At 35.9% G+C, this 57,671-nt stretch carries 61 protein-coding genes and 2 pseudogenes (1 of these 63 cut by a window edge); 48 read left to right on the top strand and 15 right to left on the bottom strand.

Annotation, left to right across the window (positions count from 1 at the left end):
- The 3 genes from pdhB to lpdA form a co-directional block, all read left to right on the top strand.
- A protein-coding gene (gene pdhB / locus ACLBWW_RS01405; protein WP_000068162.1) for a pyruvate dehydrogenase complex E1 component subunit beta crosses the window boundary here: on the top strand, positions 1–372 show its end. It extends 606 nt beyond the left edge of the window; only the last 372 of its 978 coding nucleotides appear in the window; its start codon lies off the left edge, out of view; its stop codon occupies positions 370–372.
- A gap of 93 nt (positions 373–465) precedes the next feature.
- Positions 466–1,755 (top strand): pyruvate dehydrogenase complex dihydrolipoyllysine-residue acetyltransferase, encoded by a 1,290-nt coding sequence (pdhC, locus tag ACLBWW_RS01400; RefSeq protein ID WP_000863412.1) that lies wholly within the window; start codon positions 466–468, stop codon positions 1,753–1,755.
- A 5-nt stretch (positions 1,756–1,760) separates the two neighbouring features.
- Positions 1,761–3,173, top strand: coding sequence for a dihydrolipoyl dehydrogenase (gene lpdA / locus ACLBWW_RS01395; protein ID WP_000260106.1), 1,413 nt, complete (start codon positions 1,761–1,763; stop codon positions 3,171–3,173).
- A 39-nt stretch (positions 3,174–3,212) separates the two neighbouring features.
- On the opposite strand, the pseudogene ACLBWW_RS01390 reads toward lpdA, so the two are convergent.
- Positions 3,213–3,856: pseudogene (locus ACLBWW_RS01390) on the bottom strand (DHHW family protein); the annotation flags it as partial.
- A 29-nt stretch (positions 3,857–3,885) separates the two neighbouring features.
- A pseudogene (locus tag ACLBWW_RS01385) lies at positions 3,886–4,884 on the bottom strand (MBOAT family O-acyltransferase).
- A gap of 246 nt (positions 4,885–5,130) precedes the next feature.
- Between ACLBWW_RS01385 and ACLBWW_RS01380 the strand changes: the two are divergent.
- Complete coding sequence (locus ACLBWW_RS01380) at positions 5,131–5,358, top strand: hypothetical protein (protein WP_048546134.1); 228 nt, start codon at positions 5,131–5,133, stop codon at positions 5,356–5,358.
- Between the two features lies 1 nt (position 5,359).
- On the opposite strand, the gene ACLBWW_RS01375 is transcribed toward ACLBWW_RS01380, so the two are convergent.
- Complete coding sequence (locus ACLBWW_RS01375) at positions 5,360–5,752, bottom strand: DUF1885 family protein (protein ID WP_048546132.1); 393 nt, start codon at positions 5,750–5,752, stop codon at positions 5,360–5,362.
- Between the two features lie 127 nt (positions 5,753–5,879).
- Here ACLBWW_RS01375 and ACLBWW_RS01370 point away from each other — a divergent pair, with 127 nt between their 5' ends.
- The 4 genes from ACLBWW_RS01370 (at position 5,880) to ACLBWW_RS01355 (ending at position 6,861) form a co-directional block, all read left to right on the top strand.
- Complete coding sequence (locus ACLBWW_RS01370) at positions 5,880–6,176, top strand: DUF3055 domain-containing protein (RefSeq protein WP_447613935.1); 297 nt, start codon at positions 5,880–5,882, stop codon at positions 6,174–6,176.
- A gap of 194 nt (positions 6,177–6,370) precedes the next feature.
- Positions 6,371–6,499 carry a GapA-binding peptide SR1P gene (locus ACLBWW_RS01365; RefSeq protein WP_000536778.1) on the top strand — a complete coding sequence of 43 codons (129 nt, stop codon included), beginning with the start codon at positions 6,371–6,373 and terminating at the stop codon, positions 6,497–6,499.
- A 59-nt stretch (positions 6,500–6,558) separates the two neighbouring features.
- The gene (locus ACLBWW_RS01360; protein ID WP_000536801.1) at positions 6,559–6,687 is read left to right on the top strand and encodes a GapA-binding peptide SR1P; all 129 of its coding nucleotides are present in this window, start codon (positions 6,559–6,561) and stop codon (positions 6,685–6,687) included.
- 45 nt (positions 6,688–6,732) lie between these two features.
- Positions 6,733–6,861 carry a GapA-binding peptide SR1P gene (locus tag ACLBWW_RS01355; protein WP_048546130.1) on the top strand — a complete coding sequence of 43 codons (129 nt, stop codon included), beginning with the start codon at positions 6,733–6,735 and terminating at the stop codon, positions 6,859–6,861.
- A 35-nt stretch (positions 6,862–6,896) separates the two neighbouring features.
- On the opposite strand, the gene ACLBWW_RS01350 is transcribed toward ACLBWW_RS01355, so the two are convergent.
- Both ACLBWW_RS01350 and speA read right to left on the bottom strand, forming a co-directional pair.
- The gene (locus ACLBWW_RS01350) at positions 6,897–7,727 is read right to left on the bottom strand and encodes a protein-glutamine gamma-glutamyltransferase (RefSeq protein ID WP_048546127.1); all 831 of its coding nucleotides are present in this window, start codon (positions 7,725–7,727) and stop codon (positions 6,897–6,899) included.
- Between the two features lie 75 nt (positions 7,728–7,802).
- A complete protein-coding gene (gene speA / locus ACLBWW_RS01345; protein ID WP_000084901.1) occupies positions 7,803–9,275 on the bottom strand; it encodes an arginine decarboxylase in 1,473 nt (490 codons plus the stop codon).
- A gap of 367 nt (positions 9,276–9,642) precedes the next feature.
- Between speA and ACLBWW_RS01340 the strand changes: the two genes are divergently transcribed.
- A complete protein-coding gene (locus ACLBWW_RS01340; RefSeq protein WP_000456567.1) occupies positions 9,643–9,912 on the top strand; it encodes a UPF0223 family protein in 270 nt (89 codons plus the stop codon).
- An 80-nt stretch (positions 9,913–9,992) separates the two neighbouring features.
- Here the strand turns inward: ACLBWW_RS01340 and ACLBWW_RS01335 are convergent, their stop codons facing one another.
- Entirely contained in the window at positions 9,993–10,619 is a 627-nt protein-coding gene (locus tag ACLBWW_RS01335) for a YktB family protein (protein ID WP_048546126.1), read from the bottom strand.
- A 206-nt stretch (positions 10,620–10,825) separates the two neighbouring features.
- On the opposite strand from ACLBWW_RS01335, the gene ACLBWW_RS01330 reads away from it, so the two are divergent.
- Positions 10,826–11,014 (top strand): hypothetical protein, encoded by a 189-nt coding sequence (locus ACLBWW_RS01330; RefSeq protein WP_001250166.1) that lies wholly within the window; start codon positions 10,826–10,828, stop codon positions 11,012–11,014.
- An 88-nt stretch (positions 11,015–11,102) separates the two neighbouring features.
- Complete coding sequence (locus ACLBWW_RS01325; RefSeq protein WP_048546124.1) at positions 11,103–11,894, top strand: inositol monophosphatase family protein; 792 nt, start codon at positions 11,103–11,105, stop codon at positions 11,892–11,894.
- Between the two features lie 44 nt (positions 11,895–11,938).
- Here the strand turns inward: ACLBWW_RS01325 and ACLBWW_RS01320 are convergent, their stop codons facing one another.
- Positions 11,939–12,118, bottom strand: a complete 180-nt coding sequence (locus tag ACLBWW_RS01320; RefSeq protein WP_000400128.1) for a DUF5325 family protein — start codon at positions 12,116–12,118, stop codon at positions 11,939–11,941.
- Positions 12,119–12,258: 140 nt separating this feature from the next.
- Between ACLBWW_RS01320 and typA the strand changes: the two genes are divergently transcribed.
- From typA to ACLBWW_RS01305, 3 genes are all read left to right on the top strand, one after another.
- Positions 12,259–14,103, top strand: a complete 1,845-nt coding sequence (typA, locus tag ACLBWW_RS01315; RefSeq protein ID WP_000914755.1) for a translational GTPase TypA — start codon at positions 12,259–12,261, stop codon at positions 14,101–14,103.
- Positions 14,104–14,259: 156 nt separating this feature from the next.
- The gene (locus ACLBWW_RS01310) at positions 14,260–14,562 is read left to right on the top strand and encodes a YlaH-like family protein (protein WP_000893656.1); all 303 of its coding nucleotides are present in this window, start codon (positions 14,260–14,262) and stop codon (positions 14,560–14,562) included.
- Between the two features lie 14 nt (positions 14,563–14,576).
- Positions 14,577–14,852, top strand: a complete 276-nt coding sequence (locus tag ACLBWW_RS01305; protein WP_046956451.1) for a hypothetical protein — start codon at positions 14,577–14,579, stop codon at positions 14,850–14,852.
- Positions 14,853–14,887: 35 nt separating this feature from the next.
- On the opposite strand, the gene ACLBWW_RS01300 is transcribed toward ACLBWW_RS01305, so the two are convergent.
- Complete coding sequence (locus ACLBWW_RS01300) at positions 14,888–15,088, bottom strand: YlaI family protein (RefSeq protein ID WP_001995040.1); 201 nt, start codon at positions 15,086–15,088, stop codon at positions 14,888–14,890.
- A 145-nt stretch (positions 15,089–15,233) separates the two neighbouring features.
- Between ACLBWW_RS01300 and ACLBWW_RS01295 the strand changes: the two genes are divergently transcribed.
- Positions 15,234–15,689, top strand: coding sequence for a pyridoxamine 5'-phosphate oxidase family protein (locus tag ACLBWW_RS01295; protein ID WP_048546122.1), 456 nt, complete (start codon positions 15,234–15,236; stop codon positions 15,687–15,689).
- A gap of 246 nt (positions 15,690–15,935) precedes the next feature.
- Positions 15,936–17,264, top strand: coding sequence for a PhoH family protein (locus ACLBWW_RS01290; protein ID WP_000358079.1), 1,329 nt, complete (start codon positions 15,936–15,938; stop codon positions 17,262–17,264).
- Positions 17,265–17,309: 45 nt separating this feature from the next.
- Here the strand turns inward: ACLBWW_RS01290 and ACLBWW_RS01285 are convergent, their stop codons facing one another.
- Complete coding sequence (locus ACLBWW_RS01285; protein ID WP_048546118.1) at positions 17,310–17,807, bottom strand: hypothetical protein; 498 nt, start codon at positions 17,805–17,807, stop codon at positions 17,310–17,312.
- Positions 17,808–17,957: 150 nt separating this feature from the next.
- Here ACLBWW_RS01285 and ACLBWW_RS01280 point away from each other — a divergent pair, with 150 nt between their 5' ends.
- The 3 genes from ACLBWW_RS01280 (at position 17,958) to pyc (ending at position 23,333) form a co-directional block, all read left to right on the top strand.
- A complete protein-coding gene (locus ACLBWW_RS01280) occupies positions 17,958–18,245 on the top strand; it encodes a YlaN family protein (RefSeq protein ID WP_000135698.1) in 288 nt (95 codons plus the stop codon).
- Between the two features lie 125 nt (positions 18,246–18,370).
- Entirely contained in the window at positions 18,371–19,552 is a 1,182-nt protein-coding gene (gene ftsW / locus ACLBWW_RS01275) for a putative lipid II flippase FtsW (protein ID WP_048546116.1), read from the top strand.
- Between the two features lie 334 nt (positions 19,553–19,886).
- Entirely contained in the window at positions 19,887–23,333 is a 3,447-nt protein-coding gene (gene pyc / locus ACLBWW_RS01270) for a pyruvate carboxylase (protein WP_048546114.1), read from the top strand.
- Between the two features lie 236 nt (positions 23,334–23,569).
- On the opposite strand, the gene ctaA is transcribed toward pyc, so the two are convergent.
- Positions 23,570–24,502 (bottom strand): heme A synthase, encoded by a 933-nt coding sequence (gene ctaA / locus ACLBWW_RS01265; RefSeq protein ID WP_048546112.1) that lies wholly within the window; start codon positions 24,500–24,502, stop codon positions 23,570–23,572.
- Positions 24,503–24,998: 496 nt separating this feature from the next.
- On the opposite strand from ctaA, the gene ctaB reads away from it, so the two are divergent.
- The 7 genes from ctaB (at position 24,999) to ACLBWW_RS01230 (ending at position 32,138) form a co-directional block, all read left to right on the top strand.
- Positions 24,999–25,922 (top strand): protoheme IX farnesyltransferase, encoded by a 924-nt coding sequence (ctaB, locus tag ACLBWW_RS01260; protein WP_000017546.1) that lies wholly within the window; start codon positions 24,999–25,001, stop codon positions 25,920–25,922.
- Between the two features lie 93 nt (positions 25,923–26,015).
- Positions 26,016–27,065 carry a cytochrome c oxidase subunit II gene (gene coxB / locus ACLBWW_RS01255; RefSeq protein WP_000745278.1) on the top strand — a complete coding sequence of 350 codons (1,050 nt, stop codon included), beginning with the start codon at positions 26,016–26,018 and terminating at the stop codon, positions 27,063–27,065.
- Between the two features lie 60 nt (positions 27,066–27,125).
- Positions 27,126–28,961, top strand: coding sequence for a cytochrome c oxidase subunit I (gene ctaD, locus ACLBWW_RS01250; protein ID WP_170956742.1), 1,836 nt, complete (start codon positions 27,126–27,128; stop codon positions 28,959–28,961).
- Positions 28,961–29,584: a cytochrome c oxidase subunit III gene (gene ctaE, locus ACLBWW_RS01245; RefSeq protein WP_000557858.1), complete on the top strand. Its 624-nt coding sequence runs from the start codon at positions 28,961–28,963 to the stop codon at positions 29,582–29,584. The genes ctaD and ctaE overlap by 1 nt, the downstream gene beginning before the upstream one ends.
- A 3-nt stretch (positions 29,585–29,587) precedes the next feature.
- On the top strand, positions 29,588–29,920 hold the full coding sequence (ctaF, locus tag ACLBWW_RS01240) for a cytochrome c oxidase subunit IVB (protein WP_000985692.1): 333 nt from the start codon (positions 29,588–29,590) through the stop codon (positions 29,918–29,920).
- A gap of 85 nt (positions 29,921–30,005) precedes the next feature.
- Entirely contained in the window at positions 30,006–30,911 is a 906-nt protein-coding gene (gene ctaG, locus ACLBWW_RS01235) for a cytochrome c oxidase assembly factor CtaG (RefSeq protein ID WP_048546110.1), read from the top strand.
- A gap of 228 nt (positions 30,912–31,139) precedes the next feature.
- Entirely contained in the window at positions 31,140–32,138 is a 999-nt protein-coding gene (locus ACLBWW_RS01230) for a formamidase (protein ID WP_000535797.1), read from the top strand.
- 46 nt (positions 32,139–32,184) lie between these two features.
- Here the strand turns inward: ACLBWW_RS01230 and ACLBWW_RS01225 are convergent, their stop codons facing one another.
- On the bottom strand, positions 32,185–32,550 hold the full coding sequence (locus ACLBWW_RS01225; RefSeq protein WP_048546108.1) for a YugN family protein: 366 nt from the start codon (positions 32,548–32,550) through the stop codon (positions 32,185–32,187).
- Positions 32,551–32,756: 206 nt separating this feature from the next.
- Here ACLBWW_RS01225 and ACLBWW_RS01220 point away from each other — a divergent pair, with 206 nt between their 5' ends.
- The 6 genes from ACLBWW_RS01220 (at position 32,757) to ACLBWW_RS01195 (ending at position 36,292) form a co-directional block, all read left to right on the top strand.
- Positions 32,757–33,791, top strand: a complete 1,035-nt coding sequence (locus ACLBWW_RS01220) for a CAP domain-containing protein (protein WP_048546106.1) — start codon at positions 32,757–32,759, stop codon at positions 33,789–33,791.
- A 186-nt stretch (positions 33,792–33,977) separates the two neighbouring features.
- Positions 33,978–34,421 carry a YlbD family protein gene (gene ylbD, locus ACLBWW_RS01215; RefSeq protein ID WP_098721346.1) on the top strand — a complete coding sequence of 148 codons (444 nt, stop codon included), beginning with the start codon at positions 33,978–33,980 and terminating at the stop codon, positions 34,419–34,421.
- A gap of 11 nt (positions 34,422–34,432) precedes the next feature.
- Positions 34,433–34,678, top strand: a complete 246-nt coding sequence (locus ACLBWW_RS01210; protein ID WP_001200991.1) for a YlbE-like family protein — start codon at positions 34,433–34,435, stop codon at positions 34,676–34,678.
- Between the two features lie 82 nt (positions 34,679–34,760).
- Positions 34,761–35,333 carry a histidine phosphatase family protein gene (locus tag ACLBWW_RS01205; RefSeq protein WP_033657734.1) on the top strand — a complete coding sequence of 191 codons (573 nt, stop codon included), beginning with the start codon at positions 34,761–34,763 and terminating at the stop codon, positions 35,331–35,333.
- Between the two features lie 116 nt (positions 35,334–35,449).
- Complete coding sequence (locus tag ACLBWW_RS01200; RefSeq protein ID WP_000634355.1) at positions 35,450–35,899, top strand: YlbF family regulator; 450 nt, start codon at positions 35,450–35,452, stop codon at positions 35,897–35,899.
- A gap of 126 nt (positions 35,900–36,025) precedes the next feature.
- Positions 36,026–36,292 carry a YlbG family protein gene (locus tag ACLBWW_RS01195; RefSeq protein ID WP_002080814.1) on the top strand — a complete coding sequence of 89 codons (267 nt, stop codon included), beginning with the start codon at positions 36,026–36,028 and terminating at the stop codon, positions 36,290–36,292.
- Positions 36,293–36,347: 55 nt separating this feature from the next.
- Here the strand turns inward: ACLBWW_RS01195 and ACLBWW_RS01190 are convergent, their stop codons facing one another.
- Complete coding sequence (locus tag ACLBWW_RS01190) at positions 36,348–36,737, bottom strand: DUF7147 family protein (RefSeq protein WP_000616012.1); 390 nt, start codon at positions 36,735–36,737, stop codon at positions 36,348–36,350.
- 530 nt (positions 36,738–37,267) lie between these two features.
- On the opposite strand from ACLBWW_RS01190, the gene rsmD reads away from it, so the two are divergent.
- Both rsmD and coaD read left to right on the top strand, forming a co-directional pair.
- Complete coding sequence (gene rsmD, locus ACLBWW_RS01185) at positions 37,268–37,834, top strand: 16S rRNA (guanine(966)-N(2))-methyltransferase RsmD (protein WP_001266975.1); 567 nt, start codon at positions 37,268–37,270, stop codon at positions 37,832–37,834.
- Positions 37,831–38,322: a pantetheine-phosphate adenylyltransferase gene (gene coaD, locus ACLBWW_RS01180; protein WP_000200598.1), complete on the top strand. Its 492-nt coding sequence runs from the start codon at positions 37,831–37,833 to the stop codon at positions 38,320–38,322. Before rsmD ends, coaD begins: the two co-directional genes overlap by 4 nt.
- Here coaD and ylbJ read toward each other — a convergent pair.
- Positions 38,314–39,543 (bottom strand): sporulation integral membrane protein YlbJ, encoded by a 1,230-nt coding sequence (ylbJ, locus tag ACLBWW_RS01175; protein WP_000273093.1) that lies wholly within the window; start codon positions 39,541–39,543, stop codon positions 38,314–38,316. The genes coaD and ylbJ overlap by 9 nt on opposite strands.
- Positions 39,544–39,656: 113 nt before the next feature.
- Between ylbJ and ACLBWW_RS01170 the strand changes: the two genes are divergently transcribed.
- Positions 39,657–40,448, top strand: coding sequence for a patatin-like phospholipase family protein (locus ACLBWW_RS01170; RefSeq protein WP_000662602.1), 792 nt, complete (start codon positions 39,657–39,659; stop codon positions 40,446–40,448).
- Complete coding sequence (locus ACLBWW_RS01165; protein ID WP_000476311.1) at positions 40,441–41,466, top strand: SepM family pheromone-processing serine protease; 1,026 nt, start codon at positions 40,441–40,443, stop codon at positions 41,464–41,466. Before ACLBWW_RS01170 ends, ACLBWW_RS01165 begins: the two co-directional genes overlap by 8 nt.
- Before the next feature lie 24 nt (positions 41,467–41,490).
- Here ACLBWW_RS01165 and ACLBWW_RS01160 read toward each other — a convergent pair whose 3' ends face one another.
- A complete protein-coding gene (locus ACLBWW_RS01160; protein ID WP_170956993.1) occupies positions 41,491–42,732 on the bottom strand; it encodes a nucleotidyltransferase in 1,242 nt (413 codons plus the stop codon).
- Positions 42,733–42,885: 153 nt separating this feature from the next.
- On the opposite strand from ACLBWW_RS01160, the gene ACLBWW_RS01155 reads away from it, so the two are divergent.
- The 3 genes from ACLBWW_RS01155 (at position 42,886) to ACLBWW_RS01145 (ending at position 44,258) form a co-directional block, all read left to right on the top strand.
- The gene (locus ACLBWW_RS01155) at positions 42,886–43,386 is read left to right on the top strand and encodes a YceD family protein (RefSeq protein WP_000872150.1); all 501 of its coding nucleotides are present in this window, start codon (positions 42,886–42,888) and stop codon (positions 43,384–43,386) included.
- A gap of 61 nt (positions 43,387–43,447) precedes the next feature.
- Entirely contained in the window at positions 43,448–43,621 is a 174-nt protein-coding gene (gene rpmF / locus ACLBWW_RS01150) for a 50S ribosomal protein L32 (protein ID WP_001984764.1), read from the top strand.
- A 130-nt stretch (positions 43,622–43,751) separates the two neighbouring features.
- Complete coding sequence (locus ACLBWW_RS01145; RefSeq protein ID WP_048546098.1) at positions 43,752–44,258, top strand: RsfA family transcriptional regulator; 507 nt, start codon at positions 43,752–43,754, stop codon at positions 44,256–44,258.
- Between the two features lie 34 nt (positions 44,259–44,292).
- On the opposite strand, the gene ACLBWW_RS01140 is transcribed toward ACLBWW_RS01145, so the two are convergent.
- Positions 44,293–44,766: an N-acetyltransferase gene (locus ACLBWW_RS01140; protein WP_000506689.1), complete on the bottom strand. Its 474-nt coding sequence runs from the start codon at positions 44,764–44,766 to the stop codon at positions 44,293–44,295.
- A 379-nt stretch (positions 44,767–45,145) separates the two neighbouring features.
- Here ACLBWW_RS01140 and panE point away from each other — a divergent pair, with 379 nt between their 5' ends.
- From panE to murD, 9 genes are all read left to right on the top strand, one after another.
- Positions 45,146–46,036, top strand: a complete 891-nt coding sequence (gene panE / locus ACLBWW_RS01135) for a 2-dehydropantoate 2-reductase (protein ID WP_098047871.1) — start codon at positions 45,146–45,148, stop codon at positions 46,034–46,036.
- Between the two features lie 79 nt (positions 46,037–46,115).
- On the top strand, positions 46,116–47,732 hold the full coding sequence (gene bshC, locus ACLBWW_RS01130; RefSeq protein ID WP_098047870.1) for a bacillithiol biosynthesis cysteine-adding enzyme BshC: 1,617 nt from the start codon (positions 46,116–46,118) through the stop codon (positions 47,730–47,732).
- Positions 47,733–48,100: 368 nt separating this feature from the next.
- A complete protein-coding gene (rsmH, locus tag ACLBWW_RS01125) occupies positions 48,101–49,033 on the top strand; it encodes a 16S rRNA (cytosine(1402)-N(4))-methyltransferase RsmH (RefSeq protein WP_000472512.1) in 933 nt (310 codons plus the stop codon).
- 15 nt (positions 49,034–49,048) lie between these two features.
- Positions 49,049–49,411, top strand: a complete 363-nt coding sequence (gene ftsL / locus ACLBWW_RS01120; protein ID WP_000067079.1) for a cell division protein FtsL — start codon at positions 49,049–49,051, stop codon at positions 49,409–49,411.
- Positions 49,412–49,432: 21 nt separating this feature from the next.
- Positions 49,433–51,583 (top strand): penicillin-binding protein, encoded by a 2,151-nt coding sequence (locus tag ACLBWW_RS01115; protein ID WP_447613888.1) that lies wholly within the window; start codon positions 49,433–49,435, stop codon positions 51,581–51,583.
- 81 nt (positions 51,584–51,664) lie between these two features.
- Complete coding sequence (locus tag ACLBWW_RS01110) at positions 51,665–53,581, top strand: stage V sporulation protein D (RefSeq protein WP_001266227.1); 1,917 nt, start codon at positions 51,665–51,667, stop codon at positions 53,579–53,581.
- A gap of 207 nt (positions 53,582–53,788) precedes the next feature.
- Positions 53,789–55,264: a UDP-N-acetylmuramoyl-L-alanyl-D-glutamate--2,6-diaminopimelate ligase gene (gene murE / locus ACLBWW_RS01105; RefSeq protein WP_048546093.1), complete on the top strand. Its 1,476-nt coding sequence runs from the start codon at positions 53,789–53,791 to the stop codon at positions 55,262–55,264.
- Positions 55,265–55,286: 22 nt separating this feature from the next.
- Positions 55,287–56,261, top strand: a complete 975-nt coding sequence (gene mraY / locus ACLBWW_RS01100) for a phospho-N-acetylmuramoyl-pentapeptide-transferase (RefSeq protein WP_000893058.1) — start codon at positions 55,287–55,289, stop codon at positions 56,259–56,261.
- On the top strand, positions 56,262–57,614 hold the full coding sequence (gene murD, locus ACLBWW_RS01095) for a UDP-N-acetylmuramoyl-L-alanine--D-glutamate ligase (RefSeq protein ID WP_048546091.1): 1,353 nt from the start codon (positions 56,262–56,264) through the stop codon (positions 57,612–57,614).
- The last annotated feature ends 57 nt before the right edge of the window (positions 57,615–57,671 follow it).

The raw sequence follows: 57,671 nt of genomic DNA, 5'->3' as shown, positions 1-57,671 counted from the left end.
ACAGATGTATCTGTTATCGCTTACGGTGCTATGGTTCATGCTGCATTAAAAGCTGCTGAAGAACTTGAAAAAGAAGGTATCTCTTTAGAGGTAGTTGACTTACGTACAGTTCAACCATTAGATATCGAGACAATCATCGCTTCTGTTGAAAAAACAGGCCGCGTAGTTGTAGTTCAAGAAGCACAAAAACAAGCTGGTATTGCAGCTAACGTTGTAGCGGAAATTAACGACCGTGCAATCTTAAACTTAGAAGCTCCAGTTGTACGTGTTGCAGCTGCTGATACAGTATTCCCATTCTCTCAAGCTGAGAGCGTATGGTTACCAAACCATAAAGATATTGTTGAAGCTGTTAACAAAGTAATGAACTTCTAATTTTTAGCTTTTCATGTGCAAAAGAAATCAGCACATGCTGGTTTCTTTTGTACATATTCCATAATAATGAAATGAATCAGGGGGCTGAATTCCGTGGCATTTGAATTTAAACTACCAGATATCGGTGAAGGTATCCACGAAGGTGAAATCGTAAAATGGTTTATTAAACCAGGCGATGAAGTAAACGAAGACGATGTACTTCTTGAAGTACAAAATGATAAAGCAGTAGTAGAAATCCCTTCTCCTGTTAAAGGTAAAGTACTTGAAGTACTTGTAGAAGAAGGAACAGTTGCAATTGTAGGAGATACATTAATTAAATTTGATGCTCCTGGATATGAAAACCTTAAATTTAAAGGTGACGATCATGATGCAGCTCCAAAAGCTGAAGAAGCAGCAGTAGAAGCTCCAGCAGCGGAAGCTACTCCAGCAGCAACTGCAGAAGTAGTAAATGAGCGCGTAATCGCTATGCCATCTGTTCGTAAATATGCTCGTGAGAACGGCGTAGACATTCATAAAGTAGCTGGTTCTGGTAAGAACGGCCGTATCGTAAAAGCTGACATCGATGCATTTGCAAATGGTGGACAAGCAGTAGCAGCAACTGAGGCTCCAGCAGCAGTAGAAGCTACTCCAGCAGCAGCGAAAGAAGAAGCACCAAAAGCACAACCAATCCCAGCTGGTGAATATCCAGAAACTCGTGAGAAAATGAGTGGTATCCGTAAAGCGATTGCTAAAGCAATGGTTAACTCTAAGCATACAGCTCCTCACGTAACATTAATGGATGAAGTAGATGTAACAGAACTTGTTGCTCACCGTAAGAAGTTCAAAGCTGTTGCAGCTGACAAAGGTATTAAATTAACTTACCTTCCATACGTTGTTAAAGCTTTAACATCTGCATTACGTGAATACCCAATGTTAAACACTTCTTTAGATGATGCTTCTCAAGAAGTAGTTCATAAACATTACTTCAACATCGGTATCGCAGCTGATACAGACAAAGGTCTATTAGTACCAGTTGTTAAAGATACAGATCGCAAGTCTATCTTCACTATTTCTAACGAGATCAATGATCTTGCTGGTAAAGCACGTGATGGTCGTTTAGCTCCGGCTGAAATGAAAGGTGCTTCTTGCACAATCACAAACATTGGTTCTGCAGGTGGACAATGGTTCACTCCAGTTATCAATCACCCAGAAGTAGCAATCCTTGGTATCGGCCGTATCGCTGAGAAGCCAGTTGTGAAAAACGGTGAAATCGTTGCAGCTCCAGTATTAGCATTATCTCTAAGCTTTGACCATCGTTTAATTGACGGCGCAACTGCTCAAAAAGCATTAAACCAAATTAAACGTCTATTGAATGACCCACAATTATTAGTAATGGAGGCGTAATAACAATGGTAGTAGGAGATTTCCCAATTGAATTAGATACAGTCGTTGTTGGTGCAGGTCCTGGTGGATACGTTGCGGCAATTCGTGCAGCACAATTAGGTCAAAAGGTAGCAATTATCGAAAAAGCTAACCTTGGTGGCGTATGCTTAAACGTTGGATGTATTCCTTCAAAAGCGTTAATCAATGCAGGTCATCGTTATGAGAATGCAATGCATTCTGATGACATGGGTATCACTGCAGAGAACGTAAAAGTTGACTTTACAAAAGTTCAAGAATGGAAAAACGGCGTAGTTAAGAAATTAACTGGCGGTGTTGAAGGCCTTCTTAAAGGTAACAAAGTTGAAATCATTCGCGGTGAAGCTTACTTCGTAGATGCTAACACATTACGCGTAATGACTGAAGATGCAGCACAAACGTATACGTTTAAAAATGCTGTTCTTGCAACTGGTTCTACACCAATCGAAATTCCAGGATTCAAATACTCTAAACGTGTTATCAACTCTACAGGTGCTTTAAGCTTACCTGAAATTCCTAAAAAACTTGTTGTAATCGGCGGCGGTTACATCGGTATGGAATTAGGAACTGCATATGCTAACTTCGGTACAGAAGTTACTGTAGTAGAAGCTGGCGACGAAATCTTAGCTGGTTTCGAAAAAGCTATGAGCTCTGTTGTTAAACGTGCTCTTCAAAAGAAAGGTAACGTAAATATCCATACAAAAGCTATGGCTAAAGGCGTTGAAGAAACAGAAACTGGCGTAAAAGTTAGCTTCGAAGTTAAAGGTGAAATCCAAACTGTAGAAGCAGATTACGTATTAGTAACTGTAGGTCGTCGTCCAAACACTCAAGAAATTGGTCTTGAGCAAGTTGGAGTTAAAATGACTGACCGCGGCATCATCGAAATTGATGAGCAATGTCGTACAAACGTATCAAACATCTATGCAATCGGTGATATCGTTCCTGGACCACCATTAGCTCACAAAGCTTCTTACGAAGGTAAAGTAGCTGTTGAAGCAATTAGTGGCCATGCATCAGCAATCGATTACATCGGAATTCCTGCAGTATGCTTCACTGATCCTGAATTAGCATCTGTTGGTTACACTAAGAAACAAGCTGAAGAAGCAGGAATGACAGTAGCTGTATCTAAGTTCCCATTCGCTGCTAACGGTCGTGCATTATCATTAAACAGCACTGACGGTTTCCTACAACTTGTAACACGTAAAGAAGATGGTCTTCTTGTAGGTGCTCAAGTTGCAGGTGCAGGCGCTTCTGATATTATCTCTGAGATTGGTTTAGCTATCGAAGCTGGAATGACAGCAGAAGATATCGCTCAAACAATCCATGCTCACCCAACATTAGGTGAGATCACAATGGAAGCAGCTGAAGTTGCTCTTGGAATGCCAATTCACATTGTAAAATAATTATAAAAAAACGTCTTCTAAATTTAGAAGACGTTTTTTTTATTCTTTATTTTCAAATTGATACATTTTTTATTTGTACTAGTGTCATTATAAAGGAATAACACGATATCAGCATTTAGTTTTTCAAGTTCTTGTTTTACATTTTTGCTTGCCGCAAATCGTGGATCAATAAATGTTGTTTGTTCAAACTCTTGTGCAAATAAAGGATAAGTTGCATCTGCATAAGAATCTTTAATAATGACAGCATGTAGTTTGGTTTTTGCATCTGGATTTAAAATATTTATCTGTGCATAGTCTGTTTTGTAAACGGAACTATAGTCTGGTGAAAGCTTATTTTTGTCCACTGCAAAGAATTCCTTCATCGATTCTTCTGATTTTGGACCGAGATATACAGTTTAATTATCCCACATATTTGGGTTTTGCTTTAATTGTACATATGGGATTGTTTCAGGTGTTTCTATTAAATTATACAGTTGTTTATTCCAACTACCGATAAATTGTCCATTCGGTTTTTCTATAGTTATTTTATAATCATCTCGATTAACAGCATTACCTTTAAATGTTTTAGATTCATTAGCAATGTGCTTCATTGTTTGCTCGTATGCATAAAATGCACCTTTCATATTCCAATGATGATCGGTCTTAAAGTATAGATCTTCTAATTGTTCATGGGTAAATTCCTTTAGTGAAATTTTTCATAGTTAGCCCTCCTTTAGAAGCGGAAGTAAATAAATGGATTGTAAGTTGCATTCGTTAAATACATCATAGTTATGATTAAGACACTCAAGTAATAAAGTGGAGATAAAATGACTACCTTTTTATTTGCTAATTGATTCTTGATCCAAGAGAAAAATGGAGCGGATATAATAATAGCAAGTATTAAAGGTTCCCCGATAATTCATCACATAGAAATAACTCGTAATGTCAGTCAACGATCTATTTAATCCGAACATTTTTCCTACTCCGATTGCCATATCACTGTAACCTGAAAAATCGAAAAAAATTTGTAATGTGTAAGCGATCGCACCAATCCAAGCGGTAGATACGCTCATTGTTGCTGGATCCATCGTAAATATTTCATCGGTAATAGCTCCTAATTGATTCGCAATTAAAACCTTCTTTCCTAATCCAATGATAAAATGACGAATTCCTTCTGAAAACTTATCAGCAGTAACTGTTCTAACATGTAATTGAAAAGCGATTGTATTATATCGAACAATGGGTCCTGCTACTAATTGTGGGAAAATAGTAAAGTATAGTACGAGGTCAAATAGATTTCGCTGAGCTTCTACTTTTTTCTTATAAATGTCAATAATATAACTCATTGCATGGAAAGTGAAAAATGAAATCCAAATTGTAAGGGGATTTTTTCTAGTACAATGTTTGTATGAAAAATGCCATTTATATTATCTACTAAGAAATTAGCGTATTTAAAATATCCGCGTATAGCAGTATTGACAACGATTGCTATAGTAAGAATAACTTTTCTATTTGTACTAGACAGTCGGTCTTTATTAAGCCATATTTCGAACCAATAGTTGATAAAAATAGAAAAAAGCATTAGGAAGACATATATTGGTTCTCCCCAAGCATAAAATAATAAACTAAATAATAGAAGAACTATGTTTTGTAATTCTTTCCGTACTGAGTAGTACACGAAAAGAATTGCAGGTAAAAAAAGGAATAAGAAAAACAAATTGCTAAATACCATGTATCATTAAAACCTTTCTATCTTTTCTCTTTAAGGAGTATGCCATGCGATGAATGAATAATCTATCTTATAGGAGATATGAGAGAATGTATTGTTAAAAACGAGGAATATTCGCATTAGAATAGTTGGAGAATTTGAAAAAGAAAAACATAACGATGAATTAGATGGGATTTGGAAAAGTCTACCTTCAAAATGTTAAGAGGGAAGAGTTGAAGCATATAATAGGAAGAAAAAGGAGGTAACGCTATGAAAATTACACTAGCTTCATTTTTTCATCTAGTTTTATGGAGTGGATTTTCAGTAGTGTTATTATTGTCAAGTCGTGATAAACTTCATTATAAAATTTTTCTTTTTCTGATATTTTTGTACTTAGCGTATGTAATAGCGTATGTCATACTAAGTGCAAGGAGAAAAGCGATGCTTCTTACTTGCACAAATAGTATGATCTTTCTAATTATTTATTTTTGTTTTTAAATTAACGTTTATAGAAATACATTGTTCTTCCATTAAATAATTGTAATTCTCCTTCTAATTTCTTCGCTAGAAAACGGCAAAATTCATTTGCTTTTCCTTTATCACCGAATGTTGCATTAGGTGGTAAAGAAATCTGAATAAAAGATTGTTCCTTTTCTATACCAACACCAACATATATGGAGTCATATCGATCGTGAGTAGCTTGTAGTTTGAATGTTGTTGCTGATGTATCTATAATTTCATAAGGAAAAGCGGTATTTGTATAAGCGTAATTAATTTGAACACCAGTTTTGGAAGTAACTGTTTTATAGTACTGAAAAAGTTGTTTTATATCATCTGTTGAAACAGTTTGTTGATTGGATTTAGGTACAAGCGTAATAAAGGCATGTTGCATATAAGTTCCTCCTAACTTAGTAGAATACTATCATTCTACATCATACTGAATTTTTTGACAATTAAAAGGAGTATTCCTTTTTTTGTTTAATATACTAATGAAAGGTGATGTAGAAAGGTGGAAACCGATGTTTGAAAAATTGTATGATGAGCATGAAAGTGTGAAGGTACGATTTTTGGGGTTTATGACATATGATACTCGTTATGATTTTGGTGTTATTTATACAAATATGTTTTTTGGAAAGCCGCTCATTGTTTGTATGCAAACAGGAAGGTCTACTTTAATTGGAAGAGATGATGTAGAGAATGTGCAACATATACAGGAAGTTTTTAAATTAGGGTCAGAAGAGGAAGCGGCAGAGTTAGCTCAGTTTTTTAAATTTTTAGTCCCATCTACTTCTTTGCATGCGGAATATGAAGAATAATTAATGTAAAACAGTCGTACGTATAAATATGGCTGTTTTTTTGTTTGAATATCGCATACTAATTTAAATTAAAAATATTTAATGTGTTATACTAAAAACCTATTGACGTAAAAAGTATAACATATTAAAATAAAGACAGAAAGTTAAGCGGTTACAAAAGTTTTTGGGATTATAAACTTAGGGGGAAATGAAAAATGGGAACGATCGTATGTCAAGATTGTGAAGGTACAATTGCACACTTCGAGGATGAGAAAGTAACGGTACTTTACGGGAAATGTGGATCTTGCGGATGTGATCACACAGAGCATACAAAAGCCCAATAATTGATAGGAAATGGACAGCTAAAAGTTTTTAGGACCATAAACTTAGGGGGAAATGAAAAATGGGAACAATCGTATGCCAAGTATGTGAAGGAACAATCGGACATTTTGAAGATGAAAAAACGACAGTGCTTTACGGAAAATGTGGTACAAATTGTGACTGTGCTAATAGAGACAAGGCGAAAGCTTAATTATAAATAAGTAGATTATTATTAAAACTCAGGGGGAAATGAAAAATGGGAACAATCGTATGCCAAGTATGTGAAGGAACAATCGGACATTTTGAAGATGAAAAATCAACAGTACTATACGGAAAATGTGGATCTCATTGCGACTGTGACCATAAAGAACATACAAAAGCTTAAATAAGAAGAAGCGCCTACATATGTAGGCGCTTTTTTTAATAAATTGTAGTTGTATGGCCAACTGTTGCAACGATTGCATCATCTCTAATTGGAATAAATCCTATCGATGTCTGTGGAGTGCTAGGAGAGCCGTAGTGGCTCATGAGACGGCTATCAATACGGGTAATAGTATCGGTCAAGAAAGCTGAAATAAAAGCGTAAGGGACTCGTCGTTCATTTAATGAGTATATAATTTCCTCTTTTGTTTTTACACCTACGCCATGTCCGTAAAAAAAGAAATTTCCTAGATAGATTGTATTTTCTCCTTGCCACTCGATCGTAGCTGGATTCACTTGTGGATTTTTAAAATAAACGAGATCACCTGGAACAAGATCGCCACCCGTTTTTGTTATGAGCTTTAAATCTTGATCGTAGTCCCACGTATAAAGTAAAAGGTTTGCAAAGAGACGGTTGAAAGTTTCTTCCTCATATAATGATAGTAAAGCTTTGTAAAAAATAATGATCATAGCGGTGGCGCATTCAGTTCCATATAGTTTTCCGTTTTTGAAAATATCTTGTATGGCAATGGAAGGGGGTATGTTTGGTAGTAGCTCGAATCCTCCAAGTGGTGTTCTTTTCCAATACTGGGGGTTGCAAAAGGATTGTTGAAATGTGCGAAACTGAAATCCACTTTGAAAAAGTTCTAATGCAGAAGTAATAATATTCACTCGCAAATTTAGATCAAAGCTGAGTTCATCAGATGTTCGGAAGGAATAAATTTCTTGATTTCCTGCCATTATTGATAAAATTTGTTGTTTCTCAGCTGCAAATGGCTCATATTCATTTGTGATATAAGGATGTACAATAGAACGGCCTATTACAATCATAATAGTATCCCCACCTATACGTTACATTACTTAATATCGTATGGGAAAAGAGAAAAAAGGTGAAAGAAAAGCCTATCAACTGATAGGCTTGTACTCTTTAATCACACGTAATGTTTGTAATGTCATATCTTCAGGACCTTGTACAGGTAAACCCGCTTCTAAGTTTTTACGAATATACTCTAAGTTATCTTGTGTAATAATTTCCCCCGGAGTAAAGATTGGAATCCCTGGCGGATAAACCATAACGAAATCAGCTATAATACGACCTGCTGCATTTTCAAACGGAATGACTTCTGTTTCCGAATAAAAAGCATCTCGAGGAGAAAGTGCTAGCACTGGTATTTCTGGAATTTCTACTTGTATTTGAACACCTTTATCGGCTTTATTTCTAAATGTTGCTGCTAAATCTTGTAATGCTGCAATAAGTGTATTTGTCTCACTTTCTGTATCCCCAAAAGTGACAAGACATAGTATGTTGTATAAATCCGAGAGTTCTACTTCAATGTTATATTGCTCTCTAAGCCATACTTCAGCCTGATGGCCTGTAATACCTAAATCTTTTACAGATACAATTATCTTTGTAGGATCGTAGTTAAAAGTAGCATCTGTACCTAGCATTTCTTTCCCAGGACAGTAAAGATCCTCAACAGCATTAATAGCATCACGAACTTGTTCCGCTAACTGAATTGTTTGTTCTATGAGTGCTGTTCCTTCTGTAGCAAGACGTTTTCTAGCAACATCTAGGGATGCTAACAAGATGTAAGAAGTTGATGTAGTCGTAAGCATGCTAATAATAGATTGAACATGTTTAACGTTCACAAGGCCTTCCTTCACGTTAAGAATAGAACTTTGCGTTAAAGATCCTCCTAATTTGTGAACACTTGTTGCTGCCATATCTGCACCGGCTTGCATCGCTGACATCGGCAATTCATCGTGAAAATGAATATGAACACCATGAGCCTCATCAACTAGTACAGGGATATCATAAGAATGGGCTAATTGGACAATCTGTTCTAAGTCCGCAGCAAAGCCAAAGTATGTTGGATTAATAACAAGTAAGCCTTTCGCATCTGAATGCTCTTCAAGTGCCTTTTTGACAGATTGAATTGTGATTCCGTGTGAAATACCAAGTTTTGGATCGATTTCAGGATGCATGAAAATCGGTTTTGCACCTGAGAAAATAATAGCTGACATTACTGATTTATGCACGTTTCGTGGCACTAGGATTTTGTCACCAGGACCGCACACGCTCATCACCATTGTCATTATTGCACCACTTGTACCTTGAATAGAAAAGAAAGTATGATCTGCACCAAATGCAGCGGCTGCTAAATCTTGTGCTTCTTTAATCATACCTTTTGGATGATGTAAATCATCGAGCGGCGCAATATTAATTAAATCAATTGCTAATGCATTATGCCCAATAAATTCGCGAAATGTAGGATCCATGCCCTGTCCTTTTTTGTGACCAGGAATATGGAATTGAATTGGATTTCGCTTACTGTGCTCAACTAAAGCGGTAAACAATGGTGTTTCGTATTGGGACAATCTATACACCCCTTCTTTTTCATAATATTTATTAGAGTTTGTTTTATATAATCTTGTTCTAAAAAAGTTAAGTGCTTTTTAGAATGAGACTTGTTTTTCTGCCGATCACAAAAGCATTTTTGAGATGGTAGGTTCACTTTATTTTCTATAAAACAAAAGCATTATATCACCAATAATTATAGATGTATAGAAAAAAATATTTTTACGGTGAGTATGTTAAATAGTTATTTCCAATTAACTTATAGAGGAAGACAATTCCATCACAATGAATAAATAGTGTATAATGCAAAGTGGCTATAGTGAAGAAGAAAAAACCCCCTTTAAGATAGCATGTTGAAATAAGAAGAAATGATAAATGAGGTGCGAAATGGAATATCAATATCCGTTAGATTATAATTGGTCAAATGAGGAAATGGTTGTAATTGTGAAGTTTTATGAAGCAATTGAGAAAGCATATGAAAAAGGAATTATAAGAGAAGAATTAATGGGATTATATCGTCGTTTTAAAGAGATTGTTCCATCTAAAGCAGAAGAGAAGAAAATTGATAAAGAGTTTCAAGAAGTAAGTGGATATTCTATATACCGTGCGATTCAAAGGGCGAAAGAAACTGAAGAACAAAAGCTTGTGAAAATGTAAAAAAATTTTGAAAAATGAAAACTGAAGTGATATAATGTGATAACAACTAAAAACGGACAATATAAATTGTCCGTTTTCTACTATCGATTACAAAGTGCATATAAAGGAAGGAGTGATTGCATCGTAGATTCAATCTTAGCAAGGAATTGTTCGTTGGTCATTGCTGAAAACTCCTCTGGTGATATATGAATCCCAACTAATAATTCTGCTTTTTTCACAGTAGCTAGACGTTCAATCATCTTTTGTAAGTCTTTTGTTTCAAGTGTTTTATGTAATTTTACACTTGGCTTAGTATGGTCAATGGACCAAACGAAGTCATTTGGAATATTTGTTTTTAAATCATTTAAATGTTCTAAGAAGGCGTGAGCCGTCTCCACTTTTTGTGGACACTCATAGATTAAACCAAAGTATATGAAGGCATGAGTACCCCATAATCCAATTTGGAAATGTGGCAGCATTTTATAACCGCGTTTATTTGTTGAAAAAGCAACCCAAGTATCGTTTGGTGGATTGACTTTGCGGCGTGCATGTTTTGCTACATGATAAAAAAAGTTCTCATCAGTTTGTTTGGATAAATACGTTGCAAACTGTTCCCCTAAAGCTTCAAGCTTAGGATGAATGTTCGTTTTAATTGCACTCATTCGTTCTTCGAGACCATCAACTGTAAAGACCTCAAAATCAGTTGACTTGAATGTTTGTAGTGTCATGATTGTTCCTCCAACTCCTATTTTGCTTTTATTTTAGCATAGCTTGTACTATTCATAAAAAAAACAGCACAAAAAAATTTAAATAAAAAAATATAATTTTGTTGCATAGATGATTTATCCAACATAGTATAGTATAAAACAAAAAATCAGAATATTGAATCAATTATAGTCCGAGGGCAGACGAATATTGGGAGGAGGCAAATAATATGAGACAGGTGATTAATGCGTTAAAGAGAACAGATGCTGAAAAGAGAATACCGGTGCTACGTTTGGAGCTAGATTATGAATTAGCAACTTTATATGATGCGATGATGGAAAATGATAAACTGAAAAAAGAAGAGTGTGTACAAAAGTTAGAAGTGTTAAGACTTGAAATGATTCGTTTAGAAGCGTAATAATAGTATATGTATAAAAAATTAGTTGGTGCGAACCTTATAAAGGGTTCGTTTTTTCTGTGAACAGTATAGATCGGAGTGTTTAAACATGCAAGAAGTATGGAAAGACATCGATGCACACGCCAAACAGTGGATTCGAGATGCAGGAGAGTTTTTAATGGCATCAATGGAAAAAGCACTTATTATAGAAACGAAATCCAATGCAGCTGATTTAGTAACAAATATGGACCGAGAAATAGAACAGTTTTTAATTGGGAAAATTAAAGAAACATTCCCGAACCATAATATTTTAGGAGAAGAAGGTTATGGAGATGAGGTAACTTCTTCTGATGGGGTTGTTTGGTTAATTGATCCAATTGATGGCACGATGAACTTTGTTCATCAAAAAAGAAATTTCGCAATTTCAATTGGAATTTATGAGAACGGTATCGGAAAGGTTGGACTCATTTATGATCCAGTTCATGATGAATTATACCATGCGGTAAAGGGAGCTGGAGCATTTTGTAATGAAGTACCAATACCTTTATTGGAAAAAGGAACTGTAGAGCAAGGTATTGTAGCTTTAAATGCGATATGGCTTACCGACAATCCAATGCTTAATAAGGAAAGTATGATGGCACTGGTTAAGAAAGCAAGAGGCACGAGATCATATGGCTGTGCAGCGTTAGAGATGGTATACGTTGCAACAGGAAGAATAGATGCATATGTAACGCCGAGATTATCACCATGGGATTTTGGTGGGGGACAGATAATTGTAGAGGAAGTTGGAGGCAAGGTGACAACTTTTTCTGGATCCCCGCTTTCTATCGTAGAGAAGAGCAGCGTATTAGTTGCAAAACCAGGAGTGTATGAAGAGTTGTTACGATTTATAGCGGAGTAACAAAAAAAGTAAGAGGCTGTATAAGCGCTTCTTACTTTTTGACGTTATTTCGATTTACGCATTTTTCTTTTTGTTACAAAACCGTATCCAACTGTAACAAATGTGCCGATAATGCAAATAATAATACCGATGGGACTATTTTCAGCAACCATAATGCCGATACCGATTAAGAAAATAACACCGATAATTGCAGTTAATAAAAAGCGATATTGAATGTGTTCCATTTCTTCACCCTCCAATCTCATTTTACTTTCACAAAAGTAAGAATACAACTATATTTTCATTCTTGATTTTATTTTGATTGCCATTGTATCCCCTTCGCTCTTATAATAGAGAAGGATTAAAAAGACATTAGGAGTTGGACATGTTGAAAAAACGACAAGATTTACGAAATATAGCAATTATTGCCCACGTTGACCATGGTAAAACAACACTTGTTGACCAGTTATTACGTCAAGCGGGGACGTTCCGTGCGAATGAACATATTGAAGAACGCGCAATGGACTCAAACGATCTAGAAAGAGAACGTGGTATTACAATTTTAGCGAAGAATACTGCGATTCACTATGAAGATAAAAGAATTAACATTTTAGATACACCTGGTCACGCTGACTTCGGTGGAGAAGTAGAACGTATCATGAAAATGGTTGATGGTGTTCTACTTGTTGTTGATGCATATGAAGGTTGTATGCCACAAACACGATTTGTTTTAAAGAAAGCTCTTGAGCAAAACTTAACTCCAATCGTTGTTGTAAACAAAATTGACCGTGACTTCGCTCGCCCTGATGAAGTAGTTGATGAAGTAGTTGACTTATTCATCGAACTTGGTGCAAACGAAGATCAATTAGAGTTCCCAGTTGTATTTGCATCAGCAATGAACGGAACAGCAAGCTTAGATTCAAATCCAGCAAATCAAGAAGAGAATATGAAATCATTGTTTGACACAATTATTGAACATATTCCAGCACCAGTTGATAACAGCGAAGAGCCACTTCAATTCCAAGTAGCACTTCTTGATTACAATGACTATGTTGGTCGTATCGGGGTTGGACGCGTATTCCGTGGTACAATGAAAGTAGGACAACAAGTTGCATTAATGAAAGTTGATGGAACTGTAAAACAATTCCGTGTAACGAAATTATTTGGTTACATTGGATTAAAACGTCAAGAAATTGAAGAAGCAAAAGCTGGAGATTTAGTAGCTGTTTCGGGTATGGAAGACATTAACGTAGGTGAAACGGTATGTCCGGTTGAGCATGAAGAGGCTTTACCATTATTACGTATTGATGAGCCAACACTACAAATGACATTCCTTGTAAATAACAGCCCATTTGCAGGTCGTGAAGGTAAATTCATTACATCTCGTAAAATTGAAGAGCGTCTTCGTTCACAATTAGAAACAGATGTAAGTTTACGTGTAGATAATACGGATTCTCCTGATGCGTGGATCGTATCTGGACGCGGGGAATTACATTTATCTATCCTAATTGAAAACATGCGTCGTGAAGGTTATGAACTACAAGTATCTAAGCCTGAAGTAATTATTAAAGAAGTTGATGGCGTAAGATGTGAGCCTGTAGAGCGCGTGCAAATCGATGTACCTGAAGAATACACTGGTTCTATTATGGAATCTATGGGTGCACGTAAAGGTGAAATGTTAGATATGGTGAATAACGGAAACGGTCAAGTTCGCCTTACTTTCATGGTTCCAGCACGTGGTTTAATTGGTTACACAACAGAATTCTTAACATTAACTCGTGGTTACGGTATTTTAAACCATACATTCGATTGCTACCAACCAGTACACGCTGGACAAGTTGGTGGACGTCGCCAAGGTGTTCTAGTTTCACTTGAAACAGGAAAAGCATCACAATACGGTATTATGCAAGTTGAAGACCGTGGTGTAATCTTCGTTGAACCAGGTACAGAAGTATATGCTGGTATGATTGTTGGAGAACATACTCGTGAGAATGACTTAACAGTTAACGTTGTAAAAATGAAACAACAAACTAATATTCGTTCTGCGACGAAAGATCAAACTTCAACAATGAAAAAACCTCGCTTAATGACTTTAGAAGAGTCATTAGAGTACTTAAACGATGACGAGTTCTGTGAAGTAACTCCAGAATCAATTCGTCTACGTAAAAAGATTCTTGATAAGAGCGAGCGCGAAAGAGCTGCTAAGAAAAAGAAATCTGTAGAAGCGTAAAATAATAGAACAGCTACCTTTGAGGGGTGGCTGTTTTTTTATTGTATTTATTTTTGGAATATTTACTCTTTTTTGTGGACAGTATTTTTTTTGCGGGTTACTCTTGTATTAAGTACATAAATAAAATTTGTTTCTTGTGAGAAAGGGGGATGAATGATGTTAGAAAGAATGTCGTTTTTTGCGAAATTATGTAAAGTTGATGAAAATCCGGAACTAGGGATGTGGTTGCTGTATGGCATCATTATTATATTAAGTGCACTTGTGTATAATTTAGGTTTTGCAAGAAAACTATCAATAATAAAAAATATAGTGATATATATATCGTTAGCGATTGGATGTACAGTTTTAACTTTCTTTGCAGTTTTTTTACCTGTTGGAGAGGGCCTTGTTGTAGCGGCAATTGTACTTGGGATTTATAGGTTGCGTTTACGTCAAGCGAGACAACAAAAAGCAGGGTGAGGGGGCAAATTTTTATGCGTTCAGTACAAGATGCGTTATATAATTGGTTAACAATTAAAACAGTTGCCGAAGCACGTCCAGATGATCGTGCTGCACAAGAAACGTATTTGTTATTTGAAAATATGATATATGAAGAACATAAATTAAAGAATGTGGAAGTTAAAAAGAATGAAGAAATGTATTTGATTACATATGAAATGAATGGAGAAAGAAAATCTGCAAGGTTTCCGCTAGAAGCTATTGATTGTTTTTTGGATCAAATGAATCGTGAACCTGAAAAATATAAATAAGTCCTTATCTATATGATTAAGGACTTATTCACATTTTACCAATCGTCTTCGACTTTTTTATCACGGTATAATCGGAAATTACCACTTGCATGACGTTCCATCGTACGTTCTGCAATTCGTTCCGAACATTCCATGCACATATATGTATGAATAGGGCGGTTACGTAGTTTTTTTGCCATAGGATTTTCATCATCTAACATATCTTTTTTATCACAAATCATACACTTGACTCTCATTTCGTCACCTCAATACGAATTCTATCAGTATAAGTATATCATGGAAGTGTAATATTTTTGAATAATAGCGGGAAAAAATAATATTTTCGCAATTCGAAAAATAAGTTATGATAAGGATATAGTAAGTATATTTGGAGGTGGAAATATGGCGAATGTAGTAGATCCTACATTAACAGATGATTTAGTACAAACGTTACGTAAAGAATGTATTGTTATGGTAGCAACAACAGACTTCGAAAAACAAGTTCCTAACGTAAGTGCTATTTCTTGGGTGTATGCAGTGAGTAAAACTAGTATTCGATTTGCAGTAGATCAACGTTCACGTATTGTGGAAAATATACGGCATAGTACTGGGCTAGTATTGACTATAATGGCGAATGAATCCGTATTTTCCATAAGTGGTGCAGGTGAAATTTTGACTGATAGAATGGAAGGCATTCCTCTAAAATTAACTGTAATAGAAGTAAAGGTACAAGAAGTACGTGATGTTATGTTTTATGGAGCGAAGCTTGCAACTGAGCCAACCTATGAAAAAACATATGATATTCGCGCAGCGAAAAAGCTGGATAACCAAGTGTTAGTAGGAATAAAAGAATTATAAATGTGATAAATAAGAAAATAAGTTATTAACTTTTGTAATCAGTTATTGTGATTTTATGTTAATAATTATAATTAAAAGTAATATATTGAATAGAAATGAATAAAAAATAAATAAAAGGTTTCATGGCTATGAATTTCGATTCTACCTCGTTTATACGGTACATATAATTATAACAATGGTTCGTCCATATTTTATGGATGAAACCCTTGTTCTACAAATTTAAAAGTGGAGTCAGGGGGTAACAGGTTGGATAAAATTTATGTGTTAGATACGAATGTACTTTTGCAGGATCCTTTATCTATTTTTTCATTTGAAACAAATGAAGTAGTGATTCCAGCAGTTGTATTAGAAGAGGTTGATTCGAAAAAACGTTATATGGATGAAGTAGGACGAAACGCTCGTTATGTATCTAAGTTAATAGACAAATTTCGTGAAATAGGAAAGCTGCATGAAAGTATTCCGTTAGAAAACGGCGGTACATTTCGTATTGAATTAAATCATCGTTCATTTGTTCAACTACAAGATATTTTTGTAGAAAAAACAAATGATAATCGAATTTTAGCTGTAGCAAAAAATCTATCTTTAGAAGAACAAGAAAAAGAGGACGGGAAGTCTGTTATTTTAGTAAGTAAAGACGTGCTCGTAAGGGTAAAAGCTGATGCAATTGGTTTGAAAGCGGAAGATTATTTAAGTGATCGTGTAATTGAAGTAGATAATATATATTCAGGATTTTTAGAAGGGTATATATCAAAAGAGCAATTAGATTATTTTTATGAAAAAGGTGAATTGCCTTTATCCGAAATTGCAAATCACCCTTTTTATCCAAATCAGTTTGTAGTAATGAAAGATGCATTAGGGGGATCTAGTTCAGCACTTGGCATTGTGGATCATTTAGGTAAGAAGGTAAAGAAACTTATTTTTCACAATGAACAAGTATGGGGGATACGACCACGAAATGTGCAGCAAATTATGGGATTAGAATTGTTGCTTCGTGAAGATATTCCGCTAGTCACGTTAACAGGGAAAGCTGGTACAGGAAAAACATTACTCGCGTTGGCTTCAGGACTCATGCAAACGGAAGATTTAGGACTATATAAAAAACTACTCGTTGCAAGGCCAATTGTTCCAGTCGGAAAAGATATCGGTTATTTACCAGGAGAAAAAGAAGAAAAGTTAAGACCATGGATGCAACCGATTTTTGATAATCTAGAGTATTTATTTAATACGAAAAAGCCAGGAGAGTTAGATGCTATTTTAGCTGGAATGGGTTCGATTGAAGTAGAGGCCCTTACCTATATACGTGGGAGAAGTATTCCAGATCAGTTCATTATAATTGATGAAGCACAAAATTTAACGAAGCATGAAGTGAAAACGATATTAACAAGGGTAGGAGAAAAAAGTAAAATTGTATTAATGGGAGATCCTCAGCAAATTGATCACCCGTATTTGGATGAATATAATAATGGTTTAACATATGTTGTAGAGAAGTTTAAAGAGCAACGTATTAGTGGTCATGTAAAGTTTGTTAAAGGGGAGCGGTCTAATTTAGCTCAACTTGCAGCGGATTTATTATAAAAGGAGTGAGCTGAGGCTCACTCCTTTTTCTTCCAAGTATACACTTTAAATAATTGTAAATTTACGGATGTTACGGATTGGATTTTGTCTATTAGATCCATCATTGTAATATAGATGAACAGGTCCATCCTCTTTTAATGGCTTTCCTTCTTTTGAAAAACCAAGAATAGCATTTTCTACAGTTTCTAATGGAAGTATTATTGTTTGATCTACTGTTTCAATTTCGACTTGCGTAGCGTCCTCTAAAATTTCGGCGTTAGCAAGAAATGGATGAAATGGTATACCGAACGTTCCAGTAATTAGTTGTTCTTTTTTATATTTCTTTACACTTTGTTGTATCGGTGGAAACGCAGCACCATCACGGATTTCGCGATCCCAATGCTCTGAAGTGTTTTTTAAATAAGCTTCTAGTTCTGAAGTGTTTTCTCTTGTTTCATCAAAGTAAGTTGTCAAATCTACTTTTCGATCATCAAAGATCCAAACAGTTGGATCGATAGTGATTGGAAAACGAACTTTTCCATTAATAAATAAAATTTCGCTCATTGTTGTTCCCCCATTTGTGTTATACTCCCACTTTTCAGTATAATAGCATTAGACACGGTTGTCACAAAAAATGTTTCTATTGCAATTTACTAAAACTATCGCTAATATTAATAGATAGGAGAGAGTAGGACGGAAACGGAGGGAATCAATTTGGCGTCTGAGACAGTATCAAATCATCAGGAAAAGGCACTAGCCCTTCTACAAGCGGATGCGGAGAAGATTTTAAGACTTATTAAGGTGCAAATGGACAACCTTACAATGCCGCAATGTCCATTATATGAAGAAGTGTTAGACACACAAATGTTTGGACTATCCCGCGAGGTCGATTTTGCAGTTCGCCTTGGTCTTATTGCAGAAGAACAAGGGAAAGCAATGTTAGGAGAGCTTGAACGTGAGTTATCTGCACTTCATGAAGCATTTACGAACAAACAACAATAACGGGTTCAAATAGGGGGGCTCAAACTGAAATAGTTTGGGCTTTTTATTTGTATAATAAAGCAGGAAGAATCAATGTACATATGGAATACAACAATAATTAAATTGAAACAGAAAGAGGAAATGAAATGAAAAGAGTATGGAAATCAATGGATTATTCATTATTACTTCCTCTTGTTATCTTATGTGTGTTGGGAGTTATAATGGTATATAGTTCTAGTTCCATTGTCGCGATTTCGTCGAAATATAACTGGCCAGCAGATCACTTTTTTAAAAAACAATTAGTTGCTCTTGCTATTGGAACGGTAATACTAGTGATTGTCGCTGTAATTCCTTATAAATTTTGGAAGAAAAAAATAGTGCTTGCAGCGATGGGGTTAGGGAGTCTCGGCTTACTAACAGCAGCTTTCCTTTTCGGTAAGGTAATCAATGGTGCAAAAGGATGGATACTAGGTATACAACCAGCTGAGTTTGTAAAAATAGCAGTTATTATTACGCTAGCAAGTTTTTTTGCTAAGAAACAAGAGAGGCAAACCCCTTTTTTTCAAGGGATAATACCTCCTATATTTGTTGTCGGTGGATCGATGGTGTTAATTTTATTACAAAATGACTTAGGAACTGACATATTAATAGGTGGAACAGTGTTAATTATGTTCTTCTGTTCAGGAGTTAATGTTAACTTGTGGATTAAAAGATTTTTATTAACATCTGTCGTGTGGGTTCCGGCGTTGTATTTTATCGGAAACTATAAATTAAGTCAGTACCAAAAAGCTCGATTTTCAGTTTTTCTTGATCCATTTAGCGATCCGCAAAAAGATGGATTTCAATTAATAAATTCATTTATTGGAATTGCCTCAGGTGGGTTAAATGGTAGAGGACTAGGAAATAGTATACAAAAGTATGGCTACTTACCAGAGCCGCAAACGGATTTTATTATGGCGATTATATCTGAAGAACTAGGTTTTATAGGTGTAGCTATCATTTTAATCTGTTTACTACTTATTATCATTCGTTCGTTTAGAGTAGCACAGAAGTGTAAAGATCCATTTGGAAGTTTAATTGCAATCGGAATTGCAAGTTTAATTGGGATACAAACTTTTGTTAATGTTGGTGGTATGTCTGGATTAATACCACTTACAGGAGTACCTTTACCGTTTATTAGTTATGGTGGTAGTTCTTTATTGGCTAATCTAATTGCGATGGGTATATTATTAAATGTTGCTAGTCATGTAAAACGACAAGAGAAACAACAAAATGAGGTAATGAAAGAAAGAGAGCAAGATGGACCGCGTCTTGTTGTAGTAAAATAAAAAACACATTGTGCTTTAGAGCGCGATGTGTTTTTTTATGTGCAAGAAATATTAAATAGGATGCATTAATTGGTATATACACTAAAAAATATATCACATTAAATTAAATGTGATATACAATTAAGTTGTTAGAAAAGGAAGAGGTATGCTATACTATTTTTGTGAAACAAATTGATCAGAAAACTTATCATTTGTTAAAAAATAAGGTATGATGGATAAAAATAAAGTGAAGCTTTCTAAGTATAATATAATGTAGAAAGTGAAGAACTTCACGCTCTTTATGGTGTGTATATATTTTATCTCTAGAGTGGTAGGAAAGTAGAGGGGGAAAATCATGACAAAGCTGCAACGTATTCAAAAAGTATTGGTAGCTAACCGTGGAGAGATTGCAATTCGTGTGTTTCGAGCTTGTTCGGAACTTGGATTAAAAACAGTTGCAATCTATTCTAAAGAGGATAGTGGTTCTTATCATCGTTATAAAGCCGATGAGTCCTATTTAGTTGGGGAAGGGAAAAAGCCAATTGATGCTTATCTAGATATTGAGGGCATTATTGAGATTGCGAAAAGTAATCATGTAGATGCAATCCACCCTGGATATGGTTTCTTGTCAGAAAATATTCAATTCGCAAAACGTTGTGAAGAAGAAGGGATTATCTTTATTGGTCCAAAGAGTAAGCATTTAGATATGTTTGGAGATAAAGTGAAAGCAAGAACACAAGCGCAGCTAGCACAAATTCCAGTTATTCCTGGTAGTGATGGACCGGTAAATTCAGTAGAAGAAGTTGGAGAATTTGCTGAAAAGTATGATTACCCGATTATTATTAAAGCTTCCCTTGGCGGTGGTGGTCGTGGTATGCGTATTGTACGTAGTAGTGAAGAATTAAGAGAATCGTATAATCGAGCGAAGTCAGAAGCGAAAGCAGCCTTTGGTAATGATGAAGTATACGTTGAAAAATTCGTTGAAAAACCTAAACATATAGAAGTTCAAATTTTAGCAGATGAAGAGGGCAATGTTGTTCATTTATACGAGCGTGACTGTTCTGTACAACGTCGTCACCAAAAAGTGGTAGAAATTGCACCTAGTGTGTCGCTTTCAGATGATTTGCGTCAGCGTATTTGTGATGCTGCTGTGAAATTAACGAAAAATGTAAATTATTTAAACGCAGGAACAGTAGAATTTCTTGTAAAAGGTGATGAGTTTTACTTTATTGAAGTAAATCCGCGTGTTCAAGTTGAACATACAATTACAGAAATGATCACAGGGGTAGATATCGTTCAATCGCAAATTTTAATAGCTGATGGACATGCATTACATAGTAAAATGGTAGGTGTTCCGAAGCAAGAGGAAGTAGTTGTTCATGGATTTGCGATCCAATCTCGTGTAACGACTGAGGACCCACTAAATAATTTCATGCCGGATACAGGAAAAATTATGGCATACCGATCAGGCGGTGGTTTCGGTGTTCGTCTTGATACAGGTAATAGTTTCCAAGGTGCTGTTATTACACCATACTATGATTCTTTACTTGTAAAAGTTACAACATGGGCACTTACTTTTGAACAAGCTGCTGCGAAAATGGAACGTAACTTAAAAGAGTTCCGTATTCGTGGTATTAAAACAAATATTCCATTCCTAGAGAATGTAGTAAAACATAAAAACTTCTTATCAGGAGAATATGACACTTCATTTATTGATGCGTCACCTGAACTATTCCTGTTCCCGAAACGTAAAGACCGCGGAACAAAAATGTTAAATTACATTGGGTCAGTAACAGTAAATGGCTTCCCAGGAGTAGGGAAAAAAGAGAAACCAATTTTCCCGGATGCTCGTATACCGAATGTATTACACTCAGAGCCGGTTCAAAATGGAACGAAACAAATTTTGGATGAGCGTGGAGCGGACGGATTAGTAAAATGGGTACAAGATCAAAAGCGTGTACTTTTAACGGATACAACATTCCGTGATGCGCATCAGTCATTACTGGCGACGCGTATTCGTACAAAAGATTTACATCAAATTGCAGAGCCGACAGCGAGAATGTTACCGAACCTATTCTCAGCGGAAATGTGGGGTGGTGCAACGTTTGATGTTGCATATCGTTTCTTAAAGGAAGATCCATGGGAACGATTACTAGATCTTCGTGAAAAAATGCCAAACGTTTTATTCCAAATGTTACTTCGTTCTTCAAACGCAGTTGGTTACAAAAACTATCCGGATAATTTAATTCAAAAATTTGTGGAATGTTCTGCTCAAGCTGGAATTGATGTGTTCCGTATTTTTGATAGCTTAAACTGGGTAGAAGGTATGAGAGTTGCGATTGATGCTGTACGAGATACTGGTAAAATTGCAGAAGCAACAATGTGCTACACAGGAGATATTCATGATCCGTTACGTAGTAAATATGATTTAAATTACTATAAAAACTTAGCAAAAGAGTTAGAAGCATCAGGAGCACATATATTAGGAATTAAAGATATGGCAGGCTTATTAAAACCTAATGCGGCATATGATTTAGTTTCTGCATTAAAAGAGACGGTATCGATTCCGATTCACTTGCATACACACGATACGAGTGGAAATGGTATATTAACGTATACAAAGGCAATTGAAGCAGGTGTTGACATTGTCGATGTAGCAGTAAGTTCTATGGCTGGTCAAACGTCACAACCAAGTGCGAACACGCTATACTATGCATTAGGTGGAAACGAAAGACAGCCAGACGTTAATATAGATTCATTAGAAAAACTATCTCATTATTGGGAAGATGTACGTAAATACTACGCACCGTTTGAAAGTGGTATGAATGCACCTCATACAGAGGTATATATGCACGAAATGCCAGGCGGACAGTATAGTAATCTACAACAACAAGCGAAAGCGGTTGGTTTAGGAGATCGCTTCGATGAAGTGAAAGTAATGTACCGCCGTGTGAATGACATGTTTGGCGATATTGTTAAAGTAACGCCATCATCTAAAGTTGTCGGTGATATGGCATTATTTATGGTTCAAAATCACTTAACAGAACAAGATGTTTTAGAGCGTGGGCATTCTATGGACTTCCCAGGATCTGTTGTTGAAATGTTCTCAGGAGATTTAGGACAACCGTATGGTGGTTTCCCGAAAAAGTTGCAAGAAATTATTTTAAAAGGGAAAGAGCCATTAACAGTAAGACCGGGTGAATTATTAGAGCCAGTAGATTTCGACGCGTTAAAAGAAGAGCTATTCCATAAGCTTGGACGCGAAGTGACGATTTTTGATGTAGTTGCATATGCATTATATCCAAAAGTATTTATGGATTACGAAAAAGTTGCTGAGCTTTATGGAAGTGTATCTGTGCTTGATACACCGACATTCTTCTATGGTATGAGACTTGGTGAAGAAATCAATGTGGAAATCGAACAAGGTAAAACATTGATGGTTAAACTAGTATCAATCGGAGAGCCTCAGCCAGATGGAAATCGTGTTCTTTACTTGGAGTTTAACGGTCAACCACGTGAGATAGTTGTGAAAGACGAAAGTGTGAAAGCAACAGTGGCACAACGTGTGAAAGGAAACCGTGAAAACCCAAACCACATTAGTGCAACAATGCCAGGAACGGTTATTAAAGTAGTTGTTAAAGAAGGCGATGAAGTGAAAAAAGGCGATTCTATGGCAATTACAGAAGCGATGAAAATGGAAACGACAGTTCAAGCGCCGTTCAATGGGAAAGTGAAAAAAGTATATGTTAACGATGGAGATGCAATTCAGACGGGTGACTTACTCATTGAATTAGATCACTAAAAAAGAAAAAGAGCTGTGTAAATGCAGCTCTTTTTTTTCCGCTATTCGCCGGGCAGTAAGACACCCGCCTCAAAATTCAGCGAAAACAAAGATGTTAGATGGGGGATCAACTGCCCATAAAAGTCTGATTGGTGCGGGCTAATAATCAGTGGGGATGAAGACCCCCACTGATTAAAGTTTCACTTTATTGCAAAAAATACCTTGCCAATTCGGCAAGGTATTTTAATTTAACTTTATTATGTTTGTTTAGAAGTTGATTCAGCTTCTTTTGCATTCACTTTACTTCGTGTACCTAACATAACTAAATAGCATAGTACAGCAAACAAGCAAGAAATGAATAGTGAATGTAATAATGCCATTACTAAATTAGCATTTGTAAATACGACTAAAATTCCTACGATAGCTTGAAGTGTAACAAGGATAAATGAAATGATCCATCCCCAGTATACGACAGGCTGCTGCTTGTAATGGCGAATAGCGAGAATCATCGCGTATAGTATCCAAGCGAAAATTAACATCGCTGCAACTCTATGTCCCATTTGAACCCATTCATGTAGTTGAGTTGGCATAGGTCTATTTTTGCTACATAAAGGAAAGTCTGGACAGGCTAAGCTAGCTCGTTCGTGACGTACTAAAGCACCTGTGTAGACGACAATATAACTGTAAATTGTTACACCATAAATATGAAATTTCATTTTTTTGTCCATAATAAGTGAACGTGCATCAAATTTCTGATCAATTTCAAAGATAAGACACGTTAATAAAATGACAGAAGCAAATGAAATTAAGGAAATACCGAAATGGATAGCAAGTACAGCTGGCATTTGTCCCCAAACAACTGCTGCCGCTCCCATTAATGCTTGCGCAACTAAAAATACGAAGGATAAAATTGCTAACGTTTTTGTTTCGCGCACATGTTTATAATATTTCCAGGACAAAATACAAAGGAGAGTGACAAGAATTCCTGCTGATCCTGATGTAAGGCGGTGACTTAGTTCAATAATAGTTTCCATTGATAAATTAGATGGAACAAATTCACCGTTACAAAGTGGCCATGATTTACCGCACCCTTGGCCAGAACCTGTTTTTGTAACTAAGGCGCCTCCTAGTAAAACTATTAATAAATCAAGACTCGTAATGACTGCTAACCATTTAATAAAGCGTTGCAATCTATTTCACCATCTTTCTGCTATGAAGTTATTGCGAAATATTTTCATTCCATTATGTATAGAATAAAAAGCGCTAGTTCCTATGATATATAAAAAATAATAAAATAGCAAAGAAATGGCGGGGGCAGACAGGGGAGAGAAAATGGGTGTGGAAATAGGATGTATAAGGGAATTTTTAGGTGAAAAACAGGCTATTTTGAAAAGATATGGGGAGAATACGTGTTAAATATGACAAAAAAGTTTATTATAGAAGGTAACATCATGTTATGATAAGGACAAGTAAGAATTAAGTTTTTATATTCGACACAAAAAGTTCATGTTTTCTTCACAAAATGTTCGGGAAATGTGATTTAATATATTGGAGTATGGGCGTAGATTAGTAGTAGAATGGATTAACAATATTTCTACTGTAATAATATTGCTATATAGAAGCGAAATATTTCATTCGAAATAGGCGCAAAAAGAAAGATGAAAGTTTTAAGAGGGGGTTAAAGTGATGAGCCATGCAACAAGTGAGCTGCATGATGAGTCAGCTGTTACAAGTGTACCGGAAACAACTCGGCTACAAGATTTATCAGCGCTCGTTAAAATGGGGATTGTAAACTCAAATACACTTACTGTATTTACAGGATTTTGGTTGGCATTACATTTTAATGGATTAAGTGTGATGGACAATCTGGATAAGTTATTCTTTACAATCGTTGGTTCTGGATTAATTATGGCAGGGGTATGTTGTTTAAATAACTACATTGATCGAGACATCGACCCGTTAATGGAAAGAACAAAAACCCGTCCAACAGTTACTGGGAAGTATAAACCGGGATTTGCACTTACATTTGGACTAGTTATATTACTTCTTGGATTTGTATTTTTATTATTAACAACACCAATGGCAGTATTAATGGGATTTATTGGTGCTTTCACATATGTTGTCTTATATACGTTATGGACAAAGAGAAAGTATACACTAAATACTGTTGTAGGTAGTATATCTGGAGCAGTTCCACCTTTAATTGGATGGGCAGCAATCGATCCATCTTTAGGCCATCCAATTGCTTGGATGTTATTTTTAATTATGTTTATTTGGCAAATCCCACATTTCCTCGCATTAGCGATGAAACGTGTTGATGAATATCGAAATGCAGGAATTCCAATGCTTCCTGTAGTTCATGGATTTGAAATTACGAAACGCCAAATTATGATTTGGACAGTATGTTTATTACCACTACCATTTTATATGAGTGGACTAGGGATAACATTTATGGTAATTGCAACATTGTTAAACATCGGATGGATCGTTTTAGGATTTTATGGCTTCCGTAAGCAAGATGACATCAAATGGTCCGTGCAAATGTTTGTTTATTCCCTAAATTATTTAACAATCTTATTTGTATCAATGATTGTAGTTACATTCTTCTAAGACAACGACATAATTGGATTTCTTTACGTTGAGATTTACTTTACTTAACTATAAAGTACAATCTAATTCACAAGGAAAGTGGGGGTTGTTTGTATGAAGAAACAGTGGCGACTGCTTTCGTTCGTTTCACTGCTGGCTTTACTGTTAGGGGGATGCGGTAAAGCCTTTCAATCTACTTTAATTCCGCAAGGAGAAGTAGCAAAAATGCAATATGATTTGCTCTTACTAGCAACTGCGATTATGGTAGGAGTAGTACTAGTAGTTACTATTATTTTCTTATATGTAATTGTGCGTTTCCGACAAAAGAAAGGTCAGGAAGATTATATTCCTGAGCAAGTTGAAGGGAATCACAAACTAGAAATTATTTGGACAGTTATTCCGATTATTCTTTTGTTAATCTTAGCTGTTCCGACGGTTACATATACATTCAAACTTGCTGATGTAAGTGCGATGGAGAAAAAGAATATTGATAAAGATACTATCGTTGTTGATGTAACAGCGAATCTTTATTGGTGGGAATTTTCTTATAAATCAGAAAAAATAGTAACTTCTCAAGATTTAGTCATCCCCACAGGTAAGAAAGTGTATTTGAATTTGAAGGGTGCCGATATTAAACATTCGTTTTGGGTTCCATCTTTAGCTGGGAAAATGGATACAAATACAGACAATGTGAACAAAATGTGGTTAAAGGCAGATAAATCGGGCACTTATAATGGTTTTTGTACAGAATTTTGCGGCCCATCACATTCTTTAATGCAATTCAAAGTGAAAGCTTTAGATGAAAGCGAGTACAAAAAGTGGCTTGCTGATATGAAGAAGATTGATGGGAAGAAAGAAGTAGCTTCAACAAAGGCGCAAGAGGGCCAAGAAATATTTAATAAAAGCTGTATTGGTTGTCACGCAGTTGGATCTAATGATAGTAGACCACCTTCCGCTCGTATCGCACCAAACTTAGCAAACTTTGCGGATCGCGATATGGTTGCCGGTATTGCCGAAAACAATGAAGAAAACTTAAAAAAATGGCTGAAAGATCCTGAAAATATGAAACCAGGAAATAAAATGACTGGTAAATATGGCAACTTAACGGATGATCAAATTGATGCATTAAATGCATACTTACAAACGTTAAAAGTTGAAAAGTAAAGAGGGATTATTCGCGAAGGGGAGGTTGAAAACGTGAGTTCTGTAGCAAAAAAACAGGGGATGGGTGCTGTCATATGGGATTATTTAACGACAGTAGACCATAAAAAGATTGCCATTCTCTATTTAATTGCAGGTGGATTGTTTTTTATAATAGGCGGAATAGAAGCTCTATTTATTCGCCTTCAATTAGCGATTCCTAACAACGCTTTTCTTGTTGGGGATGCTTATAATCAAGTATTAACGATGCACGGTACAACAATGATTTTCCTCGCAGCTATGCCACTCGTGTTTGCATTTATGAACGCCGCTGTACCACTTCAAATTGGTGCACGTGATGTAGCGTTCCCGTTTTTGAATTCACTCGGATTTTGGTTATTTTTCTTTGGTGGAGTATTTTTAAATTTAAGTTGGTTTTTAGGTGGAGCACCTGATGCAGGCTGGACATCTTATGCATCTTTAGCTTTAGCCTCTAAAGGCCATGGTGTTGATTTTTATGTACTCGGCTTGCAAATCTCCGGTATTGGTACATTAATTGGAGGTATTAACTTCCTTGTAACCATTATTAATATGCGTGCGCCAGGAATGACGTATATGCGTATGCCGATGTTTACATGGACGACATTTGTAACATCTTCTCTAATATTATTCGCTTTTCCGCCGTTAACTGTAGGATTAGGACTTTTAATGTTAGATCGTTTATTTGGAACAAGTTTCTTTAATCCAGCATTGGGCGGGAATACGATTATATGGGAGCATTTATTCTGGATTTTCGGTCATCCAGAAGTATACATTCTTATACTCCCAGCTTTCGGAATATTCTCAGAAATCTTCGCGACATTTTCGAAAAAGCGATTATTTGGTTATTCGTCGATGGTGTTTGCGACAGTATTAATTGGATTCTTAGGATTTATGGTATGGGCGCATCATATGTTTACTGTTGGACTTGGTCCAGTTGCAAATGCTATTTTCTCAGTTGCAACAATGGCGATTGCAGTACCGACCGGTATTAAAATATTCAACTGGCTCTTTACGATGTGGGGAGGAAGTATTCGTTTTACGACACCGATGATGTGGGCAGTAGCTTTCATTCCATCATTCGTAATGGGTGGAGTTACAGGTGTTATGCTAGCATCTGCACCAGCGGATTATCAATTTCATGATAACTATTTCGTAGTAGCTCACTTTCATTATGTAATTGTCGGCGGTGTTGTATTTGGTTTACTTGCAGGAGCTCATTATTATTGGCCACTGATGTTTAATAAAGTATTGAATGAAACGTTAGGAAAGATAACATTTTGGCTATTCTTTATCGGTTTCCATTTAACGTTCTTCATACAGCATTTCCTTGGTTTAATTGGTATGCCACGTCGCTACTACACATATCTTGAAGGCCAAGGGTTGGAAATGGGGAATATGATTAGTTCTATTGGAGCGGTATTTATGGCTCTTGGAACGATTGTTCTTCTATTCAATGTAATTAAAACGACAGTTTCAAAAGAAAAGGCTGGTCGTGATCCATGGGATGCACGTACATTAGAATGGACAATGCCAGCACCAACACCAGAATATAACTTTAAACAATTACCATTTGTTCGCGGGTTAGATCCGTTTTGGATTGAAAAACGTGAAGGGAATAAAGAGATGACAGCGGCGGAACCAATTGGTGATATTCATATGCCAAATCCATCGTTTTCACCATTTATCATTTCTTTAGGATTGTTTATAGCGGCATTTGGTGCAATGTATATGCAGGGTGGAAAAGATAAGTTTTGGTTATTAGTAGCAATTATCGGTTTAATCATTACATTTGGTACAATGTTCCTACGTTCAGTAATCGATGATCATGGATATCATATTCATAAGGAAGATTTAGAAGATAAGGGGGGCAAGGCATAATGCATGTAGATGAAAAATTAACGAATGAAACATTTCCAGCAGAGCCTGAAAAAGCAACCCTTGAGGGAAAAAATAAGTTCGTCGGTTTTTGGTTATTTCTTGGAGGCGAAACAGTATTGTTCGCTTCCTTGTTTGGCACATATTTAGCGTTAAAGAATTCTACAAATGGTGGACCAACATCTCAAGAGATGTTCCAAATGCCACTCGTTTTCATTATGACGATGCTTTTATTAACGAGTAGCTTAACGAGCGTATATGCGATGTATCATATGAAAAACTTTAACTTTAAGAAAATGCAACTTTGGCTATTAGTAACAGTGTTGCTAGGTTTAGGGTTTTTAGCATTTGAGATATATGAGTTTTATCATTATACGCATGAATTTAAGCATACTATGAGAAGTAGTGCATTTGGTTCCGCGTTTTATGCTCTTGTTGGTACACATGGTCTCCACGTATTGTTTGGATTATGTTGGATTTTAACATTAATCTTTAGAAATGCGAAGAGAGGTCTAAATTTATACAATGCACCGAAGTTTTATGTTGCATCGATTTATTGGCACTTTATTGACGTAGTTTGGGTGTTTATTTTCACTGTAGTATATTTGATGGGAATGGTGGGATAAACAATGGCGATAAAGCAAATGAATAATCCTAAAGTTGATCTTGTTTATCGGAAGAGAAAAAGTGCGGAGGAAATGAAGCATCAAGTTATTACATTTGCATTAATGATTTTTTTAACATTAGTTGCATTTGCAGCAGTCGCATATCCGAAAACTTTTAGTCCGACTTTCTCAGTACCATTTATTTTACTATTAGCAGTGGTACAAGTAATTTTTCAATTGTATTATTTTATGCATATGAGTCATAAAGGACATGAAGCGGCAAGTTTCTTTCTTTATTCTGGTCTGTTGATCGGGTTAATTACAATTTTAGCTTTTATGACAATTGTGTGGATTTGAAAAGTGAAGAATAAGGGAGCTTGTGTCGTCACAGCTCCCTCTTCATGTTATGTGAAAGGATAACCTTAAGAAGGTAGGTGTGACAATGAGTAACTTGTGGATATTTGGTTTTCAAGCTCTATGGAGTCCAATCTTTTTACTATTTATGCTTTCGATCCTTATCGGGTACTTTTTAATTATTGGGCCATATAGAATGCGATTTGAACATGCGAAAAAGGTAAGTAAGAAGCAAGTTTTTTATTTTACGACCGGGATTGTTCTTTTGTATTTTGTAAAGGGAGGGCCTATTGATTTAATTGGTCATATTATATTTAGTGCACATATGTTTGAAATGGCAGTTATGTATATTGCAGTTCCACCGTTATTGTTGCTTGGTATACCAGTTTGGTTATATCGTTATATTACTTCTTTTAAGTTCGTTCAAATTATATTGAAGATATTTGCTAAGCCACTTATTGCATTGTTTATATTTAATGGCCTGTTTTCTTTTTATCATTTACCAGTTGTTTTTGATACAGTAAAACAAAGTCAAATTGCTCATCCTATTTGTCTCGCTATATTGTTCTTTACTGCAATCATGATGTGGTGGCCGATGCTAAATCCATTACCAGAATATCAAACGTTAAGTGATATAAAGAAACTGGGTTATATGTTTGCTAACGGTATATTATTAACGCCAGCTTGCGCGTTAATAATTTTTGCGACGGCGCCATTATTTGCAACGTATACGGATCCGGCTGCTTGGATGAAGGCGATGGAACTATGTGTACCAGCGGGAACTTTATCTGATTTAAATATAACTGGACCAGAATTTTTACACTGGATGCCAGTCGTACAAGATCAACAAACAGGTGGCATCATTATGAAAATTGTCCAGGAAATAGTGTACGGTACGATTATTGGTTATGTATTTTTTAGGTGGGCACGTAGAGAGCGTGAAAAAGATAAAGAGCAGTTGCAACAATTACCGCCATATTTACAGACTAAGTAAAAAAGTGTATGGGTTTCCATACACTTTTTTAGTTTTAGTAAACTATAAAAAGATTGAATTTTCAATTTATTCATGTTAAGTTAGTGTAGGCATGTACTAAAAGTGGATATAAGATTTACTACTAGCTTTAATACGTAATGATTCCATGTGTAGTGCAAGTTTTTTAGAGAGTTACAAATTTATATTGTTATCTTTAATAAACAAGAACTATTTTAAGGGGGAATTTAAATGGGTAGTAGTGGAAGTATGGTAAAGCCAATTAGTGGTTTTTTAACAGCATTAATACAATATCCAGTACCGGTAGTAGAGTCACGTGCAGACATTGATAAACAAATTAAACAGATCATAAAAACAATTCATTCAACTAAATCAGGGTATCCTGGATTGGAATTGATAGTATTTCCAGAATATAGTACACAAGGGCTTAATACAAAAAAATGGACTACAGAAGAGTTTTTATGTACAGTTCCTGGGCCAGAAACAGACTTGTTTGCTGAGGCATGTAAAGAGTCTGAGGTATATGGTGTTTTTTCTATAATGGAAAGAAACCCTGATGGTGGAGAACCGTATAATACAGCAATAATTATTGATCCACAAGGTGAAATGATTTTGAAGTATCGTAAGCTAAATCCTTGGGTGCCAGTCGAACCTTGGAAAGCTGGAGATTTAGGCTTACCTGTTTGTGATGGACCTGGAGGAAGTAAATTAGCTGTTTGTATTTGTCATGATGGTATGTTTCCTGAAGTAGCTCGTGAAGCAGCTTATAAAGGTGCAAATGTCTTGATTCGTATTTCTGGATATAGCACACAAGTTAGTGAACAATGGATGTTAACTAATCGTTCGAATGCATGGCAAAACTTAATGTATACGTTGTCAGTGAACTTAGCGGGTTATGATGGGGTATTTTATTACTTTGGTGAAGGACAAGTATGTAATTTTGATGGGACTACTTTAGTGCAGGGACACCGAAATCCTTGGGAGATTGTTACTGCCGAAGTATATCCAGAGCTAGCAGATCAGGCTAGATTAGGATGGGGTCTCGAAAATAATATATATAATTTAGGTTCAAGGGGATATGTAGCGACTCCTGGAGGGGTGAAAGAAAACCCGTATACGTTTGTAAAAGATTTAGCTGAAGGTAAATATAAGGTTCCTTGGGAAGATGAGATTAAAGTAAAGGATGGAACTATTTATGGGTATCCAGTCAAAAAGACGATTCATTCTTAAGTAAGATAAATAGAAAAAGCGCATCACTATGATGCGCTTTTTCTATTTACTCAATGATTTGGAACTCTTTTAACTCTTTTTCGATATTTTGTAGGAGTTGTTCGCTTTTTTGAAGTACATTCGTTGGGAAAGTTTCACCATCACCATATTCAACGCCGTGAGGATAATAATGTTTTCCTAATAAGGGAGGAAGTAGCTTTATTTCAGCGTGTCTGCTACCAACATCACCTTCAACAGCCAAACCTTGTACGCGCAAATAATAAATATCATTTAATATTTCAAATTTATAATCGTATGTAACTCGTTCATAATCCCACTGTCCAGCAAGTACAAAATGGTTCTTTTCCATAATCTCTGTTAATAGTGTTAAATCAACGACTGCCCCATTAAATTTCGTATTTTTAAATTGCATATAATACCTCCTCTTTTCATGTCACATCATTATTTTTATAATAGTATGAATAGTAAGAAAGTGCAATTCATATTGAGAGAAAAGGTAGAATCCAGACTTTTTTTGCGAAAATATGATATAGTGAAAAGAGTACGGTACACACAAAAAAGGAAAGAAAAGGATTTGTGTATATCTCAATTTTATGTTTTGTGCAGGAGGTATATCGATTGAAGAAATTATTGCGTATCGTAATGATTACATTTTTAATTTTAGCTGTTGATTTATACGGGAAATTACTCGTTTCACAATATATATTAACCCCATCTCAATCAAAGCAAGAAAATAAAATTGTGAAAAAGAAAAAACAAGTAAATGAAGACTCTTCCGATACTGTTTTAAATATGATTGGTGGGGATTCTGAAAATTTATTAGCAAAATGGGGCGAACCATCTCGAATAGAGCCATCTGCTTACGGATATGAATGGTGGGTATATAATCAAGATTTAACTAAGTATGTGCAATTTGGAGTTGCAGAACGAAAAGTTGTAACGGCGTATGTTGCTGGTGAGCAAGTTAAGGTGCCGCCTTATTATATAAATGAAAAGTATGAAGAAGTGTATAAAAAGAATCCACTCTCGCATGAGATTTCGTTAAAAAGAGGGAAACATAGTTATCAATTTGAGTTATCTGACACGGAAGTGATGGAACAACCATTAATACCTGTAGAAGATGGCTGGGCACAATTATATTTTGATCATTTTACACATGAGCTTGTTGGTGTTCGTTATATGGATGATGAAACGTTATTACGCCAAAGACCGTATCAGCTTGTTTATTCGGGTGAATTACTAGCTGAACAACCATTGACTCCAGATAAAATGAAACAAATAGAGAATGGGAATATGCAACAAATTTTTGATTTAACAAATATTATTCGAAGTCGCCATAAGTTACCGCTGTTAGCTTGGGATCAACAAACAGCAGAGGTGGCTATAGGGCATAGTAAAGATATGAAGGATAATAATTACTTTTCACACGATTCACCTACACTAGGTACGTTAGGAGATCGTTTACAGCGCGGGAAAGTAGGGTTTCAACTTGCTGGTGAGAACATAGCGGCGCAACATAGTGATGGAATTGCGGCGGTGCAAGGTTGGTTAAATAGTGAAGGGCATAGAAAGAATGTATTAAATGAACAATTTACAGGATTAGGTGTTGGGGTATACGATAAGTTTTATACACAAAATTTTATTCGAAAATAAAGTGGAATTTTAAGTTGTGTAGGGGAAACCTCACGTTTAAGTACTTCGTATTCACTGAAGTGTAGGTCGGAATCTTACCGTATGCAAATAGCAGGATAAAAAGGTGCATGAATCGTCTAAAAATAGGCGAACCATGTGCCTTTTTTTTCTTACTATATAGTAGATATACATGAAGAGGTGAGGATTATGCCAACAACAAAAGGGCCGTTACATCCATCGGTTCAACAGTTTAAAGAGTTTGTAAACCATCACCCTAAAATGGTTCATGAGGTTAGAAGTGGTCACAAAACTTGGCAACAGTTTTATGAAGAATGGTACTTACTTGGTGAAGAAGACCCGATATGGGCAACTTTTAGGCCTGATGGAGCACCAGCTTTTTCTTCGGTAAAAGAAAATAAAAAAGAAAAAGAAAAAGATAATCGAACTGAAGAGGAAAAAACTGCTGATGTGATGGGACAAATGCTTTCTTTCTTTAAAAAGCTAGATGTGGAACAGATGCAACACCATTTAGCTAATGTGACGAGTGCTATTGGTAGTGTGCAACAAGTTTTTCAACAATTTCAAGGGAAGCCCACGCGGCAAGAAGAAAGTACTTCCGAAAATAATCCATTTTTCTTTCAGAAGGATTAGGGGGAAAGCGGATGAGAGCAGAAATTATGGAGTTTATAAAGGCTGATGAGGATTTATCTCGCTATATTAGGGAGCAACCGTACTGGTATAGAAAACTAACGCGAAACCCTGAAGAAAAAGAGGCATTTGAGTTAGCGGCTATGCAGCATTTCAAAAAAACGATACCAGATAAAGTTGAGAAATTTCAAAACCAATTGGCAGTTGCCTCCATTATGATCGATATGTTTCAGTATATGAAGCAGCAAAATACAACATAATTGGAAGGGAAAACTATGTCCGTCATGCAGAACTTTTGATACAATAGAAGCGGATTATTTAAAAAGGAGTTGCAGCATGAGCATGACGGAAATTTGTTTAGTACGACATGGACAAACTGATTGGAATTTTCAAGAGATTATTCAGGGACGTGAAGATATTCCGCTTAATGAAGTGGGAAAGAAGCAAGCAAGTCAAAGTGCAGTTGCTTTGCAAGCGGAAGCATGGGATGTAATTATAAGTAGCCCATTAATTAGAGCGCACGAAACAGCTAAGGAAATTGCAGGGGCTGCAGGATTGCAATCGATTTTATTAGATGAGCGATTTGTTGAACGTAATTTTGGTGAAGCTTCTGGGAAGCCGGTTGCGACTGTTAGGGAGCTAATTGCAGAAGGTAAAGTAGAAGGTATGGAGCAAGATGAAGAGATTGTAACTCGTTGCTTTGCTGCTATAAAAGATGTTGCAGAAACCCATTCTGGCAAACGTATTATCATTGTAGCTCATTCACATGCGATAAAAGCAATTTTACATGCAATTGCACCGGAAGATATTTCGTTTAAGACACCATTAAAAAATGCATGTATTAGTTATGTGAAAGAAAATAGTGGGAAATGGGATGTTCTGAAATATAATATTGCGGAACATATTAATGTATAAGTATGTGCTGGGATTATACGGAAAATAGTTAGAGTGATATCTTTCTGTTTAGTGAGACACTTCAATTAGTAGTTCTATTCTAAATGTGGTATGATGAATACTCGGAGGTGTCTCTCATGATTGTAGCGACGCTGGAAAGCGTATTGATATTAGATAAGGCAGAGCAGCTTGCAAAAGCGATTATCTGTTCAGATATAGCAGAAGACTATCGTAAGTGTTATAAAGAATTGCATGAAGATATGGAAGTTCAGACGTTAATTCAGCAATTTACAGCGATGAAAGAACGATATGAAGAAGTGCAACGTTTCGGTAAATACCATCCTGATTATACTTTCGTTTCGACGAAAATGAGGGAGCTAAAGCGTTCTGTAGACTTACATGATAAGGTTGCAGCTTTTAAACGAGTAGAAACAGCTTTGCAAAAGTTGTTAGATGAAGTTAGTGTAGCAATCGGTTCTGAGGTGTCTTCTTCCATCAAAGTTCCAACAGGAAATCCATTTTTTGATGCTGGTGGCTGTGGTGGCGGTTGTGGTACCGGCGGAGGTTGTGGCTGTAAAACGGGGTAAATCACCCCGTTTTTTAGAAGGTAGAAGAAAACGTATACAGAGTTTGTCCTGTAATGTCATAAATTTCTGATTGGTTTTCATAAAATATAAAATATATGTTTTTAAAAGGAGAAGATGGAGAAGATTATGTTCGGGCAACGACAAAGTATGATTGTTTATTTACATTCATTGAAACATGCCAAGATTTTAAGGAAATATGGTAACATACATTACATATCAAAACGCTTAAAATACGCAGTAGTATATTGTGATATGGAACAAATTGAGCATATGATGCAAAAGTTGAACAAACTTCCTTTTGTGAAGAAGATAGAACAGTCGTACCGTCCGTATTTAAAAACGGAATTTGAAAATTCACGTCCTGATCGGGCAAAAGAATACGATTATAGTTAATAGAAAAAATCCCCTGCTAATTTTAGTAGGGGATTTTTTTACTTGAAATAACATTTTATTTCATTGGAGGAATGAAATTATTCATTCGTAAAATACCAATTAAATGATTGAAAAACAGTTCTTTTTCTGGGAAAGTTGTGGATGGTTTTACCGTAAAGGTAGTCACTTTTCTTCCTAGTTGTTCTGCCGTTTCTTCAAATAAAATGACGCGTTTACTTTTTTTATTTTCAAGTACAGGAATGCCTTCACGGCATATGTATAATGGTTGGAAATCACCAGTAGTAGTTGGTTTTAATATTACAACAAGTGAGCACACTTTTTTTTCATTTTTAATCGTTTCAAATTGTAACATATGTGTTATACGTTCTTGATTTGCTTTGGCAATTTCAAGTAATTCATATAAATCAGAGTAGCCTTCTCCGAGTTCTATAAAGCGTTGAATCATATTTGTTCCTCCTCTTTCTTTTACTTACTGTACCATCTCACTTTTTAAATGAAAAGTAGACAAAGAAAAAAAACCCTGCAAAGCAGGGCCCTTCTTATACTAGCATGTACTAGTAAGAAGGCAAAGGGAGAGGAGAAACCGGAGGAAGAACTTATGGGGAAACGTAAGTCTTCTCCGCGGTTGGCAACAACATCGAAGGTGATGTTGTTATAATTATTTATGTCCAATCTAAATGAAGATATACATCATGAAATTAAATTTTATGTTTGGCTTTTTATTTTTCTTTTTTTTATTTTATGATAGGATAAAAAAGATAAAGTGAAACGAATATACATAATGGGTTCGTGTTAGCGCATGGTGAGATGAATACATAAAAATGCAGAGCGGTTATTTTAAGCCAAAGTTCTCCTATTGTTCGTTGAGAAATGAATGGAAAATTTCATGGAATAGTATAGTTTGGTAGCGGTTACCGAATGGAGAAAGGTTTTCTATAATTGCTCGATAGATTGAAATAAAGGTAGTGACAACAGATGAGAGTAGTTTCAGGAAAATGTAAAGGGCATCCACTAAAAGCGGTGCCAGGTAATACAACACGTCCAACGACAGATAAAGTGAAAGAATCAATCTTTAATATGATAGGTCCTTATTTTGATGGTGGTATCGCTCTTGATTTATTTGGCGGTAGTGGTGGTCTTGGAATCGAGGCTATAAGTAGAGGGATTGATAAAGCAATTTTTGTTGATCGAGATAATAAAGCGATAAAAGTAATCCATCAAAATTTAGAAAGTTGTCGAATACAGGAACAAGCTGAAGTATATCGAAATGATGCAGAACGTGCGGTAAAGGCTCTTATAAAACGTGAAATATCATTCGATCTTATATTAATTGATCCTCCATATAAAGATCAAAAAATTGTATCTTTAATTAGTGTGATGGATCAACATGGATTGCTACATAGAGATGGATTAATTATGTCAGAGCATGGTAATGATGTGGTTTTACCTGATTCTATAGGGAGTCTTGTAAAAGTAAGAGCTGAAAATTATGGGATTACAGCAATATCGATTTATAAGTATGAAGGTGAGGGGACGGAATGACTAGTATAGCTATTTCTTCGGGAAGTTTTGATCCAATTACCCTTGGGCATCTGGATATTATTAAAAGGGGAGCAAAAGTATTTGATGAGGTATACGTAGTAGTTTTAAACAACTCGTCAAAAAAACCGTTCTTTTCAGTTGAAGAGCGCTTAGATTTAATTCGAGAAGCAACAAAGGATATCCCGAATGTAAAAGTAGATTCACATAGTGGACTACTAGTGGAGTATGCGAAAATGCGTAATGCAAACGCGATTTTGCGTGGGTTACGAGCGGTTTCTGATTTTGAATATGAGATGCAAATTACTTCTATGAATCGAAAATTAGATGAAAATATTGAAACCTTTTTTATTATGACAAATAACCAATATTCATTTTTAAGCTCGAGCATTGTAAAAGAAGTTGCGAGATATGGAGGAAGCGTAGTAGATCTTGTACCTCCTGTTGTAGAACGTGCTTTAAAAGAAAAGTTTCAAACCCCGTTAAAGTGAACGGGGTTTTTCTTTGTTGCTACGAAAAAATAATAAGATAACATATACATATAAACAAAATAAAGTAAAGATCGGTCCATAGTGTACAAAAGATGTCCAAATTTCTTGCAGTATAGAAGAATGATTCGATAAAAATACGGGGATATCTTTTTGCATAGGTGAAAAAGAGCTTACTTTTTCATAAAATGGTTTCCAAAATATAAAAGTAAAAATAGGAGCCAGAATACTTTGGATAATTCGTGCGAAAAAATAGGGCTTAAATCGGATGTCTGTTTCAGCTAATATGCTAGCAACTTGTGCCTGAATAGAAAGGCCGCTAAACGCTAAAATAAAGCTTGTTACCATAGCTTGCTGCAGGAGGGGTGTTTCATTTATTTGACTAATCATTTGGCTACCGAGTGTCATTTCAAAAATGCCTGATAAGATTGGAATACTAAATTCTGTAGTTAGTTGGAAGAATGATAAAATATGTTGCATAATAAAAGAAAGTGCTGCTGTAATATGAAATACAGTAATCATTTTATTTAAAACAGAGAATAAAATAATAAATCCACCAATCATAAGTAACGTTTGAATAGAAGAAACGATAGCGTCCCCAAGTAATTTTCCTAATGGTCTTTTTTCTTGCATGCGCGTCTCGTGTAGGACTGAAAAAGGGTTTTGAAAAGGACGTTTTTTAGTAGGATGTTGATCCTTCGTGGAAATATTGTTATTGCCGTAAAAACGCATCAATAACCCCACGGCAAAGTTACTTAAATAATGTGCAGCAGCTAATACGATTCCTAATTTCGGATTATTGAAAAAACCGATAGAAACAGCTCCAAAAATAAAAAGTGGATTAGATGAGTTTGTAAAAGATACGAGGCGTTCTGCTTCGATTTGTGTTAGCTGATTACTTTTACGTAGTCTAGCGCTTAATTTGGCGCCAGCAGGGAATCCAGAAGCCATTCCCATTGCCCAAACAAATCCGCCTATCCCTGGAACGCGAAAAAGTGGTCGCATGAGTGGTTCTAATATAACACCTATAAATTTTACAACACCAATACTAATTAGAAGTTCCGCAATGATGAAAAACGGTAAAAGTGAAGGGAATACAACTTCCCACCATATATTTAACCCTCGAATGGAAGCTTGCAAAGCAGCTTGGGGGTGAAGTACAAGAGAAAAGGTTAAAAACAGTGTTGATATGGTAAGAAAAGCCGTTTTCCATTTTTCATACATGTAAGTAAATCCCCCTTTGTCCCAAAAAACGTTCATTTCAGTATACGTGGATACGTAGTGCATTTAGACCATAAGTATGAAAAAGGAATGAAAAAAATTAAAGGGTGAGAAAAATGAAAGAACCGAAAATTGGTTTAGCTCTTGGATCTGGGGGCGCAAAAGGGTTTGCGCATATTGGTGTTATAAAAGTTTTAAGAGAAAATGGTATACCGATTCATATGATTGCAGGAAGTAGTATGGGGGCTTTAGTAGGTACGTTTTATGCAGCTAGCTCAAACGTTGAAAGGTTGTATAAACTGGCAAATGTTTTTAAGAGGAAATATTATTTAGATTTTACAGTTCCGAAAATGGGATTTATTGCTGGAAAACGTGTCAAAGATATGATTAAAATGTTTACATATAATAAAAATTTAGAAGAGTTAGATATCCCGACGGCTGTTGTGGCTACTGACATCTTGAAGGGGGAAAAAGTAGTTTTTACAAGTGGTCCTGTTGCAGAGGCTGTGAGAGCTAGCATATCTGTACCTGGAGTATTTGTACCAGAAAAGATAGATGGACGATTATTGGTGGATGGCGGAGTGATTGATCGCATTCCAGTATCGGTTGTGAAAGAGTTAGGTGCCGATATTGTTATTGCTGTTGATGTATCGCCGATTAAAGTGAATGGAGAGGTTACGTCTATTTATGATGTAATTATGCAGAGTATTGAAATTATGCAACATGAGCTGGTGATGAATCGACAAATTGCATCGGATTTAATGATGCGACCAGCTGTAGAACAATTTAGTTCACGTGCTTTTACAAACATTGAAGACATTATTCGAGTTGGAGAAGTAGAGGCGGAAAAACATGTTGCAAATATTTATTTATTAATTGAGCAGTGGAAGGAGAAACATAATGTTTAAGCGTTTTCGGTTTATATATGCAATTTTAATAGGGGTTATATTGGCGATGTTACTTGTTTACGTACGTTTACCGTATTATGTAACAAAACCAGGAATGGCGGCCAAATTAGAGCCTTACGTTCAAGTTGAGGGTGGAACGAAAGAATCCGGTGATTTTATGCTTGTTACGGTTTCAATGGGACCAGCAAATGTGGTGAATTTAATAGCGGCACAGTTTAATAAATATACACATATTTCGAAAGCGGAAGAAATATTGCAAAAAGGTGAGAGTGATGAAGAATATCAATTTCGCCAAAATTATGCCATGAAAGATTCGCAAAATGCAGCAATCTATAATGCGTATAAACGTGCAAACCGTACTGTTTCTTTTGAAAATAAAGGTGTATTGGTTGCAGGAGTAGCGAAAGGGATGCCGTCAGAAGGAAAGCTTAAGCTTGGAGATGTCATCATAGCTGTCGACGGAAAAACATTTGAAAAGACGGAGCAATTTATTGAATATATGACAGGGAAAAAAGAAGGGGAAGCAGTAAATATTGAGTACAAGAGAAATGGAAAACAGTTAAAAGAAAATTTAAATGTAAAGACCATTCCGAATGGAAATGGGCGTGTTGGTATAGGGGTTTCTATCGTTACTGAAAGAGAATTAATGGTAGATCCGAAAGTGAAAATTGATTCTCATGAAATAGGCGGACCATCGGCAGGCCTAATGTTTACATTAGAAATATATAATCAACTTGTGGAAGATGATTTAACAAGAGGGCATGAAATAGCTGGAACAGGGACGATAAATGAAAAGGGAGAAATTGGCCCGATTGGTGGTATTCAGCAAAAAGTGGTTGCTGCAAGTGATGCTGGTGCTGAAGTGTTCTTTGCGCCAAATGAAAAAGGTGCGGAGAAATCGAATTATAAAGATGCGCTTGAGGCTGCGAAAGATATTAAAACAAAAATGAAAGTTGTACCAGTTGATACGCTGGATGATGCATTGCTGTATTTGGAAAAAATGGGCGAGAAAAAATAAACCTCTCTGAAAAAGAGAGGTTTTTTATAGAAATTTTGCAGTTGTTTCATCATAACGAATTGGATGGTGTGTTGCATCTTGTTTTAGTAGTTGTGTTCGTAATGGTTCTTGCATGATGGAGAAATATACAGAATTGGCTTTTCGCTCTATATGTAAAGTAGGATGGTCAAATGTTTTTGTATGGGTAAGGATGGGAAGTTCTATTTTTTTCTTGTTTTTTGAAAGGTAAGTTTGTCCTTTTTGTGACATGCCTAGTAGACGAATGTACGGTGCATGCTGCTCTATATTTGCGCTATGTATTTCTTCTTTTGTTGTATTTGTTAAAATGTGTGTACAAGCTCTTTGTAATCTAGTCCATGTATAACGCTTCGTTTTTAATGCTTCCATGAATGAATGGAAGGAGGAACTGTTTTGTATTTTTGATAAAATACGATGCTCTAAACCTTCTTCTATTTCATATATATGTCGTAAGTCTTCTGGAGACATCGTCATGAGTTTGTATTTAAAAAATGAAAAGTATTGTTCCCAATTATGTAATATCCCATAGTTTTGTTTGTAACTTGCTAAAAAAGAAGCAGTCGCTTTTGGGATAAAAGGCTCAATTTCTGTAAAAGAACTATTTTCGCTAAAAAGTTTTTTACGAATACTAGTTGCGCTTGCAATATGTTGGTCGCTAAATGTTTCATCATGATAATGAGATGCGAATCTTTTTATCGTTTGTGCTTGCATAGAACTATTTTGTAAGAAAATTGATTTCATGTATTGGAATCCTAATATGTTATTCGGTTGTGACATGTCTATGTTTTTTTCGGATGGTAAAATGTGTAGGAAGGCTTCAGATGTAGCTTTTGCGTAACTGTTACCTGCATTCATAAATTGCTTTACAAGACGATTAAAAGTATCTTCTTCATTTTTTTGCACAGAGATGGTGTTATGAAAATTTTCAATCTGCCCATCTTCACTACCGAAACAAATTTCAGAAACACGCAGGGCGTTTAAAATAGAAATAGCGCCATTTGCAAAGGTTTCAGCCTTTTGTGTTGAGAAGGCGTATGGAAGCTCTACAACAAGGTCTACACCGCATGATAAGGCCATTTTGGTACGATACCATTTGGATATGAGTGCTGGCTCACCACGCTGTAAAAAAGGGCCACTCATAACAGCGATTGTAATATCGGCGTGTGTTAACTTTTTTGTTTGTTGCACATGATAATCATGACCGTTATGAAAAGGGTTATATTCAACAACAATACCACTGGCTTTTATGGTAATCTCTCCTTTCGATGTAGCATCTTTTTCAAAAACGTGATACTCTATATATTATTTACTATGATGACTTCATTATAGTGTAAAGAAAAAACATTGACAAATATAAAATGGCTAGCTATAATTTTGTTTGTTGCCTTGAGGTGATATGATATGAAATGGTCCATCCATCAATTGAATAAATTGAGAAATAAAGGATTGACATTGGATGAGATGGTAGATGTAAGTGAGCTACAAGAGGTCGAGAAAGATATTCGTGAAATTAATCCTGCTCATGTAACAGGAAGAGTTGATTTTGGCTCCGGTAAGTTTACGTTCCATCTACATATAACTGGAAGCATGGTTTTACCATGTTCTCGCTCTTTAGTAGATGTGACATTACCATTTGACATTAAAACAACTGAGGTGTTCCAAACTTCACAAGAAGAATTTGAAACTGAAGCTGAAATTCATTGTTTAGAAGGAGAAGTACTTGACTTACTGCCCGTAATCAAGGAAAATATACTTTTGGAGATTCCAATGCAAATTTTCAGTGATGATGTTTCTGGTGGAGCACCGATGCAAGGTCAAGACTGGCAAGTGATTTCGGAAGAAAACAAAGAAAAGACTGTTGATCCACGATTAGCAGGACTTGCAAAGTTTTTTGACAAATAATCGGAAGACTGGTTTAGGCCTTCATATGAAAATAACTATTTCTTTTAAGGAGGTGGGAAGAATGGCTGTACCTTTTAGAAGAACTTCTAAAACAGTAAAAAGAAAGCGTCGTACGCATTTCAAATTATCAGTACCTGGTATGGTAGAGTGCCCAAGCTGTGGTGAAGCGAAATTAGCTCACCGTGTATGTAAAGCATGCGGTACTTACAAAGGTAAAGAAGTAATCAGCAAGTAATTGCGGGAAAATAAACGTAGAAGATATCTTCTGCGTTTATTTTTTTTTGTCTTATTCTTTATTTGTTGTATTCTATCTTTTCTAGTAACTGCATATGCTTAATAAAAAATGCATAGGGAGGACTAGAGAGATGGCGACAACAAGACAAGATGCTTGGACTGATGATGAAGATTTGCTTCTGGCAGAAGTAGTACTCCGGCATATTCGAGAAGGTGGAACGCAATTATCTGCCTTTAAAGAAGTGGGAAGACATTTATCTCGTACACCAGCAGCATGTGGCTTTAGATGGAATTCTTACGTTAGAAAGCAATACAAAGAACGTATTGAAGAAGCGAAGCAACTACGTAAAGTAGAAAATTATGAAGTAAAAGAGACAAAGGTAGTAGAGCCTACGTCAATTACATTGAATGATGTTATTGATTTCTTGCAAAATTATAAAGATGAAAACTCTTTAATGGTGTTGCAACAGCAAATTGAATCGTTACAAACAGAGAGAGAGAGTCTTTTGGAGCGATTATCAGTATATGAGGAAGAGTATAGAACATTGCTTGATTATATCGATCAAAAAAGAAGTGTAATGGTAGCGGAAAGAAATAGCACTCGTTCGAATGGGAAATTAGAAAAGTTAAAGAAATAAAAAAACAGCTGCTATGTAGCTGTTTTTTTATTTCTTATGCAGACTCTTCGTTTGTAACCGTATTCAAATTTGTTTCTGGGTTCCAAACATAAAAATCACCATCAGGTACTGATACAGGCTGGAAATTTAATTTATCCCAAAAACCAGCTGAATGGATACGTGCGATCGTTTTAATTGGGAACTGTAGCCCCTTCGCATAATTTACAAGCATTTCTCCGAATCCTTGTTTTTGGAAAGTTGGTAACACTTCAAGTTTATAGAGTTCTAGGTAAGTACCTGTAATTTCGAATGGTTCCCCGCCGTGCCTTTTCATATATAGACTCATACGTGCAATTAGTGATCCGCCATAATAAATACCGTAAAATGGAGATTCACTATCGTTTTCAATAATGTTTGCCTGTAATTCTTCTAACATGGATAATTCTTGAGCTCCGCAACCTTTAAATTTTTTAAATTCGTCTAATGTTTTATAATTGATGAGCAAGCGCTCAACTTTTGGGAATCCCATAACATCACATCCTTTTCTTGTCTCGTTGAATGCAGAAAAGTAAAAATATTTATAATAATATTATAACTCATTTTTTTATTTTTATGAAGAAGATAGTATATTTCTTTTATTATTTTTTTGAGGATTTGCTAAACTAAGAGTAGAAGCATATTAATAGGTAGTATATACATATTGAAAGAAGAGGTTGCATTTGTTTGTTAAAGAGCAATGGAATTGTAAACTGTGTTCATGGGATTGAGAACGATAGAGTGAAACTGTAATCGGTGGGATTTGTTCACCTTTAGTTAATTATGATTGATTCCGCACCAATCAGGCGTTTGCGGGATAAAAAGGGGGAGGGAAAAGGGACTTGTGTATCGTATTTATATGAGTTCCTTGTGTGAAAATGAAAATCGGAGTTGTGGGACCAGGAGCTATCGGTCTGTTATATGCATTTTATTTACAAAAAAGTAATCAAGATGTTACGTTGTTTACAAGGACAGCTAAACAGGCTGAGGAATTGAATATAACGGGTGTAACTTGTATGAGGGAGGAAAAACGTGAAACCGTATTCCCGCCTGTTTTGCCAATAGAAAGTATGCTAGATCAGAAGCTAGACTATATATTTATTGCTGTTAAGCAATATCATATAACTGACATACTGCCTTTTGTGCGAGGGGAATCCTCATTAATCTTTTTGCAAAACGGAATGTCGCATCTTCATGCTATGCAGAAAATAGGGAATGAAAATATTGCAGTTGGGATTGTAGAGCATGGTGCAAAAAAAGAAGAAAGACATACCGTTTATCATACGGGGATAGGTGTAACGAAGTTTGGAATCGTGCACGGCCAGTCTATACATTTTGAAAAAATATTTAACTGCTTTCCATTTCCTCATTTTCCGATTCAAATAGAAGATGATTGGAAGGATGTCATGCACAAAAAATTAGTAGTTAATGTATGTATCAATCCATTGACAGCATTATTACAAGTCCAGAACGGAGATTTGATTACGAACCCTTTTTTTTATCGATTGATGGAGCAAGTTTTTCAGGAAGTCGTTTTTCTTGTTAAAGAAGAAAAAGAAATGGTATGGAAAATGGTACGTCACGTATGTGAAAGAACGTCTCATAATACATCATCTATGCTGGCAGATGTAAGGGCGAATAGACAAACGGAAATTGGTGCGATTGTTGGATATGTATTAGAAGAAGCTAAGAAACAGCAACAATCCGTTCCGACACTGCAATTTTTGTTCGATGCAATAAAAGGATTAGAAGTAAAAGAATAAGTGTAATTCTTTGCTTTTACGTGCAACATTGACTACAATGTGGATTGGTGAGAGAACAGGATACGAAAGGAAGAATTATATGGAGATAAAAGAAATCTCTGTTCCGCAACAAGGTGTTGTAGCGGACTATATGAACGGTAAAAAAGAGATACAGTCTTGTTTTGACTATATGTTAACAGAAGATGCTTTTAAACAGCGTGTACATGATTTGCGTGAGAGGGAGTTTTTCCGCCAAGATTTAGTAGCGCATTTATTAGAATATAATACAAAATTACAAGCGGGAGAAGCTACGATTCAAAATGTAAAAGCGCTTGGAGATGAAAATACATATGTTGTTATAGCTGGACAACAAGCTGGGTTATTAACTGGACCACTTTATACAATTCATAAAATCATTTCAGTTTTACAGCTTGCAAGGGAAAAGGAAGAAAGTTTAGGTGTTAAAGTTGTTCCTGTTTTCTGGATTGCTGGTGAAGACCATGATATGGATGAAATTAATCATACTTTTGTAACGAAGAATAAAAAAATAAAAAAGACTATTTTTCATGACCGAAATCCGAAAGTGGCGAGTGCTTCAGAGTCCGAGCTTTCTTTGGAAGACTGTAGAAAGTGGATTGAAGAAATTTTCAAAACATACCCTGAAACGAATTTTACAAAGGATGTACTGCGATTTATTGATGATTCTTTGGGGAAATCGAATACGTATGTAGATTTCTTTGCCCATCTTATTATGAAAATGTTCGTTAATTCTGGTTTAATTCTTGTTGATTCGCATCATCCTGAATTAAGAAAATTAGAAGTGCCGTTTTTTAAGCAAATTATAGGTAAGTATAAAGAAGTGCAAGAGGGGCTTCATAACCAACAGGAAATAATTAAAGAATTAGGATATAAACCGATTATTGAAACAAAGTATAATGCAGTACATATATTCATGGAAATTGATAATGAGCGAGTATTACTTGAAGACGATCAAGGGAAGTTTGTAGGGAAGGATGGAGCGTATTCCTTTTCATATGAGGAATTGATGGAAGAGATGGAAAGAAGTCCGGAACGCTTTAGTAATAATGTTGTAACGCGCCCTCTTATGCAAGAGTATCTATTTCCTACGCTCGCGTTTATTGGAGGACCAGGGGAATTAGCTTACTGGAGTGAATTGCAACAAGTTTTCCATACGATTGGTTTCCAAATGCCGCCTGTCGTTCCGCGTATTACAATCACTTATGTAGAGAGGGATATAGCGACAGATTTATACGATTTGCAATTGCAAGACAGTGATCCTTTTTTTAATAACGTAGATAAGTTGCGTGAAAACTGGTTATCTAATCAAATAGAGGAACCGATAGATGATCGATTTGTAGAGGCGAAAAAAGAAATAATTGATATCCATACGTCATTACAACAGTTTGTGAAGAAAATAGATCCTGGATTAAGTGCGTTTGCAGGGAAAAATGAATTCAAAATTAATGAACAAATTGAACTGTTGGAAAGAATGTTGAAAAGAAATGTTGAGAAAAAACATGAAGTACAGCTAAATAAATTCCGTCGCATACAATTTGCACTTCGTCCATTAGGGGCGCCGCAAGAGCGTGTGTGGAATGTATGTTACTATTTAAATCAGTTTGGTTTGGATTTCGTTGATCGTGTAATGGAAAAACCGTTTTCTTGGGACGGAAAACATCATGTTATAAAACTATAAAATCTTGCTCTTAGGAGCAGGATTTTATTTTTGTCTTGTTGAATTTACTGTGAAGTGAAATTTTTCTGAATTATCAATTTTAAAAAAGTGAATATCGTAATTATGCAGGATACTTAAATATATGACAAAATAGCACAAAATGTAAACGTATTATCATCTTTTTCGACAGTTTTTTATTTAAATTCCCGCAAAAGATGATAAAATTTAGTATATAATAAAAGAAAATAGCGATTTGTATAGTATGCTGCCTTTGTAGGTAAGTTAAATGAGTCGTTCTTTCATAGTATTTCGTTCTCTAATCGTGAAATATGCGTTTGGAGGAGGAGATGCATTCAACATAATTAATTGGAAAAAGAGTAGGTGCAACAATGTTTAAACACGTAACAGTGCTTTTGAAGGAAACAGTAGACGGCTTAGATATAAAGCCAGGTGGTACATATGTAGATTGTACACTGGGGGGAGGAGGACATAGTTCTTATTTATTATCCCAATTAACTGAAGGTGGAAGATTAATCGCGTTTGATCAAGATGAGATAGCGATTCAAAATGCGAAAGAAAGATTCTCTTCATACGGTGAGCAGTTCATAACAGTAAAGAGTAATTTCCGTTATTTATCTGAAAAACTACAGGAATTAGGTATAACAGAAGTAGATGGTATTTTATTTGATTTAGGTGTTTCATCCCCACAATTAGATACACCAGAGCGTGGCTTTAGTTATCATCATGATGCACCGTTAGATATGCGGATGGATCAAGATGCCCCATTAACAGCATATGATGTTGTAAATAGCTGGTCATATGAGCAACTTGTAAGAATTTTCTTCCAGTATGGTGAAGAGAAATTTTCAAAACAAATAGTAAGGAAAATTGAAGCGTATCGTGAGAATAAAGCTATTGAAACGACAGGAGAATTAGTAGAACTAATTAAAGAGGGTATTCCAGCTCCTGCTCGTAGAACGGGTGGACACCCTGCGAAGCGAGTGTTCCAAGCAATCCGTATTGCGGTAAATGATGAATTGAAAGTATTTGAAGAAGCGTTGGAATCTGCAATTGAGATGGTCAAGCCGGGCGGAAGAGTTAGTGTTATAACATTCCATTCTTTAGAAGACCGTATTTGTAAAACGACGTTTAAACGAAATAGCACAACGCCACAATTGCCACCAGGATTACCGATTATTCCTGATGAATTTAAGCCCAAATTAAAGCTTATTACGAGAAAACCGATTTTACCTTCTGATATAGAGTTAGAAGAAAATAATCGAGCGCGTTCTGCAAAATTGAGAATCGCTGAAAAACGATAAAAAGGGGAGAGAGGTATGAGTAACTTAGCTGTAAAGTACAAACAACAAGCGCAAGAAGAGATACAGATTCAAACGCCCCCACAGCAGATGGTTCAGCCAAAAGCTAAAGCGAAGATTACAAGAATCGAAAAACTGTTGTATGTAGCATTTATTGGCTTTTTATTGTATGCCTGTGTAGCGTTTATTGGAAATAAAGCAGGCCTTTATCAAGTTAATGTAGAAGCAGCGACGATAGAACAAAAAATTGTACAGCAGCAAAAAGAAAATCAAGAGTTACAGGCTGAAGTAGAGAAGTTAAGTCGCTATGAACGAATCGCTGAAGTTGCAAAAAAACACGGGCTAGAAATTAATGCGAATAATGTGAAGGGCCTCAAATAAGGCAATAGGTGTGAAGGGAAAATGAAGAGAAATATGACTAAATTTCATACCAATAAGGGAGCAGGGTATTTTATGATTTTATTCCTCCTGCTCTTTTTGCTATTGTTAGCCCGATTTTTTTACATACAAGCAACAGGAACTGTTCATAATCAAGATTTGGATGCACTTGCTAAGCAAAAACATAGTAAAACAGGAGTTCTGGAAGCAAATCGCGGGACGATTTATGATCAAAACGGTCATGTATTAGCGCAAGATGCAAACTCTTATAAACTTGTAGCAGAATTAAAAGGTGCGAATCATGTTGAAAATAAAGAGGATACTGCAAAGAAAATTGCGGGAGTACTCGGAAAAGACGAAGAGAAGATTTTAGCCACGTTAAATAAAAAAGATAAAAATCAAGTCGAATTTGGATCACTAGGTAAAGATTTGACGAAAGAACAGAAGGAACAAATAGAAGCATTGAAATTGCCAGGCATATCTTTTATTACTGAAAATGCAAGAGTGTATCCGAACGGTGATTTTGCATCTTACGTTATAGGTCATGCTAAACCGAATGAAGAGGGAACTTCGATAGGGCAATTTGGTTTAGAAAAAAGTTTAGATAAGTATTTAAGTGCTTCTAACGGAAAAGTAGCTTATACAGGTGATCGTAAAGGTGTGTCTCTTGACGGTGGGAAAGTGAACGTAGAAGCACCTAAAAACGGAGATAACGCATATTTAACGATAGATCAACGTATTCAAAGTTACTTAGAAGATGCGATGAAAGCTGCAAGTAAGCATTACGATCCAGAAAGTTTAATAGGGATTGTTGCGGATCCAAAAACAGGGAAAATATTAGCGATGTCTAGTAAGCCTAGTTATGATCCAAATGATCGTCAAATTAAATATTTCTTCAATGACGCAATTGCAAATGCATTTGAACCTGGATCAACAATGAAAATTTTCACGCTAGCAGCAGCTATTAATGAAGGTGTGTATAAAGGGCAAGATTATTATCAGTCTGGTGCATATCAAGTCGGAAACCGAAAAATAAAAGATCATAACGGCGGCGCTGGATGGGGATCTATCACATTTGATGAAGGGGTAGAGCGCTCTTCAAACGTAGCGTTTGCAATTTTAGGGGATCAAAAACTTGGCCCCGAACGTTTCCGAAAATATATTCATAGTTTTGGATTAGATGAAAAAACGAACATTGATTTACCTGGTGAAGGTTCAAATACAATTGGATTCGATCAGCAAATACAGCAAGTAACAACAGCTTTTGGACAAGGTTCTACTGTAACGCCAATACAGCTTGTACAAGCTGCAACTGCTATTGCAAATGATGGGAAAATGATGAAACCTTATACAATTGATAAAATTGTAGATCCAATAACAGGCGAAGTAAAATTAGAACATAAGCCAGAAGAAGTGGGAAAACCTGTTACGAAAGAAACAGCAGCGCAAGTAAGACAGTTATTAGAACGCGTCGTTACATCGCCGAAAGGAACAGGAACTGCTTATAAAATCGATGGATATTCAGTTGGTGGTAAAACAGGGACAGCGCAAATTCCGGATGGAAAAGGTGGCTATATGACGGGAAGAGAGAATTATATATTCTCATTCTTAGGGATGGCACCTATGGACGATCCGCAACTTGTTGTGTATGTAGCTGTAAAACAGCCGGAATTGAAAGATGATGAGAATGGCGCACAGCCTTTAGCTGATATTTTTAAATATGTAACTAAAAATAGTTTAGAGTATTTAAAGATTAAGCCAAATGAAATAAAAGACCCGAAAAAATATGTGAAAGAACAACAAACTGTCGTTCCGGATGTAACAGGGAAAACGATGGAAGAAGCGAAAAAAGCAATTGATAAAGCAAAACTTCGTCCAATCGTATTAGGTGAAGGGAAAGTGCAGCAGCAAGTGCCAAAAGCAACTGAGCAAACATTAAAAGGTGACCGAGTCTTCTTAGTAGGAGATAAACCTACAATGCCAAATATACAAGGCTGGGCACTGCGTGATGTTATGAATTTAGCGAAAACATTAAAGCTTAACCTAAAACCTACTGGTACCGGATATGTAACTGAACAAAGTGTGGCAGAAGGAACATTGTTACAACCTGGTACAGAGTTAGGTGTAACGCTTGTACCGCCACTTGAACCACAACAAGAAGCAGAAGAACAGTAATGGTAAAAGAGAAGAAGTTCTAATTAAATAAGTACAAGCATATATTGGAACAAGCTAGGCGTAAGGGAGGCTTGTTCCAATATGCGTGTATCAAATGTAACGGTTAGAAAACGACTTATTTTTATACTCATATCAGGTATACTTATTTTCACTATCATCGATATTCGTCTTGGATATGTGCAATTTTTTCTTGGCAATATGTTAACGGATCGTGCGAAGGATTCATGGAGTCGAAATATTACTTTTGAACCTGAACGTGGGAAGATTTTAGACCGGAATGGTGTGGAACTTGCTACGAATAAAAGTGCCCCAACTGTCTTTGTTGTACCGAGGCAAATTGAAAAACCAGCAGAGACTGCAGAGAAGTTAGCTGCAGTATTAGGTGTGGAAAAAGATGAGATTTATAAGAGAATTACAAAAAAAGAATCAATTGTAAGGTTAGATAAAGGCGGAAGGAAAATATCACATGATAAAGCGAAAGAGGTACGAGGATTAAGTTTGAAAGGTGTTTATATCGCAGAGGACTCTATCCGGTACTATCCATTTGGCAACTTTTTATCACACGTATTAGGGTTTGCAGGTAGTGATAACCAAGGTCTTATGGGACTGGAAAAATATTATGATAAAGAGCTAAATGGTGATGAAGGTCATGTGCGTTTTTTTGCAGATGCAAAAGGACAAAGGATGCCTAATGTTGGCGATGATTTCAAAAAACCAGAAGCTGGTTTGAATTTAGGTTTAACAATTGATGCACGTATTAATAGAATTATGGAAAGAGAAATGAATATTGCAGAGTCGACATATAATCCGGATGGTATGATTGCGATTGCAATGAATCCGAAAAATGGTGAAATTTTAGGTATGTCGAGTCGGCCGAGTTTTGATCCAGCAGATTTTCAAAGTGTTTCTCCAGAAGTGTATAATAGAAACTTACCAGTATGGAGTACGTATGAGCCTGGTTCAACATTTAAGATCATTACGTTAGCAGCAGCCTTGAATGAAAATTTAGTAGACTTAGAGAAAGATACGTTTTATGATGATGGAGCAGCTGAAGTGGGGGGAGCTAGATTGAAATGCTGGAAAGCGGGAGGCCATGGTAGCCAAACGTTTTTAGAAGTAGTTCAAAACTCATGTAACCCAGGATTTATTGAACTTGGTGATCGTCTTGGTAAAGACCGATTGTTTAAATACATTCGTAATTTTGGCTTTGGACAGAAAACCGGAATTGATTTGCAAGGTGAAGGTAGTGGGATTTTATTTAATTTAGATAAAGTCGGTCCAGTCGAGCAAGCAACTACTTCATTTGGTCAAGGAGTTTCTGTAACACCAATTCAACAAGTGGCAGCAGTAGCAGCGGCTGTAAATGGTGGGACATTGTATCAACCGTATATAGCTAAGGAATTTATTGATCCGAAAAATAATCAAGTTGTAAGTAAAAAGACACCTGTGGAAAAAAGAAAAGTTATTTCCAAGGAAACTTCAGAAAAAGTTCGGTATGCATTAGAGAATGTTGTAGCAAAGGGATCTGGTAAAGGTGCTTTCATTGATGGGTATCGTGTAGGTGGAAAAACAGGTACGGCTCAAAAGGTGAAAGATGGTAAATATTTAGAGAATAATTATATAGTATCTTTTATCGGTTTTGCTCCAGCGGATGATCCGGAAATTGTTGTCTATGTTGCTGTTGATAATCCGAAAGGTGTAACGCAATTTGGTGGAGTAGTAGCAGCTCCAATTGTTGGGAATATTCTTCGGGATGCACTTCCTGTTATGGGAGTGAAACCGAGAAAAGAACAAGTTGAGAGAGAATATAAATGGGGCGATACACCAACTGTGGAAGTTCCGAATTTAATTGGTATGAAAAAGAAAGACTTACAGACACAACTCGTCGACTTGAAGCTTGATATAAGTGGAGACGGAGAGAAAGTAATTAAACAATCCCCAGAAGCAGGAGCTAAAGTGAAAGAAGGCTCAAAAATTAGAATTTACTTCGGGAATTAAAGGTAACCTAGTACGTTTTATGGTACAATTGGTGGAAGTGAGTTCTTTATAGAAGAGTTACTTAATTTGAGGCTGTAAGAGCCCCAATTATAAATAAGTCTATTTATTAGACACAGTAGCACTTACCTCCTATTTTACATATTTAGGAGGTAACGTGTTGCTTATTAAAAAAGAGATAAATACACAATGTAGAGAGGGTTTAGTGAAATGAAGTTGCATACACTTTTATCATGTTTGCATGATTTTCCAGTTGTTCCAAAAGAAAATCCAGAAATCACATCTATAGAAGCTGATTCACGTAAAGTGAAAGAGGGAAGCTTATTTGTATGTATGAAAGGATATACGGTTGATAGCCATGATTTTGCTAAGCAAGCAGCGGCACAAGGAGCGGCTGCTATTGTTGCGGAAAGACCAATTGATGTTGACGTTCCAGTTGTACTTGTGAAAAACACTTTTCGTTCGTTAGCGGTTTTAGCTGATTATTTTTATGGTCAACCAACGCACAAGTTACATTTAATCGGAATTACAGGTACAAATGGAAAGACAACAACATCGCATATTATGGATGAGATTATGCGCGCACATGGTCATAAAACGGGGCTAATTGGAACGATTAATATGAAAATCGGTGATGAAACATTTGAGGTGAAAAATACAACACCAGATGCACTAACACTTCAACAGACATTTTTAAAAATGGTTGAGCACGGTGTAGATAGTACAGTAATGGAAGTTTCGTCACATGCTTTAGATCTTGGTCGTGTACACGGATGTGATTACGATGTAGCAGTGTTTACAAATTTAACACAAGATCATTTAGACTATCATAAAACGATGGAAGAATATAAACATGCAAAAGGGTTGCTATTTGCACAACTTGGCAATAGTTATAACCATGATCGTGAAAAGTACGCGGTACTGAATAACGATGATGCTGTAACTGCGGAATATATGAGAAGTACTGCGGCAACTGTTGTAACGTATGGAATTGATACAACAAGTGATATTATGGCCAAAGATATCGTTATGACGAGTGCTGGAACTACATTTACGCTTGTAACACCGTATGAAAGTGTAAATGTTACGATGAAATTGATTGGGAAATTTAATGTGTATAACGTACTAGCGGCAACAGCAGCAGGACTTGTTTCTGGTGTAAGTTTAGAAACGGTTATTGATGTAATAAAGCAACTAGCTGGAGTTCCAGGACGTTTTGAAGTAGTTGATGGTGGACAAAATTATACAGTTATTGTTGATTATGCACATACACCAGATAGCTTAGAGAATGTATTAAAAACAGCAAAACAGTTTGCAAAAGGCGATGTATATTGCATCGTCGGTTGTGGTGGAGATAGAGATCGAACAAAGAGACCAATCATGGCAAGTGTTGCAACAAAATATGCAACTCATGCAATTTACACTTCAGATAATCCAAGAAGTGAAGAGCCAGGAGCTATTTTAGATGATATGGTGCAGGGTGCAAATGGGAATAATTATGAAGTAATTATTGATAGAAAAGAAGCGATATACCATGCAATTGCTAACGCGAAAGCTGAAGATATCATCATTATTGCTGGTAAGGGTCATGAAACGTATCAAATTATTGGTAAAGACGTTCATCATTTTGACGATCGTGAAGTCGCTAAAGAAGCAATTACAGAGCGTTTAAACAACGAAGAGTAACAACGTGAGAGGAGGACTACATGTGCTTGAGCAAGGTTTATTAGTAACGGCTGGGGTAGCATTCTTAATTTCTGTTGCCCTTTCGCCATTATTTATTCCATTTTTAAGGAAATTAAAGTTCGGACAGAGTATTCGTGATGAGGGACCAAAGTCACATCAAAAAAAATCAGGGACACCTACAATGGGTGGTATTGTCATATATGTATCTATGATGGTAACTTCACTTATTATGGCGATTAAGTTTAATCATTTAGGTGCAGAGGTTTCGTTATTATTATTAGTGACATTTGGCTACGGATTAATTGGATTTTTAGATGACTACATAAAGGTAGTTAAGAAGAGAAATCTTGGTTTAACATCAAAACAAAAATTAGTAGGTCAGCTTGTTATTGCTATTGCGTTCTTTTTAATTGGAAAAGGGCAAGCGTTCCACACATACATCATGATTCCGGGAACAGATGTTAAGTTTGAACTAGGTTGGGCGTATTTTGTACTTGTATTATTTATGCTTATTGGTGGATCAAATGCAGTTAACTTAACTGACGGTTTAGATGGTTTATTATCAGGAACAGCTGCTATTGCATTTGGAGCTTTTAGTATTATTGCAGTAGCGCAAGAGCAATTTGGAGTAGCGATATTCTGTATGGCAGTTGTAGGAGCTGTACTTGGATTTTTAGTATTCAATGCAAATCCAGCGAAAGTGTTTATGGGAGATACAGGTTCCTTAGCTTTAGGTGGAGCCATTGCAGCTGTAGCGATTTTATTAAAACAAGAATTACTACTTGTAATCATTGGTGGAGTATTCGTAATGGAAACTTTATCTGTTATTATTCAGGTCATTTCTTTTAAAACAACAGGAAAACGTGTCTTTAAAATGAGTCCATTACACCATCATTATGAATTATGTGGTTGGTCAGAGTGGCGTGTTGTTGTGACATTTTGGTCTGTAGGATTTTTATTAGCTGTGTTAGGAATTTATATCGGGGTGTGGATGTAATTGAAAACTGTAACTGAATTTCAAAATAAAAATATTCTTGTATTAGGCATTGCAAAAAGTGGTTATGCAGCAGCTACGTTGTTACAAAAATTAGGGGCAAATGTTATCGTAAATGACGGAAAGCCTTTAGCAGATAATGTACTTGCTGCAGAATTACAAGCAAAAGGAATGGACGTTGTATGCGGTGGTCATCCTTTAGAATTGTTAGAGAGAAATATTTCTCTTGTAGTAAAAAATCCAGGAATCCCGTATTCTAATCCAATATTAGTTGCTGCGAAAGAAAAGCAAATTCCAATTGTTACGGAAGTTGAATTAGCATATCGTATTTCAGAAGCGCCATTTATTGGGATTACGGGGTCTAACGGTAAAACGACGACGACAATGCTTGCATTTGAAATGCTAAAAGAAGGACAAAAGCATCCTATAATTGCAGGGAACATAGGAACTGTAGCGTGTGAAGTAGCACAGGGTGCAAAAGAAAATGAAGTTGTAGTTACAGAGCTTTCATCGTTCCAACTGATGGGAGTAGAATTGTTCCAACCTAAAATTGCTGCGTTTTTAAATTTATTTGAGGCCCACTTAGATTATCACGGGACGAAGAAGGAATATGGTTTAGCAAAAGCAAATATTTTTAAAAACCAAACAGAAAATGATTATAGTGTAATAAATGCAGATGATGCAGATGTGATGGCTTTAGCTGCTTATAGTAAAGGGCAAAAAGTACTATTCTCGACAAAGAAAGAAATTGAAGATGGTGCGTGTATAAAAGAGAATGCTCTTTGTTTTAAAGGTGAAAAAGTTGTTGAAGTAGGCGATATCGTTTTACCTGGTCAACATAATTTAGAAAATATTTTAGCAGCGATGAGTATCGCAAAATTATTGGGTGTTTCTAATGAAGCAATTACTGTGGTATTAAAACGTTTTACAGGTGTAAAACATCGTTTAGAATATGTAACAACTATTAACAATCGTAAGGTTTATAATGACTCAAAAGCAACGAATATGTTAGCGACTGAGAAAGCTTTATCTGCGTTTACACAACCGATTGTGTTATTAGCAGGTGGGCTTGATCGTGGAAATGAATTCGATGATTTAATTCCATATTTCAAAAATGTAAAAGCAATTGTAACATTTGGACAAACAGCTCCAAAACTAGTAAGAGCTGCAGAAAAAGCGGGATTAGATACAATTGAAAGTGTCGATACTTTAGATGAAGCGGTAGTGAAAGCTTATGCTCATTCTACAGATGGCGATGTAATTCTTCTTTCTCCAGCATGTGCAAGCTGGGATCAATTTAAAACATTTGAAGAAAGAGGAGACATTTTTATACAAGCTGTGCATAAACTTATATAAAGTAAATCAAAACATCAGTAGGCTAACACCTACTGATGTTTTGTTACATAGGGCAAA

The organism is Bacillus sp. M5A3_1b (genome assembly GCF_053345335.1).
This window is presented reverse-complemented; position numbering and strand designations above follow the sequence as displayed.

Bases quoted from the DNA above. Each gene is read 5' to 3' on its own strand.
- ACLBWW_RS01230 (WP_000535797.1), top strand. From the start codon at position 31,140: ATGGGTAGTAGTGGAAGTATGGTAAAGCCAATTAGTGGTTTTTTAACA.
- murE (WP_048546093.1), top strand. From the start codon at position 53,789: ATGAAGTTGCATACACTTTTATCATGTTTGCATGATTTTCCAGTTGTT.
- ACLBWW_RS01360 (WP_000536801.1), top strand. From the start codon at position 6,559: ATGGGAACAATCGTATGCCAAGTATGTGAAGGAACAATCGGACATTTT.
- ACLBWW_RS01225 (WP_048546108.1), bottom strand. From the start codon at position 32,550: ATGCAATTTAAAAATACGAAATTTAATGGGGCAGTCGTTGATTTAACA.
- ACLBWW_RS01365 (WP_000536778.1), top strand. From the start codon at position 6,371: ATGGGAACGATCGTATGTCAAGATTGTGAAGGTACAATTGCACACTTC.
- ACLBWW_RS01305 (WP_046956451.1), top strand. From the start codon at position 14,577: ATGCGTTCAGTACAAGATGCGTTATATAATTGGTTAACAATTAAAACA.
- ACLBWW_RS01145 (WP_048546098.1), top strand. From the start codon at position 43,752: ATGGCGACAACAAGACAAGATGCTTGGACTGATGATGAAGATTTGCTT.
- ACLBWW_RS01110 (WP_001266227.1), top strand. From the start codon at position 51,665: ATGCGTGTATCAAATGTAACGGTTAGAAAACGACTTATTTTTATACTC.
- coxB (WP_000745278.1), top strand. From the start codon at position 26,016: ATGAAGAAACAGTGGCGACTGCTTTCGTTCGTTTCACTGCTGGCTTTA.
- ACLBWW_RS01330 (WP_001250166.1), top strand. From the start codon at position 10,826: ATGAGACAGGTGATTAATGCGTTAAAGAGAACAGATGCTGAAAAGAGA.
- ylbD (WP_098721346.1), top strand. From the start codon at position 33,978: ATGCCAACAACAAAAGGGCCGTTACATCCATCGGTTCAACAGTTTAAA.
- ACLBWW_RS01200 (WP_000634355.1), top strand. From the start codon at position 35,450: ATGATTGTAGCGACGCTGGAAAGCGTATTGATATTAGATAAGGCAGAG.
- ACLBWW_RS01205 (WP_033657734.1), top strand. From the start codon at position 34,761: ATGACGGAAATTTGTTTAGTACGACATGGACAAACTGATTGGAATTTT.
- coaD (WP_000200598.1), top strand. From the start codon at position 37,831: ATGACTAGTATAGCTATTTCTTCGGGAAGTTTTGATCCAATTACCCTT.
- ctaG (WP_048546110.1), top strand. From the start codon at position 30,006: ATGAGTAACTTGTGGATATTTGGTTTTCAAGCTCTATGGAGTCCAATC.
- typA (WP_000914755.1), top strand. From the start codon at position 12,259: ATGTTGAAAAAACGACAAGATTTACGAAATATAGCAATTATTGCCCAC.
- ACLBWW_RS01370 (WP_447613935.1), top strand. From the start codon at position 5,880: ATGTTTGAAAAATTGTATGATGAGCATGAAAGTGTGAAGGTACGATTT.
- pyc (WP_048546114.1), top strand. From the start codon at position 19,887: ATGACAAAGCTGCAACGTATTCAAAAAGTATTGGTAGCTAACCGTGGA.
- rpmF (WP_001984764.1), top strand. From the start codon at position 43,448: ATGGCTGTACCTTTTAGAAGAACTTCTAAAACAGTAAAAAGAAAGCGT.
- ACLBWW_RS01355 (WP_048546130.1), top strand. From the start codon at position 6,733: ATGGGAACAATCGTATGCCAAGTATGTGAAGGAACAATCGGACATTTT.
- ylbJ (WP_000273093.1), bottom strand. From the start codon at position 39,543: ATGTATGAAAAATGGAAAACGGCTTTTCTTACCATATCAACACTGTTT.
- ACLBWW_RS01375 (WP_048546132.1), bottom strand. From the start codon at position 5,752: ATGCAACATGCCTTTATTACGCTTGTACCTAAATCCAATCAACAAACT.
- ftsW (WP_048546116.1), top strand. From the start codon at position 18,371: ATGAAAAGAGTATGGAAATCAATGGATTATTCATTATTACTTCCTCTT.
- ctaE (WP_000557858.1), top strand. From the start codon at position 28,961: ATGCATGTAGATGAAAAATTAACGAATGAAACATTTCCAGCAGAGCCT.
- ACLBWW_RS01285 (WP_048546118.1), bottom strand. From the start codon at position 17,807: ATGAGCGAAATTTTATTTATTAATGGAAAAGTTCGTTTTCCAATCACT.
- ACLBWW_RS01320 (WP_000400128.1), bottom strand. From the start codon at position 12,118: ATGGAACACATTCAATATCGCTTTTTATTAACTGCAATTATCGGTGTT.
- ACLBWW_RS01165 (WP_000476311.1), top strand. From the start codon at position 40,441: ATGTTTAAGCGTTTTCGGTTTATATATGCAATTTTAATAGGGGTTATA.
- ACLBWW_RS01155 (WP_000872150.1), top strand. From the start codon at position 42,886: ATGAAATGGTCCATCCATCAATTGAATAAATTGAGAAATAAAGGATTG.
- ACLBWW_RS01140 (WP_000506689.1), bottom strand. From the start codon at position 44,766: ATGGGATTCCCAAAAGTTGAGCGCTTGCTCATCAATTATAAAACATTA.
- ACLBWW_RS01210 (WP_001200991.1), top strand. From the start codon at position 34,433: ATGAGAGCAGAAATTATGGAGTTTATAAAGGCTGATGAGGATTTATCT.
- ACLBWW_RS01325 (WP_048546124.1), top strand. From the start codon at position 11,103: ATGCAAGAAGTATGGAAAGACATCGATGCACACGCCAAACAGTGGATT.
- ctaF (WP_000985692.1), top strand. From the start codon at position 29,588: ATGGCGATAAAGCAAATGAATAATCCTAAAGTTGATCTTGTTTATCGG.
- ACLBWW_RS01195 (WP_002080814.1), top strand. From the start codon at position 36,026: ATGTTCGGGCAACGACAAAGTATGATTGTTTATTTACATTCATTGAAA.
- rsmD (WP_001266975.1), top strand. From the start codon at position 37,268: ATGAGAGTAGTTTCAGGAAAATGTAAAGGGCATCCACTAAAAGCGGTG.
- ACLBWW_RS01115 (WP_447613888.1), top strand. From the start codon at position 49,433: ATGAAGAGAAATATGACTAAATTTCATACCAATAAGGGAGCAGGGTAT.
- ACLBWW_RS01300 (WP_001995040.1), bottom strand. From the start codon at position 15,088: ATGAGAGTCAAGTGTATGATTTGTGATAAAAAAGATATGTTAGATGAT.
- ACLBWW_RS01310 (WP_000893656.1), top strand. From the start codon at position 14,260: ATGTTAGAAAGAATGTCGTTTTTTGCGAAATTATGTAAAGTTGATGAA.
- bshC (WP_098047870.1), top strand. From the start codon at position 46,116: ATGGAGATAAAAGAAATCTCTGTTCCGCAACAAGGTGTTGTAGCGGAC.
- ACLBWW_RS01380 (WP_048546134.1), top strand. From the start codon at position 5,131: ATGAAAATTACACTAGCTTCATTTTTTCATCTAGTTTTATGGAGTGGA.
- ACLBWW_RS01340 (WP_000456567.1), top strand. From the start codon at position 9,643: ATGGAATATCAATATCCGTTAGATTATAATTGGTCAAATGAGGAAATG.
- ACLBWW_RS01190 (WP_000616012.1), bottom strand. From the start codon at position 36,737: ATGATTCAACGCTTTATAGAACTCGGAGAAGGCTACTCTGATTTATAT.
- ACLBWW_RS01350 (WP_048546127.1), bottom strand. From the start codon at position 7,727: ATGATTGTAATAGGCCGTTCTATTGTACATCCTTATATCACAAATGAA.
- rsmH (WP_000472512.1), top strand. From the start codon at position 48,101: ATGTTTAAACACGTAACAGTGCTTTTGAAGGAAACAGTAGACGGCTTA.
- ctaB (WP_000017546.1), top strand. From the start codon at position 24,999: ATGAGCCATGCAACAAGTGAGCTGCATGATGAGTCAGCTGTTACAAGT.
- lpdA (WP_000260106.1), top strand. From the start codon at position 1,761: ATGGTAGTAGGAGATTTCCCAATTGAATTAGATACAGTCGTTGTTGGT.
- ACLBWW_RS01295 (WP_048546122.1), top strand. From the start codon at position 15,234: ATGGCGAATGTAGTAGATCCTACATTAACAGATGATTTAGTACAAACG.
- ctaD (WP_170956742.1), top strand. From the start codon at position 27,126: ATGGGTGCTGTCATATGGGATTATTTAACGACAGTAGACCATAAAAAG.
- ftsL (WP_000067079.1), top strand. From the start codon at position 49,049: ATGAGTAACTTAGCTGTAAAGTACAAACAACAAGCGCAAGAAGAGATA.
- ACLBWW_RS01335 (WP_048546126.1), bottom strand. From the start codon at position 10,619: ATGACACTACAAACATTCAAGTCAACTGATTTTGAGGTCTTTACAGTT.
- ACLBWW_RS01170 (WP_000662602.1), top strand. From the start codon at position 39,657: ATGAAAGAACCGAAAATTGGTTTAGCTCTTGGATCTGGGGGCGCAAAA.